General features: G+C 59.6%; 53 protein-coding genes. 28 read left to right on the forward strand and 25 right to left on the reverse strand.

Annotated elements, in window-relative coordinates:
- Window positions 1-363 precede the first annotated feature (363 nt).
- The 4 genes from lhpI (at window position 364) to AC1DNW_RS11520 (ending at window position 5856) form a co-directional block, all read left to right on the forward strand.
- Window positions 364-1311, forward strand: coding sequence for a bifunctional Delta(1)-pyrroline-2-carboxylate/Delta(1)-piperideine-2-carboxylate reductase (gene lhpI / locus AC1DNW_RS11505; protein ID WP_113308131.1), 948 nt, complete (start codon window positions 364-366; stop codon window positions 1309-1311).
- Window positions 1308-3773 carry an ATP-dependent helicase HrpB gene (gene hrpB / locus AC1DNW_RS11510; protein WP_477852728.1) on the forward strand — a complete coding sequence of 822 codons (2466 nt, stop codon included), beginning with the start codon at window positions 1308-1310 and terminating at the stop codon, window positions 3771-3773. The genes lhpI and hrpB overlap by 4 nt, the downstream gene beginning before the upstream one ends.
- 125 nt (window positions 3774-3898) lie before the next feature.
- Window positions 3899-5209: an ActS/PrrB/RegB family redox-sensitive histidine kinase gene (locus AC1DNW_RS11515; protein ID WP_477852729.1), complete on the forward strand. Its 1311-nt coding sequence runs from the start codon at window positions 3899-3901 to the stop codon at window positions 5207-5209.
- 68 nt (window positions 5210-5277) lie between these two features.
- Window positions 5278-5856 carry an ActR/PrrA/RegA family redox response regulator transcription factor gene (locus AC1DNW_RS11520; protein WP_007813699.1) on the forward strand — a complete coding sequence of 193 codons (579 nt, stop codon included), beginning with the start codon at window positions 5278-5280 and terminating at the stop codon, window positions 5854-5856.
- Here the strand turns inward: AC1DNW_RS11520 and AC1DNW_RS11525 are convergent, their stop codons facing one another.
- Complete coding sequence (locus tag AC1DNW_RS11525) at window positions 5857-6351, reverse strand: MmcB family DNA repair protein (protein ID WP_113308133.1); 495 nt, start codon at window positions 6349-6351, stop codon at window positions 5857-5859.
- 183 nt (window positions 6352-6534) lie between these two features.
- Here AC1DNW_RS11525 and AC1DNW_RS11530 point away from each other — a divergent pair, with 183 nt between their 5' ends.
- Window positions 6535-7212: a L,D-transpeptidase gene (locus tag AC1DNW_RS11530; RefSeq protein WP_113300886.1), complete on the forward strand. Its 678-nt coding sequence runs from the start codon at window positions 6535-6537 to the stop codon at window positions 7210-7212.
- 79 nt (window positions 7213-7291) lie between these two features.
- Here the strand turns inward: AC1DNW_RS11530 and AC1DNW_RS11535 are convergent, their stop codons facing one another.
- The 6 genes from AC1DNW_RS11535 to hslV all read right to left on the reverse strand — a co-directional run bounded on the left by AC1DNW_RS11535 (window position 7292) and on the right by hslV (window position 14478).
- Entirely contained in the window at window positions 7292-9463 is a 2172-nt protein-coding gene (locus AC1DNW_RS11535) for a malate synthase G (RefSeq protein ID WP_113308134.1), read from the reverse strand.
- A gap of 88 nt (window positions 9464-9551) precedes the next feature.
- Window positions 9552-10964, reverse strand: a complete 1413-nt coding sequence (locus AC1DNW_RS11540) for a cytochrome P450 (protein ID WP_113308164.1) — start codon at window positions 10962-10964, stop codon at window positions 9552-9554.
- Between the two features lie 48 nt (window positions 10965-11012).
- Window positions 11013-11960 carry a DUF1402 family protein gene (locus AC1DNW_RS11545; RefSeq protein ID WP_477852732.1) on the reverse strand — a complete coding sequence of 316 codons (948 nt, stop codon included), beginning with the start codon at window positions 11958-11960 and terminating at the stop codon, window positions 11013-11015.
- Between the two features lie 189 nt (window positions 11961-12149).
- The gene (gene hslU, locus AC1DNW_RS11550; protein WP_477852734.1) at window positions 12150-13457 is read right to left on the reverse strand and encodes an ATP-dependent protease ATPase subunit HslU; all 1308 of its coding nucleotides are present in this window, start codon (window positions 13455-13457) and stop codon (window positions 12150-12152) included.
- Complete coding sequence (locus AC1DNW_RS11555) at window positions 13454-13957, reverse strand: GNAT family N-acetyltransferase (protein ID WP_477852736.1); 504 nt, start codon at window positions 13955-13957, stop codon at window positions 13454-13456. The genes hslU and AC1DNW_RS11555 overlap by 4 nt, the downstream gene beginning before the upstream one ends.
- Window positions 13954-14478 carry an ATP-dependent protease subunit HslV gene (hslV, locus tag AC1DNW_RS11560; protein WP_007813715.1) on the reverse strand — a complete coding sequence of 175 codons (525 nt, stop codon included), beginning with the start codon at window positions 14476-14478 and terminating at the stop codon, window positions 13954-13956. The genes AC1DNW_RS11555 and hslV overlap by 4 nt, the downstream gene beginning before the upstream one ends.
- A gap of 178 nt (window positions 14479-14656) precedes the next feature.
- Between hslV and hisB the strand changes: the two genes are divergently transcribed.
- From hisB to coaA, 9 genes are all read left to right on the forward strand, one after another.
- Entirely contained in the window at window positions 14657-15265 is a 609-nt protein-coding gene (gene hisB / locus AC1DNW_RS11565; protein WP_113300882.1) for an imidazoleglycerol-phosphate dehydratase HisB, read from the forward strand.
- Between the two features lie 20 nt (window positions 15266-15285).
- Window positions 15286-15756 (forward strand): DUF2628 domain-containing protein, encoded by a 471-nt coding sequence (locus AC1DNW_RS11570; RefSeq protein WP_113300881.1) that lies wholly within the window; start codon window positions 15286-15288, stop codon window positions 15754-15756.
- Window positions 15756-16406, forward strand: coding sequence for an imidazole glycerol phosphate synthase subunit HisH (gene hisH / locus AC1DNW_RS11575; protein ID WP_113308137.1), 651 nt, complete (start codon window positions 15756-15758; stop codon window positions 16404-16406). The genes AC1DNW_RS11570 and hisH overlap by 1 nt, the downstream gene beginning before the upstream one ends.
- Window positions 16407-16474: 68 nt before the next feature.
- A complete protein-coding gene (locus tag AC1DNW_RS11580) occupies window positions 16475-16657 on the forward strand; it encodes a hypothetical protein (protein ID WP_113308138.1) in 183 nt (60 codons plus the stop codon).
- The gene (locus tag AC1DNW_RS11585) at window positions 16657-17211 is read left to right on the forward strand and encodes a hypothetical protein (protein ID WP_113308139.1); all 555 of its coding nucleotides are present in this window, start codon (window positions 16657-16659) and stop codon (window positions 17209-17211) included. The genes AC1DNW_RS11580 and AC1DNW_RS11585 overlap by 1 nt, the downstream gene beginning before the upstream one ends.
- A 5-nt stretch (window positions 17212-17216) precedes the next feature.
- The gene (hisA, locus tag AC1DNW_RS11590) at window positions 17217-17963 is read left to right on the forward strand and encodes a 1-(5-phosphoribosyl)-5-[(5-phosphoribosylamino)methylideneamino]imidazole-4-carboxamide isomerase (protein WP_113308140.1); all 747 of its coding nucleotides are present in this window, start codon (window positions 17217-17219) and stop codon (window positions 17961-17963) included.
- Window positions 17963-18751, forward strand: coding sequence for an imidazole glycerol phosphate synthase subunit HisF (hisF, locus tag AC1DNW_RS11595; protein ID WP_477852740.1), 789 nt, complete (start codon window positions 17963-17965; stop codon window positions 18749-18751). The genes hisA and hisF overlap by 1 nt, the downstream gene beginning before the upstream one ends.
- A gap of 16 nt (window positions 18752-18767) precedes the next feature.
- On the forward strand, window positions 18768-19091 hold the full coding sequence (locus tag AC1DNW_RS11600) for a phosphoribosyl-ATP diphosphatase (RefSeq protein WP_113300875.1): 324 nt from the start codon (window positions 18768-18770) through the stop codon (window positions 19089-19091).
- Window positions 19088-20083 carry a type I pantothenate kinase gene (gene coaA / locus AC1DNW_RS11605; protein WP_113300874.1) on the forward strand — a complete coding sequence of 332 codons (996 nt, stop codon included), beginning with the start codon at window positions 19088-19090 and terminating at the stop codon, window positions 20081-20083. Before AC1DNW_RS11600 ends, coaA begins: the two co-directional genes overlap by 4 nt.
- Window positions 20084-20094: 11 nt before the next feature.
- Here coaA and AC1DNW_RS11610 read toward each other — a convergent pair whose 3' ends face one another.
- From AC1DNW_RS11610 to AC1DNW_RS11620, 3 genes are all read right to left on the reverse strand, one after another.
- Window positions 20095-20706 (reverse strand): alpha-ketoglutarate-dependent dioxygenase AlkB, encoded by a 612-nt coding sequence (locus AC1DNW_RS11610; protein ID WP_113308142.1) that lies wholly within the window; start codon window positions 20704-20706, stop codon window positions 20095-20097.
- Between the two features lies 1 nt (window position 20707).
- Window positions 20708-21145, reverse strand: a complete 438-nt coding sequence (gene arfB, locus AC1DNW_RS11615) for an alternative ribosome rescue aminoacyl-tRNA hydrolase ArfB (protein WP_113300872.1) — start codon at window positions 21143-21145, stop codon at window positions 20708-20710.
- A gap of 99 nt (window positions 21146-21244) precedes the next feature.
- Window positions 21245-22855, reverse strand: a complete 1611-nt coding sequence (locus AC1DNW_RS11620; RefSeq protein WP_113308143.1) for a phosphoenolpyruvate carboxykinase — start codon at window positions 22853-22855, stop codon at window positions 21245-21247.
- A gap of 337 nt (window positions 22856-23192) precedes the next feature.
- Here AC1DNW_RS11620 and AC1DNW_RS11625 point away from each other — a divergent pair, with 337 nt between their 5' ends.
- The 12 genes from AC1DNW_RS11625 to trxA all read left to right on the forward strand — a co-directional run bounded on the left by AC1DNW_RS11625 (window position 23193) and on the right by trxA (window position 40800).
- Entirely contained in the window at window positions 23193-23930 is a 738-nt protein-coding gene (locus AC1DNW_RS11625; protein WP_477835862.1) for a response regulator transcription factor, read from the forward strand.
- A 77-nt stretch (window positions 23931-24007) separates the two neighbouring features.
- Complete coding sequence (locus AC1DNW_RS11630) at window positions 24008-25798, forward strand: stimulus-sensing domain-containing protein (protein WP_477852741.1); 1791 nt, start codon at window positions 24008-24010, stop codon at window positions 25796-25798.
- Window positions 25795-26235: a serine/threonine protein kinase gene (locus tag AC1DNW_RS11635; RefSeq protein WP_113308144.1), complete on the forward strand. Its 441-nt coding sequence runs from the start codon at window positions 25795-25797 to the stop codon at window positions 26233-26235. The genes AC1DNW_RS11630 and AC1DNW_RS11635 overlap by 4 nt, the downstream gene beginning before the upstream one ends.
- 153 nt (window positions 26236-26388) lie before the next feature.
- Entirely contained in the window at window positions 26389-26790 is a 402-nt protein-coding gene (locus AC1DNW_RS11640; RefSeq protein ID WP_007813746.1) for a PTS sugar transporter subunit IIA, read from the forward strand.
- Window positions 26791-26799: 9 nt separating this feature from the next.
- Window positions 26800-27075 carry an HPr family phosphocarrier protein gene (locus tag AC1DNW_RS11645; RefSeq protein WP_113300867.1) on the forward strand — a complete coding sequence of 92 codons (276 nt, stop codon included), beginning with the start codon at window positions 26800-26802 and terminating at the stop codon, window positions 27073-27075.
- A gap of 165 nt (window positions 27076-27240) precedes the next feature.
- The gene (ahcY, locus tag AC1DNW_RS11650) at window positions 27241-28641 is read left to right on the forward strand and encodes an adenosylhomocysteinase (RefSeq protein WP_113300866.1); all 1401 of its coding nucleotides are present in this window, start codon (window positions 27241-27243) and stop codon (window positions 28639-28641) included.
- A 202-nt stretch (window positions 28642-28843) separates the two neighbouring features.
- Entirely contained in the window at window positions 28844-31426 is a 2583-nt protein-coding gene (locus AC1DNW_RS11655) for a sensor histidine kinase (RefSeq protein ID WP_477852742.1), read from the forward strand.
- Window positions 31423-32934, forward strand: coding sequence for a tRNA (adenosine(37)-N6)-threonylcarbamoyltransferase complex ATPase subunit type 1 TsaE (gene tsaE, locus AC1DNW_RS11660; RefSeq protein WP_113308146.1), 1512 nt, complete (start codon window positions 31423-31425; stop codon window positions 32932-32934). The genes AC1DNW_RS11655 and tsaE overlap by 4 nt, the downstream gene beginning before the upstream one ends.
- Before the next feature lie 12 nt (window positions 32935-32946).
- Window positions 32947-33678 (forward strand): nucleotidyltransferase family protein, encoded by a 732-nt coding sequence (locus AC1DNW_RS11665; RefSeq protein WP_113308147.1) that lies wholly within the window; start codon window positions 32947-32949, stop codon window positions 33676-33678.
- A 3-nt stretch (window positions 33679-33681) separates the two neighbouring features.
- Window positions 33682-36867, forward strand: a complete 3186-nt coding sequence (addB, locus tag AC1DNW_RS11670) for a double-strand break repair protein AddB (protein ID WP_477852744.1) — start codon at window positions 33682-33684, stop codon at window positions 36865-36867.
- Complete coding sequence (gene addA, locus AC1DNW_RS11675; protein ID WP_477852746.1) at window positions 36860-40405, forward strand: double-strand break repair helicase AddA; 3546 nt, start codon at window positions 36860-36862, stop codon at window positions 40403-40405. The genes addB and addA overlap by 8 nt, the downstream gene beginning before the upstream one ends.
- A gap of 74 nt (window positions 40406-40479) precedes the next feature.
- A complete protein-coding gene (gene trxA, locus AC1DNW_RS11680) occupies window positions 40480-40800 on the forward strand; it encodes a thioredoxin (protein WP_113300861.1) in 321 nt (106 codons plus the stop codon).
- Between the two features lie 48 nt (window positions 40801-40848).
- Here trxA and AC1DNW_RS11685 read toward each other — a convergent pair whose 3' ends face one another.
- The 10 genes from AC1DNW_RS11685 to AC1DNW_RS11730 all read right to left on the reverse strand — a co-directional run bounded on the left by AC1DNW_RS11685 (window position 40849) and on the right by AC1DNW_RS11730 (window position 50783).
- A complete protein-coding gene (locus AC1DNW_RS11685) occupies window positions 40849-42201 on the reverse strand; it encodes a bifunctional folylpolyglutamate synthase/dihydrofolate synthase (RefSeq protein WP_477852747.1) in 1353 nt (450 codons plus the stop codon).
- 30 nt (window positions 42202-42231) lie between these two features.
- Entirely contained in the window at window positions 42232-43134 is a 903-nt protein-coding gene (gene accD / locus AC1DNW_RS11690; protein ID WP_113300859.1) for an acetyl-CoA carboxylase, carboxyltransferase subunit beta, read from the reverse strand.
- A 39-nt stretch (window positions 43135-43173) separates the two neighbouring features.
- A complete protein-coding gene (gene trpA / locus AC1DNW_RS11695; protein ID WP_113308151.1) occupies window positions 43174-44013 on the reverse strand; it encodes a tryptophan synthase subunit alpha in 840 nt (279 codons plus the stop codon).
- Between the two features lie 5 nt (window positions 44014-44018).
- Window positions 44019-45239 carry a tryptophan synthase subunit beta gene (trpB, locus tag AC1DNW_RS11700; RefSeq protein WP_477852748.1) on the reverse strand — a complete coding sequence of 407 codons (1221 nt, stop codon included), beginning with the start codon at window positions 45237-45239 and terminating at the stop codon, window positions 44019-44021.
- A 2-nt stretch (window positions 45240-45241) separates the two neighbouring features.
- The gene (locus AC1DNW_RS11705; protein WP_113308153.1) at window positions 45242-45910 is read right to left on the reverse strand and encodes a phosphoribosylanthranilate isomerase; all 669 of its coding nucleotides are present in this window, start codon (window positions 45908-45910) and stop codon (window positions 45242-45244) included.
- Between the two features lie 74 nt (window positions 45911-45984).
- Window positions 45985-46743, reverse strand: coding sequence for a YgjP family zinc-dependent metalloprotease (locus tag AC1DNW_RS11710; RefSeq protein WP_113308154.1), 759 nt, complete (start codon window positions 46741-46743; stop codon window positions 45985-45987).
- A gap of 90 nt (window positions 46744-46833) precedes the next feature.
- On the reverse strand, window positions 46834-47268 hold the full coding sequence (locus tag AC1DNW_RS11715) for a DUF2852 domain-containing protein (RefSeq protein ID WP_113308155.1): 435 nt from the start codon (window positions 47266-47268) through the stop codon (window positions 46834-46836).
- Between the two features lie 144 nt (window positions 47269-47412).
- Window positions 47413-48687, reverse strand: a complete 1275-nt coding sequence (locus tag AC1DNW_RS11720) for a polyhydroxyalkanoate depolymerase (protein ID WP_477852750.1) — start codon at window positions 48685-48687, stop codon at window positions 47413-47415.
- Window positions 48688-48894: 207 nt separating this feature from the next.
- The gene (locus AC1DNW_RS11725; RefSeq protein WP_113308157.1) at window positions 48895-49737 is read right to left on the reverse strand and encodes a fumarylacetoacetate hydrolase family protein; all 843 of its coding nucleotides are present in this window, start codon (window positions 49735-49737) and stop codon (window positions 48895-48897) included.
- Between the two features lie 92 nt (window positions 49738-49829).
- Window positions 49830-50783 carry a glutathione S-transferase family protein gene (locus AC1DNW_RS11730; protein ID WP_477852752.1) on the reverse strand — a complete coding sequence of 318 codons (954 nt, stop codon included), beginning with the start codon at window positions 50781-50783 and terminating at the stop codon, window positions 49830-49832.
- Window positions 50784-50976: 193 nt separating this feature from the next.
- Here AC1DNW_RS11730 and AC1DNW_RS11735 point away from each other — a divergent pair, with 193 nt between their 5' ends.
- Window positions 50977-51579, forward strand: coding sequence for a nitroreductase family protein (locus AC1DNW_RS11735; protein WP_113300850.1), 603 nt, complete (start codon window positions 50977-50979; stop codon window positions 51577-51579).
- 61 nt (window positions 51580-51640) lie between these two features.
- On the opposite strand, the gene gyrB is transcribed toward AC1DNW_RS11735, so the two are convergent.
- The 5 genes from gyrB to AC1DNW_RS11760 form a co-directional block, all read right to left on the reverse strand.
- Window positions 51641-54076: a DNA topoisomerase (ATP-hydrolyzing) subunit B gene (gene gyrB, locus AC1DNW_RS11740; protein WP_113308159.1), complete on the reverse strand. Its 2436-nt coding sequence runs from the start codon at window positions 54074-54076 to the stop codon at window positions 51641-51643.
- A gap of 133 nt (window positions 54077-54209) precedes the next feature.
- Window positions 54210-54587, reverse strand: a complete 378-nt coding sequence (locus tag AC1DNW_RS11745) for a helix-turn-helix domain-containing protein (protein ID WP_113308160.1) — start codon at window positions 54585-54587, stop codon at window positions 54210-54212.
- Window positions 54584-55153 (reverse strand): Smr/MutS family protein, encoded by a 570-nt coding sequence (locus AC1DNW_RS11750; protein WP_113308161.1) that lies wholly within the window; start codon window positions 55151-55153, stop codon window positions 54584-54586. The genes AC1DNW_RS11745 and AC1DNW_RS11750 overlap by 4 nt, the downstream gene beginning before the upstream one ends.
- Window positions 55153-56268 (reverse strand): murein transglycosylase A, encoded by a 1116-nt coding sequence (mltA, locus tag AC1DNW_RS11755; protein ID WP_113308162.1) that lies wholly within the window; start codon window positions 56266-56268, stop codon window positions 55153-55155. The genes AC1DNW_RS11750 and mltA overlap by 1 nt, the downstream gene beginning before the upstream one ends.
- On the reverse strand, window positions 56261-56965 hold the full coding sequence (locus AC1DNW_RS11760) for a Tim44/TimA family putative adaptor protein (RefSeq protein ID WP_113308163.1): 705 nt from the start codon (window positions 56963-56965) through the stop codon (window positions 56261-56263). The genes mltA and AC1DNW_RS11760 overlap by 8 nt, the downstream gene beginning before the upstream one ends.
- 128 nt (window positions 56966-57093) lie before the next feature.
- Between AC1DNW_RS11760 and AC1DNW_RS11765 the strand changes: the two genes are divergently transcribed.
- Complete coding sequence (locus tag AC1DNW_RS11765) at window positions 57094-57612, forward strand: FxsA family protein (RefSeq protein WP_477852755.1); 519 nt, start codon at window positions 57094-57096, stop codon at window positions 57610-57612.
- The last annotated feature ends 59 nt before the right edge of the window (window positions 57613-57671 follow it).

Genomic DNA, 57671 nt, shown 5'->3' on the forward strand with positions numbered 1-57671 from the left:
CCGCCAATTCGCTTGATTTCTTTAGAACGAAAGACTTCGTCGCCAGCAGCGCCGCCGCCCTCGTTCAGTGAGTGGGCTTATAATCCCACACCCTCGAAACAGTCAACACATCCAATCCAACTTTTTTGACATTTTTGTAACAGGTTGATTTTGCTTGCAGTTTTATCGCCTCCCGTTGGAAGGGGAGGTTTCGCGGTCAAAATCACCCTATTTCGATCGATTTTTCCGATTCCGACCGATCAGCGTGGGCCTTGGCGTGCATCCTTTATATGGGAGGCACGCGCCCGATTTCCAGGAAGCTTGCCTCGACCGTTCCAATCGGTAGTTTGACAAGGATATATCCATGCCCTTGCGGAGCTCAGAATGCTTGTCCTCGACGAAGACCAGACGCGGTCTGCCCTACCCTGGGCGCAGCTTATCGATGCGATCGAGGCTATGTTCCGAAGCGATTGCGTCGCGCCCGTCCGCCATCATCATGACATGGAGGTTCCGGGAGAGGAGAGTGCAACCCTGCTGCTGATGCCGGCGTGGCTTCCCGGAGAGTATGCGGGGATCAAGATGGTTTCGGTCTTTCCAGGCAACATGCGCCGAAGCCTGCCGGCGATTTTCGGAAGCTACCTGCTTTCCTCTGCCGCATCAGGACAGATGTTGGCCGTCATAGAGGGCGGAGAACTGACGGCGCGGCGGACTGCGGCAACTTCGGCTTTGGCTTCACGCTATCTGTCCCGGCCGGATGCCGAGGAGATGCTAGTCTGCGGTACCGGTCGGCTTTCGCTCAATCTCATGCAGGCACATGGAACAGTCCGGCCGATCCAGCGCTACAGTATCTGGGGACGCAATAGCGAGGCGGCGGAGAAGGTTGCCGAGGAAGCGCGGGCACTTGGGCTGCAGGCCGAAGCTGTAAGCAACGTTGAGGCGGCGGCGAGAACGGCCGATATTATTTCCTGTGCGACACTCTCCAGCGAGCCGCTTGTTCGGGGCGAGTGGCTAAAGCCCGGCGCTCATCTCGATCTGGTCGGCGCTTTCAAGCCCAGCATGCGTGAAAGCGACGATGCGGCCGTCCTGCGCTCCGCCGTCTATGTCGATACAAGAGCGGGCGCGCTGAGCGAAGGCGGCGACATCGTCCAGCCTTTGAAAACCGGGCTGCTGAAAGAAAGCGACATACGCGGCGAGCTGGCAGAGCTGATATCGGGTGCCTGTGACGGGCGGAAAGATGCGCAAGAAATCACGCTCTTCAAATCCGTCGGCGCAGCGCTTGAGGATTTGGCCGCCGCCATTCTCGCCTATGAAATGGTCACGAGCGGAAAGTGAAGAACCTGCCTTCCTTGCCGGAGCTTCCGGTTTCGCATGTGCTGCCCGATATCAGTGCGGCGCTTGGCAAAGAGAAACGTGCCGTGCTTTCAGCGCCACCTGGCGCCGGCAAGACGACGCTCGTGCCGCTGCACCTGCTTGGCCAACCCTGGCGCGATGACGGGAAGATCATCCTGCTGGAGCCGCGCCGGCTGGCGGCCCGTGCCGCGGCGAGCCGCATGGCGTCCTTGCTTGGCGAGCAGGTGGGCGAAACTGTCGGTTACCGCATGCGCCTCGACAACCGGATATCGGCCAAGACACGGATAGAGGTTGTTACCGAGGGCGTCTTTGCCCGCATGATCCTCGATGATCCCGAACTTTCCGGTATCTCGACCGTCATCTTTGATGAGTTTCACGAGCGATCGCTGGATGCCGATTTCGGCCTTGCGCTGGCGATTGACGTTCAATCGGCGCTTCGCGAGGATTTGCGTATCCTTGTCATGTCGGCCACGCTCGATGTCGAACGGGTCGCTGCGCTACTCGATCATCCGCCCGTTATTGAAAGCACGGGACGAAGCTTTCCGATCGATATCCGCTATCAGGACCGGGCGGGTGGCGAGCGTATCGAAGACGTAATGGTTCGGGCGATCGCCGATTTTCATGCGAGCGAATCCGGATCGATTCTCGCTTTCCTTCMCGGCCAGGCGGAAATCACCCGGACGGTGGAGCGACTTCAAGGACGATTCGGCTCAGAGACGCTGATTGCGCCGCTCTACGGCAATCTCAGCCAGAAAGAGCAGGACGCGGCGATCCGCCCCGCGGCACCAGGCACACGTAAAATCGTGCTTGCGACCTCGATTGCCGAAACCTCGATCACCATCGACGGCGTACGGATCGTCATCGACAGCGGGCTGCAGCGATTGCCGGTTTTCGAGGCATCGACGGGCATCACGCGGCTGGAGACCGTTCGGGTGTCGCGCGCTTCGGCCGATCAGCGTGCCGGCCGCGCTGGACGAACGGAGCCAGGCATCGCCATCCGCCTGTGGCATCAGGGCCAGACGGCGGCACTTCCGGCCTTCACGCCGCCCCAGATTCTTTCGAGCGATCTTTCCGGTCTCGTGCTCGATCTTGCCGATTGGGGCGTTCAGGACACCAAATCGCTCGCCTTCGTCGATCAGCCGCCGGAGACAACGATCAGGGAAGCGCGAGCATTGTTGGTGCAGCTTGGGGCGCTGGACAGGGACAGCGCATTGACGGCGCGGGGAAAGGTGATGCGCGACCTCGCCCTGCCGCCGCGGCTCGCGGCCATGGTGGTCTCGGCTGGCGAAGCAGGACATGCGAAGGATGCGGCGCTGATATCTGTGCTGCTGACGGAGCAGGGGCTTGGCGGCACCAGCATTGATCTTGAAGAGCGGCTCAGGCGCTTCAAGAGCGAGAAAGGCGAAAGGGCCGAGGCTTCGCGGCGGCTGGCGGGGCGGCTGGCGGAAGGGCTCAATTCCATTTCGAGTACTGAACCTGCGCTCGCGGGACGGCTTCTGCTGCATGCTTTCCCGGATCGAGCAGCACTTCAGCGCGGTGGGCGGGGGCGCTATGTCATGGCGAACGGCCGGGGCGCCGAGCTTGCGGAAACCGAACGGTTGGCAGGCAGCCAGATGCTTGTGATCGCCGATCTGACTGGCCGGGCGGCACGGGGAAGAATTCTGGCAGCGGCGGAAATCTCCCGCGCCGACATCGAAGCCGAACTACCGGGCGAAATCCGGACGGACGACCAGACCTTCTTCGACAGACAGAGCCGGCAGGTGCGTGCACGGCGCGCGACAAGGTTCGGCGCCGTTGTTTTCGAGGAAGCTCCGCTTCCGCGTCCCTCAGGCGAGGCGGTGGTGCGGGCGCTCGCAGACGGCTTGCGGGAGCTGGGGCTCGATCAGCTTCCCTTTTCCAAGGAGGCGCTGCAGTTGCGGGAGCGAATCGGCTTCCTGCACCGAACGATCGGAGAACCGTGGTCCGATATGAGCGATGAGGCGCTCCTCAATCGCATGGAAGACTGGTTCATCCCTTTCCAGTCAGACGCGCGGGGGCTTTCGGATATTTCCGCCTCCGGCCTCTCCAACGGGCTAATGGCACTCGTTCCACACGATCTGCAGCGCGATCTCGCACGCTTCGCACCGACGCACTTCGAGGCACCAACAGGTCAACGCCACCCGATCCAGTATGATGGCGAAGAACCGACGCTGACGATCCGTGTGCAGGAGCTCTTCGGCCTCAAGCAGCATCCGGTGGTCGCCGGCGGGCGATTGCCCCTGGTGCTGGAGCTTACCTCGCCGGCTCACAGGCCGATCCAGACGACCCGGGACCTGCCGGGTTTCTGGGCGGGCTCATGGAAGGATGTACGCGCGGACATGCGCGGACGTTATCCCCGGCATCCCTGGCCGGAAAAACCTGATGAGGCGGCGCCGACGACAAGGGCAAAGCCCCGTGGTACATAATCCGCCGGCCTTAGCGCGCCATGCGTCCATTTGGGCACACCAAGGACGTTCCAACCCTTCGAATCTATGCATCGGGATTCCGAAAATTGATCCCGATTATCGGGCCGATGCTGTAGGAGTGTGGCGTGATTGAAAAGACCGAAGTCCAGACACAAGAAGACAGGCTGAGCAGCCGGCGGCTGCGTTTGCAGACTTTGGTGCGGTTGCGATGGCTGGCGGTCATCGGCCAGGCCGTAACGGTCTTCATCGTCGCTTTTCTCTTGAAGTTCCCTCTGCCCTTGGTCGCGAGTTGCTCCCTTATTGCCGCACTCGCCTGGGTGAATTTCTATCTGACGCTCCGTTACCCACCGACGCACCGGCTGGAGCCGCCCGCCGCTTTCGCGCTCCTTGGTTTCGATCTGTTGCAGCTGTGTGCGCTGCTTTTCATTACCGGCGGCCTCGCCAATCCGTTCGCGGCACTGGTCTGCGTTCCCGTCATCATTTCCTTCGCTTCGCAGCCGATCCGATACAGTACGGCATTGATCGGCTTTGCGATGGTCTGCATCACGGTACTGGCCTTCTCTCCCTTTCCGCTGCCCTGGTTMGACGGGGTGGAAATCAATGTCCACAACGTTATGCAGTTCGGCGTGTGGTGCTCGATCGCTTCGACCATGGCCTTTGCCGCCTTCTATGCCTACCGGGTTTCGATGGAAGCGAGCCAGCTCGCGGATGCGCTTGCGGCGACCGAACTGGTGCTGCTGCGGGAAAAGCATCTCTCGCAGCTCGATGGGCTGGCGGCTGCCGCAGCCCACGAGCTCGGCACGCCACTTGCTACGATCAGCGTCGTCGCCAAGGAAATGGAGCGCGAACTTAAGGACGACGACCGGTTCCGAGAGGATGTGCAGCTTCTGCGCAGCCAGAGCGAGCGCTGTCGCGACATTCTTCGCCGGCTGACGACATTGTCTGCGGAGGGCGAAGCGCATATGCGCCGGCTGCCCCTCTCTTCGATGATGGAGGAAATCGTCGCACCGCATCGCGAATTCGGTATTAATCTGGAACTCGTGGAGAAGAGCCCGCGTAAGGGCGAACCAGTCACAGACCGCAACGCCGGCATCATGTACGGGCTCGGCAACCTGATCGAGAACGCCGTCGACTATGCGCGGGAGAAGGTGACGGTCACGGTCGAGCACGATCACGAAAAGGTGCTCATCATCATCGAGGATGACGGCAACGGCTATGCGGCCGATATTCTGACGCGGATTGGCGAACCCTACGTTACCAAACGGCAGAAAGAAGATACCGCTGGAGGCCTGGGACTAGGGCTTTTCATTGCCAAAACGCTGCTGGAGCGCTCCGGAGCATCGCTGGTTTTTGAAAATCGTGATCCGGAAAACGCGGGTGCCCGCATCCGGATCGAATGGCCGCGGGTGTTGATCGACGCAAATTCGACAAAATGACTTTGTCGGCATAAACAGGATATAAGCGGTTGACGCATTTCGGACGCTCAACCGCCGGGACCGTAGCGATGACAGATCAGAATCACGAGATTTCCGCCGGCTCCAACGAGGAGCATATCGGGCCCGACCCGAGCCTGCTTATCGTCGATGACGACGGCCCCTTCCTGCGTCGCCTGGCACGGGCGATGGAGGCACGCGGCTTTCATGTGGAAACGGCCGAATCGGTAGCGGAAGGCGTGGCGAAATCGAGAGGCCGGCCACCGAAATATGCCGTGGTCGACTTGCGGCTCGGCGACGGCAACGGCCTCGACGTTATCGAGGCTATCCGCCAGCGCCGCGACGACACGCGAATCATCGTGCTAACGGGTTACGGCAATATCGCCACGGCGGTGACGGCGGTGAAGCTCGGGGCTGTGGATTACCTGGCAAAACCCGCCGACGCTGACGATGTGTTTGCCGCGCTCACGCAGCGACCGGGCGAAAAGGCAGAACTGCCGGAAAACCCCATGTCGGCGGACCGGGTGCGGTGGGAACACATCCAGCGTGTCTATGAAATGTGCGAGCGCAATGTGTCGGAAACGGCGCGCCGGCTCAATATGCACCGCCGCACACTGCAGCGCATCCTCGCCAAACGCGCGCCGAAATAACTAGACATCATCCAGGTTGAACGGCTTGCCGTTTGCCCACTCGGCCATCATCAGCCGCTGTGCGGCAGCGCGCGAAAAGTTGAGCGTGACGGCTTTGCGCGTAGCTGGCGGCAGGCGGTGTTCCGGCGCATCGCGCAGCATATGTGCGCCGTAACCATCTGAAAGAAAAAGGCCGCACTCTTCCGGGAAGATATCGACAGGCACATCCTTGTGTGTCGCAAAGAACAGACGGTCGCAATGCAGGCGGTAATCCGGCCATTTGCGATCGACCCTAAAGTCCTCGATCGACGTCTTGATCTCGATGATCCAGACCTCTCCCTTTTCTGAAATCGTGATCAGATCGGCGCGGCGGCCGCTTGCCAGCGGCAGTTCCGGCAACACCGCAAGGCGCATATCGTGGAGCAAAACCTGCATGCCACGGCGCACCATCATGGCCCTGTCCGATTGCCGGCCATCGATTAACGGATTGTTATTGTAAACGCTCAAAATCGTCATGGATAACCGTCAAGTGGGGTTGGCCGTTGTTGCAAAAAAGCCATGCGCTTTTAATTTGCGTCGCAGATGGATTTTGTCGCACCGCAGCAGCCTTGCAAAGGCAAAGTTAATCGAAAATAAACCATAAATAACGATGGTCGAAAGACTGTCCCCTCCTTGCCCCAAAACCTTCACGAGTCATCCATGCGCATCCGCAATGCATTCCCTGTATTTGGCCTGCTGGCGACCCTGGCACTGGCCGGCTGCTCCACGACGTCCGAATCCGCGTCCGTCGACAGCGCAGGTCCGACCGTTCAGACGGCACAAATCTTCAATGACGCCTATGGCTTAACGTCGGATGCCGGATACTCCCTGCCGGCAATCCCGATTGACCGCGTCAAGCCGGAATTCCGCCGCCAAATCGTCGGCTACCAGAGCGACGAGCGTCCCGGTACGATCATCGTCAATACGCGCGAGCGTCACCTCTATTATATCCTCCCCAACGACAAGGCCGTCCGCTACGGCATCGGAGTCGGCAAGCAGGGCTTCGCATGGTCCGGCACGGCCTATGTCGCCTGGAAGCAGGAATGGCCAAACTGGCATCCACCCAAGGAAATGGCCGTCCGTCGTCCCGAAATTGCCAAGTATGTCGAAGACGGCATGGGTCCAGGCCTCACCAACCCGCTCGGCGCACGTGCCATGTACCTCTTCAATGAAGAGGGCAAGGACACGCTCTTCCGCCTGCACGGCACTCCGGAATGGGCCTCGATCGGAACTGCCGCTTCGTCGGGCTGCATCCGCCTGATGAACCAGGACGTGATCGATCTCTACAGCCGCGTCCGTCCGGGCAAGACCACTTCCAAGGTCATCGTTATCCAGTAAGCTAAAAGCTGAATTCGGTATAAAAAAGGCCGCCGGACTTTTGAGCCCGGCGGCCTTTTTGTATCTGGCATGCTCTGGCTCAAGCAGTCTGCTTTGCCTTGAGCTCGATGCGGCGGCGATGCAGGACCGGCTCGGTGTAGCCGTTCGGCTGTTCCCTGCCCTTCAGGACCAGATCAAGCGCTGCCTGGAAGGCGATCGAACCATCGAAATTTCCGGCCATCCGGATGTAGGCCGAATCGCCGGCATTCTGCTGGTCGACGACGGCGGCCATACGTTTCATCGTTTCGACGATCTGCTCCTGCGTGACGACCTTGTGGTGCAGCCAGTTCGACATGTGCTGGGCCGAAATGCGTAAAGTCGCACGGTCCTCCATGAGGCCGACATTGTTGATGTCAGGCACCTTGGAGCAACCGATGCCCTGGTCGACCCAACGCACGACGTAACCCAGAATGCCCTGGGCATTGTTGTCGAGTTCGCGCTGGATTTCTTCCGGCGTCCAGTTCGGCCGTACAACGACCGGCACCGAAAGAATATCGGAGAGCTTGGCGCGGGTGCGATCCTTCAAGCCTTCCTGCACCTTGGCGACATTGATCTGGTGATAATGCGTAGCATGCAGAGTGGCGGCCGTCGGCGACGGCACCCAGGCGGTGTTGGCGCCAGCCTTCGGATGGGCGATCTTCTGTTCCAGCATGGCGGCCATAAGATCCGGCATGGCCCACATGCCCTTGCCGATCTGCGCGTGACCGGAGAGGCCGCATTCGAGACCGATATCGACGTTCCAGTTTTCGTAGGCGGCAATCCAGGCGGCCTGTTTCATGTCGCCCTTGCGGATCATCGGTCCGGCTTCCATCGAAGTATGGATTTCATCGCCGGTGCGATCGAGGAAGCCGGTATTGATGAAGACGACACGCTCGCGGGCCGCACGGATGCATTCCTTGAGATTGACGGTCGTGCGGCGTTCCTCGTCCATGATACCCATCTTGATGGTATTGCGCGGCATGCCCAAGGCATCTTCGACGTGCGAGAAGATCTCGACGGCGAAGGCCACCTCTTCAGGGCCGTGCATCTTCGGCTTGACGACATACATGGAGCCGGCACGTGAATTCTTGCGGCGTCCCGATGGACCGACGTCGTAGAGCGCAACCAGGCCAGTGATCACGGCATCCATGATGCCTTCCGGAACCTCGTTGCCGTCGCGATCGACGATCGCCGGATTGGTCATGAGGTGGCCGACATTGCGCACCAACATCAGTGAGCGGCGATGCAGCTCGAACTCCTGCCCGCCGGGCGCCGTGTAAGCAATATCCGGATTGAGCTTGCGAACGAATGTCGAACCGGCCTTGGCCACTTGCTCCTGCAGGTCGCCCTTCATCAGGCCGAGCCAGTTGCGGTAGACGACGACCTTGTCCTCGGCATCGACAGCTGCGATGGAATCTTCGCAGTCCATGATCGTGGTGATGGCCGATTCCAGCCAGACGTCGGAAATATGAGCCGGATCGGTGTTGCCGATCGGGGTCGAGGCATCGAGCACGATTTCGATATGGATGCCGTTATTCTTCAGGAGAATATGGGTCGGCGCGTTCGCATCGCCGCGATAGCCGGCGAAATGCCCGATATCCTTCAAGGCGAGAGCTTTGCCATCGACGGCAGCAATCGCCAGAGCACCGTTCTTGACGGCGAGGGAGCCGACATTCTTCCAGGAGCCGTCATCGAAGGGAACGGCGGAATCGAGGAAATTGCGCACCCAGGCGATGACCCTTTCGCCGCGCTTGGGGTTGTAGCCCCTGCCCTTTTCGGCACCGTCCGTTTCCGGGATGGCATCGGTGCCATAGAGCGCATCATACAGCGAACCCCAGCGAGCATTGGCGGCATTCAATGCGTAGCGGGCGTTCATGACGGGAACGACGAGCTGTGGGCCGGCAAGAGAGGCGATCTCGGCATCGACATTGGCAGTCGAAACCTGAAAATCCGGCCCCTCGGGCAGGAGATAGCCGATCTCTTTCAGGAAGGACTGATAGGCGTCCATATCCGTCGGTGCGCCGTTCTGGCGATACCAGTCGTCGATCTTTGCCTGCAGCTGATCGCGTTTCAAAAGCAGCGCGCGGTTCTTCGGCGCGAGATCATGCACGATCGCCGAGAAATCGGCGAAGAACTTGTCCGCATCGATTTCGAGGCCCGGCAACGCCTCCTTCACGAGGAAATCATGGAGGACGGCTTCGATGAAGAGACCATTCTTTTCAATGCGGCTCATGCGGTGTCTCCCTTGCAGTGGCAGCTTTTTCATGCTGTCACTTTGCCCGGCTTTCATTCACAGTCAATTCAGCAACAATTCGAAAGATTTATGCAGGCTTGGAAACAGTCCGGTGGCTCACGCGCATCGGAAGACCATTTTGCGGCTGCGTCGTCAGCTTCTGCACCGGCCAGGGATTCGTCTGATCGGTCGAATCGAAACGGTGGTGCTGCATCAGGACCGCCAGCGCGATAACCGCCTCCTGAAGCGCAAAGGAGGCACCGATGCAGACGCGCGGGCCGGCGCCGAAGGGCAGGAACTGAAAACGGCCTATGGAAGCACGGTTTTCCGGCAGGAAGCGTTCCGGCATGTAGGCGCGCGGCCGATCCCAATGGAGCTCATGCCGATGCAGCGTCCAGGGCATGACGAGCACGGTGACTTCGGCCTCGATCTCGACGCGTTCTCCCTTGGGGCTTGTCCAGGAATCATCCGCTATTGCGGCGCGATTGATCGACGGGGCTGGCGGATAGAGCCGCAAAGCCTCCTCAAAGGCAGCGTGGGTGTGCGGCAGCAGATCCGGCCATTCGACAGGTTCTGCGCCTGACGCGAGCACTCTATCGATCTCCTCTTCCATCGCCTCGCGGATATGCGGGCTATTGGAGACGCAATAGAGCGTCCAGGCGAGCGCACGAGCGGTCGTCTCGTGGCCGGCACCGATGAAGGTCAGGATATTGTCCTCGATCTCTTCCTTCGTCAGTCCATCCGGCCCGGCCTGCTCCAGGAGCAGGGTGAGAAAATCGTTCGGCGCCTTGCTGCGGTCGGCCTTCATCTTGGCAAGCCGCATATCCATGGTATTGCGCACGATGGCGCGGAATTTCTCCAGCACTTTCTGGCCGCCGATGCGTGTCACACGTGGAACCCAGGAGGGCGCACGCAGCAAGTCCATCGGATCAACACGGCCCATGCGGTGCAGCAGTTGGTTGACATCGTCGGCGAAATGGCCGCTGGATGTGACGATCTCACCGGAAAACAACGTATCTGCGAGAATGGCGAAGGTCAGTTCCGTCATGTCGGTGCTGATATCGAAAATCGTGCCGGACTCGCCCACATCGGCATATTTGCGGGCGTAGTCTTCCGACTGGCGCAGCATCTGCCCGGCGAAGCCCTTGGCATGGCGGGGCGTGAAGACGGGGGCGACGGCCTTGCGCGAGCGTTTCCAGACGGGGCCTTCAGCAGTCAGAAGCCCGTCGCGAAGGATCGGGCGCAGCACGAGCTGCCGGATATCAGACATGCGGTAATTATTGGCGTTATCGACCAGCACATGTTTGATGAGGCCGGGATCGTTGACGATCAGCGTTCTCTGACCGAAGAAACTGGTGTGGATCCAGGGCAGCGTATAGGATGGCTCGCCCCAGAGCTCGAGCGGATTGCGGAAAATCGTCCTGATGATTTCGAGCCGCGACGGCGGAACGGTACGCGGCAGCGGTGCCGGCGGAACAAAGGGGTCCGGACGCATGTCCATGAGCATAGCCTTTCACGGGAGATATCGTCTTCCCGGCAGGCCTCAAGGTTAGAGCAKGCCCTTCAGCTCGTCCAGTTTGTCGTTGATCAGCCAGCCGTAATAATTCTCTTCCGGCCACACCGTCGTGCCGGAGGAGCGATTCTTGGCGGCAAGGGCTGCGGCACGCTGGCGGGAATTGCCGACATTATAAAGCGTCGCCGTAACCCCCGGATTGCCAGAGATATCCACGCCGGCAATCTCCTTGTAATCGTCGATCGATCTGCGGATCGAGGCGGCAACGAAGGCGAGCGAGATATCGGGGTCCATGATTGCCTTGTAGACCGAGCCGGCATTCTTCTCGTTCAGCTTCGGATAGCCGGAAACGCGGGATACCAGATCGGACAGCATCAGCGCCGTCAGCGGGTTGACCTGACCGAGACCGAACGTCTGGCCGGCATAGAAAGGCTGAAAGAAGACCGCACTGAAACGGTTGTTCGGGAAACTCTTGCCCCCTACGGTCTTGCCACGGAAATCGCTTTCCCAAACGTCCTCGCGGCAACTCCAGAGCGTGTATGAATCGCTCTTGCCATTGCAGGCGGCAAATTGTGGCCGGTCGACGAATTCATCGACGCTCTCACCATCATAGGCGAAACGGAAGCTCTCGCCGGCATAGGAGGCGGCCTTCACATAATAGGCCTGAAGGCGGTCATAGGCATCGACATTATAGGTATGTTCGCCAACGATAGCGCCGATCACATGGATCGGGTTGATGCCGTAAGCGTTCGAGACCTTCTTGATCTTGCCCATAAGCTCACGGTCGGTCGACAGGAGGTCGTAGACCTTCTCATATTTGAGATCGAACGTCGTCTTGGTGCCCTTGGTGCGGCGGACCGATGCGCCTGGAATATCCGGCTGCTCGGCATGACGGTTGCCGGGCGGAACGACCTGCGCTGCAAGCGCAGGAACCGAGCCCGCGATGGTCATGGCAATCACAAGGCTTGTCAAAAGGCGTCGCACGATCTGCTTTCCCGTCTTTCCCTGTCGTCTTTGTGAAGCGGCTGACTGGACCAGAATCTTGTCCGAATAAAGCCGGTACAAAAAAACAAAACGGGCCTTTCACTAGAAAGTAAAAGGCCCGCTGTCGAGAGTTCAGATTGTCAAAGTTTCGGCATTATCTGCGCAAAGGCAGAAAACGGTGTTTTCCGATCACAGGATGAAGCGCGAGAGATCGGTGTTCTGTGCGAGGTCGCCGACATGCTCGCGCACATAAGCGGCATCGATCTTCACATCGGTCCCGGCGCGATCGGGGGCATTGTAGGAGATATCGTCCAGCACCCTCTCCATGACCGTCTGCAGACGGCGCGCGCCGATATTTTCGACGGAGGAATTCAGATGGACGGCGACATCGGCGAGAGCGTCGATCGCGTCATCGGTGAAATCGAGCGTCAGGCTTTCGGTTTCCATCAGCGCCTTGTACTGGCGAATGAGACTTGCCTCGGTTTCCGTCAGGATGCGGCGGAAGTCTTCCTTGTTCAGCGGACGAAGCTCGACGCGGATCGGCAGGCGGCCCTGCAGTTCGGGCAGCAGGTCCGACGGCTTGGAAACATGGAAGGCGCCGGAAGCGATGAAGAGGATGTGGTCCGTCTTCACCGGGCCATACTTGGTCGAAACCGTCGTACCTTCGACGAGCGGCAGCAGGTCGCGCTGGACACCTTCGCGGGAAACGCCGGCGCCGGCGCCGCCGTCGCGAGCAGCAATCTTGTCGATTTCATCGAGGAAGACGATGCCGTCATTCTCGACCGAACGAACGGCCTCGCGCTGAATGACTTCATTGTCGATCAGCTTGTCGGACTCGTCGCGGACCAGGTCGGTGTAGGAGGCCTTGACCGTGGTGCGCACCTTCTTGGTGCGGCCGCCCATCGCCTTGCCGAACATTTCCGACAGGTTCAGTACGCCGATATTGGCGCCCGGCATGCCGGGGATATCGAAACCGCCCATGCCGGAGCCGGTATCGGCCACTTCGATATCGATTTCCTTGTCGTCGAGTTCGCCGTTGCGCAGCTTCTTGCGGAAGCTTTCACGTGTAGCGGGCGAGGCCGTCGCACCGACCAGCGCATMGAGAACGCGCTCTTCGGCACTCATATGGGCCTTGGCCTGGACTTCCGTCCGCTTCTTTTCGCGCACCAGGCCGATGCCGACCTCGACGAGATCGCGGATGATCTGCTCGACATCGCGGCCGACATAACCGACTTCGGTGAACTTCGTCGCCTCGACCTTGATGAAAGGCGCGCCGGCGAGCTTGGCGAGGCGACGGGAGATTTCCGTCTTGCCGACGCCGGTCGGGCCAATCATCAGAATATTCTTCGGCATGACCTCGTCACGCAGGCTCGGATCGAGCTGATGACGGCGCCAGCGGTTGCGCAACGCAATCGCCACGGCGCGCTTGGCCTCATGCTGGCCGATGATGTAGCGGTCGAGCTCGGAAACGATCTCGCGGGGAGAAAAGGTGGTCATTGTCTGTCATTCTCCTGGCGGTCCAGGGCCATGAGGAGTGCCCGGCCGTAATTCGTATTTGTTTCGCCAAGTCTTTGAAAGCCTGCCTTGGTATAGGCTCTGATTGCGAAAATGTTGTCCGGATGCGGGTCGACCAGCACGCGGTTTTTTCCCCTTTCGAAAAGCTCCTGGCAGAAGCGGGCCATAAAGGCCGGGCCGTGACCTTTTCCCAAGAGCGTTTCGACGCCGATGAACTGATCGATGCCGCAGGTGCCTTCAGGCTGGCCATCCAGCGCGGCGTCATCTTCCATGTCGAGATCCGCCACCTGAATATAGGCGAAATCCCGGCCGTCCAGCATCACCATGTAGGGTTCGACGGCCGCATCACGCAGATGTTTCTCGATCGAAACCAATGCTTCTCCGTGGTCACCCCACCAGCGGCGAACATGCGGGCGCTCCAGCCATGCAGCCAGAAGCSGCAGGTCAGCCACAGTGACAGCACGGAAGGCATAGTCAGTCATTCCGCATCCAGTGTTTCCACGATGACGTTGTGGTTCGTATAGACGCAAATGTCGGCCGCGATATCGAGCGCGCGGCGGGCGATCTCTTCAGCGGACTTATCAGTGTCGGCCAGCGCCAGAGCTGCGGCAAGTGCGAAATTGCCCCCCGAACCAATGGCCATGACGCCATGTTCGGGTTCCAGCACGTCGCCGTTGCCGGTGATGGCAAGCGTCACCGACTTGTCGGCGACCAGCATCATGGCTTCGAGATTGCGCAGGTAACGGTCGGTACGCCAGTCCTTGGCGAGTTCGACAGCGGCGCGCATAAGCTGGCCCGGATACTGCTCCAGCTTCTTTTCGAGCCTTTCCAGGAGGGTGAAGGCGTCAGCGGTCGCACCGGCGAAACCGGCGATCACTTCGCCCTTGCCGATGCGGCGAACCTTGCGGGCGTTGCCCTTCATGACGGTCTGGCCGAGGCTGACCTGGCCATCGCCAGCCACAATGACCTTGCCGCCTTTTCGAACTGTAATAATTGTCGTCATCAAACACCTGTTGCCCCAACTCGCGGGCGGTTCCGGCGGGCCGAACATCGGCCCCATTGAACCCTATGTAAGGGGGCTCGCCGCGATTGCAAATGGCCTTCCTTTTGTGGCCCTGCGCTGCTGGATATTTCGCAATGCGCCTGATAAGGAACCACCTTGATTTCAAGGAGAAAGCCATATGGCCGAGACCGCAGCAAGCCGCACGGGCAGCGTTTCCCGCAAGACCAACGAGACGTCCATTTCCGTTTCCGTCAATCTCGACGGCACTGGCAAATCGACGATTTCGACCGGCGTTGGCTTCTTCGACCATATGCTGGAACAGCTTTCGCGTCATTCGCTGATCGACATGGACATCCAAGCCAAGGGCGACCTGCATATCGATGATCATCACACGGTCGAGGATACCGGCATCGCAATCGGCCAGGCGATTTCGAAGGCGCTCGGTGACCGCCGTGGCATCACCCGCTACGCCTCGATCGATCTCGCCATGGACGAGACGATGACGAAGGCGGCCGTCGATCTCTCCGGCCGTCCGTTCCTCGTCTGGAACGTTTCGTTCAGCGCGCCGAAAATCGGCACTTTCGACACGGAACTGGTGCGCGAATTCTTCCATGCGCTCGCGCAGAATGCCGGGATCACCCTGCATATTCTCAATCACTATGGTGCCAACAACCACCATATTTCAGAGACATGTTTCAAGGCCGTCGCCCGCGTTCTACGCACGGCGACAGAGATCGATCCGAGACAGGCGGGCCGTGTTCCCTCCACCAAGGGCACGCTCGTCTGAGCCCCATCAGGGAGCTTCAAATGGCATCCAGCTTTGTTTTTCTTGTTCCGCCTGATGGTCAGCGCGAGAATACGCGCACGATCCGCGACGGTTTCTCATGGCTCGCCTTCCTCTTTCCCTGGATCTGGCTGCTCGCGCATCGCCTCTGGCTTTATGCGGCTATTGCCTTCGCGCTGCAGGCGATCAGCGGTGTGCTTATAGAAGAGCCAGGCTTTGGGCCGGCGGGCATGGCGCTCGCCTTCGCCGTCAACCTGTTCGTCGGGTTCGAAGGGCAGAATTTCCGCATCCGCAATCTCGCCTCCCGTGGCTGGCGCGAGGAGGCCGCGATCGGCGCTTCCTCGATCGATCTTGCGGAAGAAATCTATTTTTCCAACATCGAGACCGGCGCCGATTTGAAGGCGCCCGAATGGAACCAGGCTTCCAGCCCGCAGGCGCGGCAGGGCCATTCCACTTCGCTCGGTCTCTTCGGTTTTGATGGAGGACGCAAATAATGCGCGTCGCAATTATAGATTACGGCTCGGGCAACCTGCGTTCGGCCACCAAGGCTTTCGAACGCGCCGCTCGTGAGGCCGGCATCGAGGCAGAGATCAATCTGACGGACAAGGCCGAGATCGTCGCCGCGGCCGACCGCATCGTGCTGCCGGGCGTCGGCGCTTATGCCGATTGCCGCCGCGGACTCGATGTCGTGCCCGGCATGACGGAAGCCCTGCTCGAAGTCGTCGAGAAGAAGGCTCGTCCCTTCCTCGGCATTTGCGTCGGCATGCAGCTCATGTCCTCACGTGGTCTTGAAAAGACGACGACTCAAGGCTTCGGCTGGATTCCCGGCGATGTCGTGGAGATGACACCTGGCGATCCGGAGCTGAAAATCCCGCAGATCGGCTGGAACACGCTTGACCTGAAACATGAGCATCCGCTTTTCGACGGCATCCCGACCGGGCCTGATGGCCTGCACGCCTATTTCGTGCACTCCTACCATCTCGCCGCCGAAAATGCCGGTGACGTCATTGCCACCACCGACTATGGCGGGCCTATGACGGCCTTTGTCGGGCGGGACAATATGGCCGGTTCGCAGTTCCACCCGGAAAAAAGCCAGAAGCTTGGGCTGGCGCTGATCGCGAATTTCCTGCGCTGGGCGCCGTAAGGGCTGGCTTTTAATACGCGCGCCTTATTTCCCCTGTAAGGGAAAGGGCAGATACAGGAGCGCGCTCGATGCCGGCTTCGCAAAACGCAGGAAGGATATTTTACAGGCTGCGGCCTGCCAGAGAGGGCCAGCCGCCGTTTGTCGATGTCAGGCTGCCCGGCGGGACGATCATCCGCCAGGTCGACGAGGCTCTGCATCGCAAAGCGCTCTCCAATGCTGCCAAGACCTTGAAAGAAAGGCTCGGCCGCTGATGCAGGAGACCTTTCCGGGAAAAGAGAATTCGAGGCTGAGATCGGACGAGATAAGCGCTGGCGATCTCGCCGAAGCCGTGTTGGAATTCTATATCGAAGGCGAGGATGACCTCATCGGCCTGCTTGCCTACGCGCTTTACGAGCGCCAAAAGCGTGATTTCATCGTCAGCTATCGCAAGCGCAATGCCGGCCGTTCGCCCATTGAGGCGGAAATCGCGGCAGTGACGAGCAATTACCTTTCGTCCGATCTGCGCAACACGTTGCGCGACCGTGCTTCGCAGATCCTTTCAAGCTATGCCGAGACCTATGTCGAGGCCATGGAGCCGCAGATCCAGCTCGTTGCCACCAACAGCGAGGCGCTACGGAAGGTGCGGGATATTGAAAAGTCCATGAAGAAACGCACCGGCTTCTGGCGCCAGGTCCGAGTCGGCTTCACCGTGACGCTGCTGCTGATCGCCCTTTTCGCCGCTCTTACCATTGCCGCTGTCTTTTTTCGTTCGGATATCGTAGATGCGTGGAATGCACTGATGGTGCCCACGATGCTACGGACCTGAGACGAATGATCCTTTTTCCCGCGATCGACCTGAAGGGCGGACAATGCGTTCGCCTGAAGCTCGGCGACATGCAACAGGCGACGGTCTACAACACCGATCCGGCTGCCCAGGCGAAATCCTTCGAAGAACAGGGTTTCGAATGGCTGCATGTGGTCGATCTCGATGGCGCCTTCGCGGGACATTCGGCCAATGGCGGTGCGGTAGAGGCCATCCTTAAGGCCACGAAAAATCCCGTACAGCTCGGCGGCGGTATCCGTACGCTCGAGCATATCGACAACTGGCTGTCGCGCGGGCTACGCCGCGTGATCCTCGGCACGGTTGCCGTGCGCGATCCATCGCTCGTCATCGAAGCCTGCAAGACGTTCCCGGGTCAGGTTGCCGTCGGCATCGATGCCAAGGGCGGCAAGGTGGCTGTCGAAGGCTGGGCGGAAGCATCCGAACTCGGCATCATCGAACTCGCGAAGAAATTCGAAGGCGCCGGTGTTGCCGCGATCATCTATACCGATATCGATCGCGACGGCATCCTGGCCGGCATCAACTGGACCTCGACACTGGAGCTGGCAGATGCTGTCTCCATTCCGGTCATCGCATCAGGTGGACTTGCCTCGATAGACGACATCAAGCGCATGCTGAAGCCGGATGCTCGCAAGCTTGAAGGCGCAATTTCAGGCCGCGCCCTTTACGACGGCCGGATCGATCCCAAGGAGGCGCTCGATCTCATAAAGGCAGCACGGGCGAAGGAGACGGCATAATGACCCTGAAAGCCCGCGTGATCCCCTGTCTCGACGTCAAGGACGGCCGTGTCGTCAAGGGCGTCAATTTCCTCAATCTGGTCGATGCCGGCGATCCCGTCGAAGCGGCCAAGGCCTATGATGCGGCCGGTGCCGACGAGCTCTGCTTCCTCGACATTACCGCATCCTCGGATAATCGCGAGACGATCTTCGATGTCGTCGCACGCACCGCCGAGCAGTGTTTCATGCCGCTCACCGTCGGCGGCGGTGTGCGGACCATCGCCGATATCCGCAAGCTGCTGCTCTGCGGCGCCGACAAGGTTTCGATCAATTCGGCGGCGGTCAACAATCCGGATTTCGTGGCTGAAGCCGCCGACAAATYCGGAGACCAGTGCATCGTCGTTTCGATCGATGCCAAGCGCCGTCGCACACAACAGGTCGGCGGCGACAATCTCAGCGCCTGGGAAATCTATACGCATGGCGGCCGCAACGCGACCGGCATCGATGCCGTCGAGTTCGCGCAGAGGATGGTCGACCGCGGCGCCGGCGAACTGCTTGTCACCTCCATGGACCGCGACGGCACCAAGATCGGCTATGATCTGGAGCTGACACGCGCGATTGCCGATTCCGTCCGGGTTCCCGTTATCGCCTCGGGCGGTGTCGGTGATCTCGACGATCTCGTGGCCGGGGTGACGGATGGCCATGCCAACGCGGTGCTCGCTGCGTCAATATTCCATTTCGGCACCTATTCCGTCGGCGAAGCGAAGCGCTATATGTCAGAACGCGGCATCGCGATGCGGCTCGACTGAGTTTGAAAGCAGTATCATGAGCGGATTTTCCCTTTCCGACCTCGAGCGGATCGTCGAAGAGCGGGCGAAGGCCTCACCTGAGGAATCCTGGACCGCCAGGATGGTGGCCGGCGGGCAGCAGAAAGCGGCCAAAAAACTCGGCGAGGAAGCGATCGAAGCTGTCATGGCGGCCGTCACCAACGACCGCGATAACCTCACCTATGAAGCAGCTGACGTTCTCTATCATCTAATGGTCGTATTGAAGATTGCTGAAATACCGCTAGAGAATGTCATGACCGAACTTGCGCGGCGGACCGCGCAATCCGGCCTCAAGGAAAAGGCCAGCCGGCAGAGTTCATGAGTATCGCGACGCAGATTATCGGGGTGGCGGAAAAGATGGATCATTTCCAGACCGCTTCCTATTCCCCCTACCACTTCTTCACATCAGAACAGTGGGCGAAGTTTCGCGCCGACACGCCGATGACGCTGAAGGCCGACGAGGTCAAGCGGCTCCGCTCCATGGGCGATCCGATTGATCTCGACGAAGTCAGGCGCATCTACCTGTCGCTGTCGCGCCTGCTTTCCGCGCATGTGGAATCCTCACAGCTGCTGTTCGAGCAACGCAACCGCTTCCTCAGCCTGTCGGATGTGACGAAGACCCCTTTCGTGATCGGCATTGCAGGATCGGTGGCTGTGGGAAAATCCACGACGGCACGTATCCTCAAGGAGCTGCTCGGCCGCTGGCCCTCCAGCCCGAAGGTCGACCTCGTCACTACGGACGGTTTTCTCTATCCGAACGCGGTGCTGAAGCGCGAGAACCTGATGCAGCGCAAGGGTTTTCCGGAAAGTTACGACACCGGCGCGATCCTGCGTTTCCTGTCGGCGATCAAGGCCGGCCTGACAGATGTCAAAGCGCCTTCCTATTCGCATCTCGTCTATGATGTATTGCCGGACGAGCACAAAATCGTCGACCGGCCTGATATCCTGATTTTCGAGGGCATCAACGTTCTGCAGTCGCGCGACCTGCCGGCCGACGGCAAGATTGTGCCGATGGTTTCCGACTTCTTCGACTTCTCGATCTATATCGATGCCGAGGAAACGCAGATCCACAACTGGTATGTGACGCGTTTCATGCGGCTCAGGGAAACGGCCTTCCGGGATCCGAATTCCTACTTCCACCGCTACGCATCAATCAGCGACGAGGAAGCGGTTGCAATCGCCGAAGACCTTTGGGCGAACATCAATCTGAAGAACCTGCGCCAGAACATCCTGCCGACGCGGCCGCGCGCCGATCTTATCCTGCGCAAGGGCAAGGATCACCTGATCGAGCAGGTGGCGTTGCGCAAGCTATAGGGCTGCCGGATTTACGGGTTGACCCGGCGGAGCGTCAGGTTGATGCGGCCGCCGTTCTTCAGAAGCGTGGAAGTGGCCGGATAGATACGGTCGACGCCATGGAAGCAGAGCCGCCCCTCTCCACCGAGAATAACCAGATCCCCACTCGACAACTTGAAAGACATGGTCTTGTCGTTGCGGTTCAGGCCGCCGACACGGAAGAGGCAGGCATTGCCGAGTGAAATCGAGACGACCGGTGCCTTCAGGTCGTTCTCGTCCCTGTCCTGATGCAGGCCCATGCGTGCCTCGTCCGCATAGAAATTGACGAGACAGGCCTCCGGCGGCTTGTCGTAGCCCGAAACATCATTCCAAATCTCCAGCAATTCCTGCGGGATTACCGGCCATGGCCTGCCGGTCGCCGGATGCATCGGCTGATAACGGTAGCCGCGCTCCTTGTCCGTCACCCAGCCGAGAGAACCGCAATTGGTCATCCGCACCGACATCGGTTTTCCTGTGCCGGGCATGACCGGCACGTAGAGTGGGGCTTCTGCAACGATATTCCTGATGATGCCGACCAGCGTCTCCTGACGGATGCGATCCAGATATTCGGGAAGATGGCGGATACCACTCAAGAGTTCCGGCATATCATTCTCCGCCCGCCGGACGGCCACGCATCTTCTTGACATCCGAGCGGCCGGATTTTTCCTTCAGGCGCCGTTCGATCGAGCCCTTGGTCGGCTTGGTTTTCTTGCGGGGTGGCGGTGGCGGCTTGGCAGCCTCCAGGACCAGCTCCTTCAGCCGCTCGCGTGCGTCTTCACGATTACGGTCCTGACTGCGGAAGCGGCTTGCCTCAATCATCAGCACGCCTTCCTTCGACATCCGCCGGCCGGCAAGCTTGATCGCATTGGCTTTGACACGCTCGTTGAGCGATGGCGAATTCGGGATGTTGAAGAAGAGCTGGACGGCCGTCGAGACCTTGTTGACGTTTTGACCGCCGGGACCGCCTGCCAGAACGAACTGTTCCGTCAGCTCCCATCCGGCGATGGTAATCCTGTCATTGATATAGAGCGCGTCGCTGGCCATKCCGCGTTCTAGCGCATAATGGCTACGAATTGGAAGCGGATGAAACCCGGCGCTTGAGCGACCGGGTTTCACGTGAATCGCCAAAGGTTTGTTGGCGTATTATTCGGCAGCGACCTTGATGCCGGGCGCCGCATCGCGCACGCCGCCATCGACATGATCCTCGAACTTGGCAAAGTTCGTGATGAACATGGAGACCAGCTTTTCGGCCTGCGCGTCATAGGCCGGCTTGTCGGCCCAGGTCGAGCGTGGATCAAGGATGCCGGTATCGACGCCTTCGACTGCGACCGGTACGGCAAAGCCGAAATTCGGGTCAGCGCGGAGCTCGGCCTTGGCGAGTTCGCCCGAAAGAGCGGCCGTCAGCAGCGCACGGGTCGCCTTGATCGGCATACGCTTGCCGATGCCGTAAGCGCCGCCAGTCCAACCGGTGTTGACGAGCCAGCATTCGACGCCATGGCGGCTGATGAGCTCCTTCAGCAGATTGCCGTATTCTGCCGGATGGCGCGGCATGAAGGGCGCGCCGAAGCAGGTCGAGAAGGTCGCTTCCGGCTCGACGACCCCCTTTTCCGTGCCCGCCACCTTGGCGGTGTAGCCGGACAGGAAGTGGTACATGGCCTGATCCGGCGTCAGCTTGGCAATCGGCGGCATTACACCGAAGGCATCGGCCGTCAGCATGATGATGGTCTTCGGATGACCCGCAAGGCCGGTTTCCGATGCATTCGGGATGAAGTCCATCGGATAGGCACAGCGGGTGTTTTCCGTCAGCGACGCATCGTCGAAATCCGGCTCGCGGTCTTCGTTCAGAACGACGTTTTCAAGCACCGTGCCAAACCGCTGGGTGGTGGCATAGATTTCTGGCTCGGCCTCTGCCGAGAGGCGAATTGTCTTGGCATAGCAGCCACCTTCGAAATTGAAGATGCCGTTCTCGCTCCAACCGTGCTCGTCATCCCCGATCAGCGTACGGGCAGGATCGGCCGAGAGCGTCGTCTTACCTGTACCGGACAGGCCGAAGAAGACCGCAGCATCACCCGCCGGGCCGACATTGGCCGAGCAGTGCATCGGCATGACGCCCCTGGCCGGCAGCAGGTAGTTCAGCACGGTGAAGACGGACTTCTTCATCTCGCCGGCATAGGAGGTGCCGGCGATCAGAACGATGCCGTTCGTCAGGTCGCAGGCGATCACCGTTTCGGTGCGGCAGCCATAACGTTCCGGATCGGCCTTGAAGCTCGGCAGATCGATGATTGTCAGCTTCGGCGCAAAGCCTGCAAGCGCATCGGGCTTCGGGCGGATCAGCAGGTTGCGGATGAAGAGCGAATGCCAGGCGAACTCGGTCACGACGCGGGTCGGGAGCGCCTGACCGGCATCGGCACCGCCGACGAGATCCTGGACGAAAAGGTCCTTGCCGGTGGCGTGGGCAAGCATATCCTTGTGCAGCAGGGCGAAATGCTCCGGCGACATCGGCTTGTTGTTGTCCCACCAGATCTGGTCATCGGTGTTTTCATCGCGGACGACGAACTTGTCCTTCGGCGAACGGCCTGTGTGCTGGCCGGTGGTCGCGCGAAGGGCACCCTGGGCTGTCAGTTCGGCCTCTCCCCGGCGAATCGATTCCTCGTAGAGAAGAGCGGCGGAGAGGTTGTAACGTACGCTCCGTACGTCGCTGAAACCGATCGTCGCCAGCTCGATTGCCTGGTTATGAACTCCGAACATCTCCATAGCTTTTCCCTTCGCTGAGGCGCCTTGGCCGTTAAAATTAACGCGAAAATAAGAGGAGAAATTTTAAATGGCAATAGGCGAAAACTTAAAAAATATAACGATATCAAATAATTAATCGATTTAAATTCTAAGTGGCCGTTTTAAATCGTTTGAAGACCTGCTGTTGAAACAACTTGTCGCACCACTTTTAATTGCGGCTTGCGAGGGCTGGCAATCTACCCCTTTATCTTTGCCACAATTTGTTCCACCTTTATCCTCCATAAGCGCAACCGGTCACGAAGACCGCCTGGGGAGACGAAATCCGGGAGATTGCGCACTGATGACGGAGACGAACACCATGCCGACAATCGCGCTCGTTGACGACGACCGCAACATCCTCACTTCCGTGTCGATTGCACTGGAAGCAGAAGGATATAAGGTCGAGACCTACACGGACGGCGCTTCCGCGCTGGATGGCCTGCTCGCGCGCCCGCCACAGCTGGCGATCTTCGATATCAAGATGCCGCGCATGGATGGCATGGAGCTGCTTCGCCGGCTTCGCCAGAAGTCGGACATTCCGGTCATCTTCCTGACTTCCAAGGACGAGGAGATCGACGAGCTCTTCGGCCTGAAGATGGGCGCCGACGATTTCATCACCAAGCCCTTCTCCCAGCGTCTGCTGGTCGAGCGCGTTCGCGCGGTATTGCGCCGCGCTTCGAGCCGCGAGGCGGCAGCGGCCGGCGGCAGCACAACTGTCGGCGCGCCAAAGGCAGGCGCTGTTCAGCAGGCCCGTTCGCTCGAGCGCGGCCAACTGGTCATGGACCAGGAACGCCACACCTGCACCTGGAAGGGCGAGGCGGTCACCCTCACCGTCACCGAATTCCTGATCCTGCATTCACTGGCCCAGCGACCAGGTGTGGTGAAAAGCCGCGACGCCCTGATGGATGCCGCCTATGACGAACAGGTGTATGTTGATGACCGCACCATCGACAGCCACATCAAGCGGCTGCGCAAGAAGTTCAAGATGGTCGATACTGACTTTGATATGATTGAAACGCTTTACGGTGTGGGTTACCGCTTCCGCGAAGCAGCCTGACGCCAAAAGGCGCGGCAAGATACGATTGAGGGCGGCGGGCCGGTCGAGCTGGCCCCGCCCCTCCGAAAGGGCCGTCATTGGCACAGTTAGTGCAGGAAAGAGATCTGGATGATGCGGAGGGCGTGAGCACCCGACGCGTCAGGGGCCGGCGTTGGTCGCATCCCTTCACCCTGATCCGCCGCATCTTCGGCAATGCGGTCTTTTCKAGCCTGACGCGCCGCATCGTCTTCTTCAACCTTGCAGCTCTGCTCGTCCTCGTCGGTGGCATTCTCTATCTCAACCAGTTCCGCGAAGGCCTGATCGAMGCACGTGTCGAAAGCCTGCTGACGCAGGGTGAAATCATCGCCGGCGCGGTTTCGGCTTCGGCTTCCGTTGATACCAACTCGATCACCATCGATCCGCAGAAGCTGCTCGAACTGCAGGCCGGCCAGAGCATCACGCCGGTGCCGAACGACGAGGATCTCGAATTCCCGATCGATCCGGAAAAGGTGGCACCGGTTCTTCGGCGGCTGATCTCACCGACCCGCACTCGCGCCCGCATCTTCGATGCCGATGCCAATCTGCTGCTTGATTCCCGGCATCTCTATTCGCGTGGCCAGGTTCTGCGTTTCGACCTGCCGCCGGTGGAAGAAGAAAAACAGACCTGGAGCGAATGGTTCACGGCCCTTTTCAACAAGGCGCTACAGCCGGGCAATCTTCCGGTCTACAAGGAAGCGCCGGGTGGCGACGGCTCTATCTATCCCGAGGTGATGAACGCGCTGACGGGTGTACGCGGCGCAGTCGTGCGCACGACGGAAAAGGGTGAGCTCATCGTTTCGGTTGCCGTGCCGATCCAGCGTTTCCGCGCCGTCCTCGGCGTGCTGCTGCTGTCGACTCAGGCCGGCGATATCGACAATATCGTGCATGCCGAGCGTCTCGCAATTATGCGCGTCTTCGGCGTTGCGACGCTCGTCAACGTGCTGATGGCGCTCGTGCTTTCCTCGACCATCGCCAATCCGCTGCGCCGGCTTTCGGCGGCGGCCATCCGGGTGCGCCGCGGCGCCAAGGAGCGCGAGGAAATTCCAGACTTTTCGGCGCGTCAGGACGAAATCGGCAACCTTTCCATAGCACTCCGMGAAATGACGACGGCCCTCTACGACAGGATCGATGCTATCGAGAGCTTTGCGGCCGATGTCAGCCACGAGTTGAAGAACCCGCTGACCTCGCTGCGCAGCGCCGTCGAAACACTGCCGCTCGCCAAATCCGACGATTCCAAGAAGCGGCTGATGGATGTCATCCAGCACGATGTTCGTCGCCTCGACCGTCTGATCAGCGATATCTCGGACGCATCCCGTCTCGATGCCGAGCTTGCGCGCGTCGATGCCGGATCTGTCGATCTGGAAGTATTTCTGCGCGACCTCGTCGACCTGTCACGCCAGATCCGCAGCACCAAGAAGAAGGTCGAGATCGAATATGCCGTCGATCGCAAGCCGAACGTCAAGACGCGCTTTGTCATCAAAGGACATGACCTGCGTATCGGCCAAATCATCACCAACCTGATTGAAAATGCCCGTTCCTTCGTGCCGGAGCAAAACGGCAGGATCACGGTGCGTCTGGTCCGTACCCGCTCCCGTTGCGTCGTCTATATCGAAGACAACGGTCCGGGCATCCAGGCCGAGAATATCGACCGCATCTTCGAACGCTTTTATACCGACCGACCGGAATCCGAAGGCTTCGGTCAGAATTCCGGCCTCGGGCTTTCCATCAGCCGACAGATCGCCGAGGCGCATGGCGGTTCATTGCGGGCCGAAAACATTGTCGATGACGAAAGCGGCAAGCTGCTCGGCGCCCGCTTCATTCTGGCTCTTCCGGCCGATGCCGCGGCATGATCAATATCCACGCCACCGCGATCGTCGTCGGAAAGACCGGCCTGCTGTTCACCGGTCCCTCAGGCTGGGGCAAGTCGATGACCGCCTTTACCTGTATGACGGAGGCGCGGCGGCAGGGTGTCTTTTCTACCCTCGTAGCCGATGATCAGGTACTTCTTTCGAAACGGGACGGAGCAATCATTGCCGCCTGTCCGGCCGCTATTGCCGGGCTCATCGAATTGCGCGGCACCGGGATCGTAAAACACGATCATATTGCGCAGGCGGCAATGCATTTTGCAGTCCTGCCGGCCAGCGCCACAGGAGAGAACCGGCTCCCTGCGGAGAGGGAGACCGTCGTTCTTGCCGGGGGCTTCGAGTTGCCTGTATTGCGATTGTTGCCCAACCTTCCCCTGCCCCTTGCCGTGTTGATGGCAAAAGCGCCGGAAATCGGAAGCTGAGGACTTCCGGACGGCCCGATACGGCCTATATATTTGTATTTTTATCTTGCACTTCGGCTTTTGATCGCCAAGATGTGCCCCCACCGGTGGACGTAATTGCTGCGTTGCGATATTGGGGCCACGGGTTGCGTATGCCATGGGAGCAGTAATATCATGATCGGACTTGTGCTTGTCACTCATGGCAAGCTGGCTGAAGAGTTTCGTCATGCCGTAGAGCACGTCGTCGGTCCTCAGAAATTCATCGAAACGGTCTGCATCGGACCGGAAGACGATATGGATCAAAGACGACAGGACATTCTCGAAGCCGTTTCCGGCGCAGACGACGGCCATGGCGTCGTCATTCTCACCGACATGTTCGGCGGTACACCTTCCAATCTCGCAATCTCGGTGATGAGCAGCGGCCACACCGAAGTCATCGCCGGCGTCAACCTGCCGATGTTGATCAAGCTCGCCGGCGTGCGCGGCGAAAACAATATGGAAAAGGCGCTTGCCGAGGCTTCCGAGGCGGGCCGCAAATACATCAACGTTGCGAGCCGGGTCCTGAGCGGAAAGTAAGAAGCCTAAATGACACCGCTCTCCCGCGAACTCCTCATCATCAATAAGCGTGGCTTGCACGCGCGCGCTTCGGCAAAGTTCGTCCAGACGGTCGATGCCTTCGACGCGACGATCACCGTTTCCAAGGACGGCATGACGGTTGGCGGCACCTCCATCATGGGCCTTATGATGCTTGCGGCAAGCCCCGGCTCCAGTGTCGTCGTCTCGGCGACCGGCAACCAGGCTGCCGAAGCACTGAATGCCCTCGATCAGCTCATCCAGAACAAGTTCGGCGAAGAAATCTAATCTTCAACGCCATATAAAGATATAAAGACTTCTTTATATCCCCGTTGCCTTCCCGGCCGAAGCCTGCTAAACGGCGAGCATAACGTGCATTCCGCACCCGTTCGATCCGTTGCGGTCATCGTCGCGTCCTCGATGTTTTTGAGACGTTTCAGCCTGGAGAGCCTTATGAGCACTGAAAAAGATTATGTTGTCGCCGATATCGGCCTTGCAGATTTCGGTCGCAAGGAAATCACCATCGCCGAAACCGAAATGCCCGGCCTCATGTCCTGCCGTGCCGAATTCGGTGAATCCAAGCCGCTGAAGGGTGCACGCATCACCGGCTCGCTGCACATGACGATCCAGACGGCCGTTCTCATCGAGACACTGGTGGCTCTCGGCGCCGAAGTCCGCTGGGCATCGTGCAACATCTTCTCGACGCAGGATCATGCCGCTGCTGCGATCGCCGCTTCCGGCGTTCCGGTCTTCGCGATCAAGGGCGAATCTCTCGAGGATTACTGGGTCTACACCGACAAGATCTTCCAGTGGGCCGATGGCGGCCTCTCCAACATGATCCTCGATGATGGCGGCGACGCCACCATGTACATCCTTCTCGGCGCTCGTGCCGAAGCTGGCGAGGACGTGCTCTCTCACCCGCATTCCGAAGAAGAGGAAATCCTCTTCGCACAGATCAAGAAGCGTCTTGCCGCTTCACCGGGCTGGTTCACAAAGCAGCGCGACGCCATCAAGGGCGTTACCGAAGAAACCACGACGGGCGTCAACCGCCTCTACCAGCTCAGCCAGAAGGGCTTGCTGCCGTTCCCGGCCATCAATGTCAACGACTCCGTTACCAAGTCGAAGTTCGACAACAAGTACGGCTGCAAGGAATCGCTGGTTGACGGCATCCGCCGCGGCACCGACGTCATGATGGCAGGCAAGGTTGCCGTCGTCTGCGGTTATGGCGACGTCGGCAAGGGTTCTGCCGCTTCGCTTTCCGGCGCCGGCGCCCGCGTCAAGGTTACGGAAGCTGATCCGATCTGCGCATTGCAGGCGGCGATGGACGGTTATGAAGTCGTTCTGCTGGAGGACGTCGTTTCTTCCGCCGATATTTTCATCACCACCACGGGCAACAAGGACGTCATCCGCATCGACCATATGCGTCAGATGAAGGATATGGCGATCGTCGGCAATATCGGTCACTTCGACAACGAAATCGAAGTTGCCGCACTGCGTAACCTGAAATGGACCAACGTCAAGCCGCAGGTCGACCTGATCGAGTTCCCGAAGGGCAACCGCATCATCCTTCTCTCCGAGGGCCGCCTTCTGAACCTCGGCAACGCGACGGGCCATCCGTCCTTCGTCATGTCGGCCTCTTTCACCAACCAGACGCTGGCGCAGATCGAGCTCTTCACCAAGCCCGACCAGTACGAGAGCAAAGTCTACATCCTGCCGAAGCATCTGGACGAGAAGGTTGCGCGCCTGCACCTTGACAAGCTCGGCGTGAAGCTTACCCAGCTCAGCGAAGAGCAGGCTGCCTATATCGGCGTAAAGCCGCAGGGTCCTTTCAAGGCAGACCACTACAGGTACTGATCTAATCTTAGATATCCACAAGATGTGGTAGCCCCGACATTGACAAATGCCGGGGCTTATTTTTTGAGCACTCYCTTTCCGCCGATTCCCTTCCGAAGTATTGTTTTAAGACTTGATTCGTGGCTTCGGACCTCTCCGTTTCCCACGAAAATGGGATGTCTTGTCGTGATGCGGCACATTAAAGGACGGAGACAGACCTCTGATGTCGGAAATGAAACACAGCCTGCTTAGCCAGGCKGAGGGCAGCGCTTATGCCGCTGACCGTCCGCTTCGGGCAGGCCAAAAATATAAATTTGCCGCGGCCCCTGTGACCGCACGGCAAAAACATTGGTCTTTGGCACGTATTGCAAAGCTGTGCGCTGCCAGCACCGCAGCTGTTTCTGCATGGCCAGTTCTGGCGCTGGCGCAGACGGGTATTGGCGCGTCTGCACATCTTTTCACCTCCTCTCAGGTTGTCGGCCTTTCTGTCGTCATCGGCGTTATTTCGGCCGCCCTGCTTTCGACGCTCTGGCTGGTGCGCCAGCGTGGCAATCTCGAAAATGAAAGCCGCGAGATCCGCTCGGCGCTTTCGGATGCACAGCAGCGCATTTCGCAATATCAGGCACTCATTGCCGACAAGAACCGGCGCATCGTCATCTGGGATGGCGTCGCCCGGCCGGAACTGCTCGGCCAGCTTCCACCGGAAACCGGCGCGCCGCAGGACAACGAATTCCTCGCCTTCGGCCTCTGGCTGAAGGCGCGATCCGCATCCGAGCTGGAGCGGGCGATCGGCCGCCTTCGTGAACAGGCGGAAAGCTTCGACATGGTAGTCGAGACCATCAGGGATGAGGTACTCGAAGCACAAGGCCGGGTTTCCGGCGGTCGCGCCTTCGTTCGCTTCGTGGCGCTCAATAATCTGCGCGCCGAACTGGCCGAACTCAAGATAGAGCGCGACCGTCTGATGACGTCGATCTCCGCCTTCCAGAGCATGCTCGACGCCATCGACATGCCGGCCTGGCAGCGCGACATCGCTGGGCGCCTGACCTGGGTAAACCATGCCTATGGCGATGCCGTGGAGGCGCAATCACCGGATCAGGCGGTAAACGAGGGCCGTGAGATCCTGACGACCATCGCCCGTGAGCGCATACGCGCCACCGCGACGTCGGAATCGCCCTTCCACGACAAGATTTCGACCGTCGTGCGCGGCAACCGCACGTTCTTCGATGTCGTCGATGTAAAGGTTCCGAGTGGCTCAGCCGGCATTGCCCTCGATGTTTCCGATGTCGAAGCGGTTCGCGCCGAGCTGGAACGCACGCTGAAAAGCCATGCCGAGACGCTCGATCATCTCGCGACACCMGTTGCCATCTTCGACGGCGACCGCAGGCTGCAATTCTACAACCAGGCCTTCGTTTCGCTCTGGGAGCTCGATATCGCGTTCCTCGAAAGCAAACCTGACAACAGCGAGCTTCTGGAACGCCTTCGTGCTGCCAAGAAGCTGCCCGACCAGTTGAACTGGAAATCGTGGAAGGAAACGGCGCTTTCGGTCTATCGTTCGCTCGATACGCAGTCCGACCTCTGGCACCTTCCGAACGGGCAGACGCTGCGCGTCTTCGCTACTGCGCATCCACAGGGCGGCGCGACCTGGGTCTTTGAGAACCTGACCGAGCAGGTGGATCTCGAAACACGCTACAACACGCTGGTGAAGGTGCAGGGCGAAACGATCGACCATCTGTCGGAAGGCGTTGCCGTCTTCGGGCCTGATGGCCGTATCCGCCTTTCCAACCCGGCCTTCCGTGCGCTGTGGGGTATCACCGAAACGGAAGCCAAGCCCGGCACGCATATCCGCGCCATCGGCGAAGCCTGCTCTCCATCCTATGACCAGGCGKATGGCTGGAAGACCTTTGCCGAGCTGATTACCAGCTTCGACGACGAGCGTCGTTCCAGCCAGGGAACGCTCGAACTGTTGTCCGGCCTCGTGCTCGACTTCGCGGTGATCCCGTTGCCGAACGCACAGACCATGCTGACCTTCGTCAACATGACTGACAGCGTCCGTGCCGAACGGGCGCTGACGGAAAAGAACGAGGCGCTGCGCAAGGCCGATGAGYTGAAGAACGACTTCGTACAGCATGTCTCCTATGAGCTGCGTTCGCCGCTGACGAATATTATCGGCTTTACCGATCTGCTGCGCACGCCGGGCGTTGGCCCGCTGAACGAGCGGCAGACGGAATATATCGACCATATCGCCACCTCATCCTCGGTGCTGCTGACACTCGTCAACGACATCCTTGATCTGGCGACTGTCGATGCCGGCATCATGCGGCTCAACTATGCGGAAATTGATCTCGCCGATCTGCTCGACGATGTCTCCATGCAGATCGCCGACCGGCTGCAGGAAAGCGGCGTTTCGCTCGAGATCACTGCTCCGGCCTATCTCGGTTCGATCGTCGCCGATCCGCAGCGCCTGAAGCAGATCCTGCTGAAGCTTTTGGCCAATGCTGCCAATTTCTCGCCGGAAGGTGCGTCCATCGCTCTGGAATGCCGCCGGGAAGGCACGGATTTCGCCTTCTCTGTCCGGGATAGCGGCCCCGGCATTTCGCCCGACATGATCAATACCGTCTTCGACCGCTTCGCGACCGGCGCTAAAAGCGGAAAGCGCGGCGGCGCCGGGCTTGGCCTTTCGATCGTCGACAGCTTCGTCAGCCTGCATAATGGCGAGGTCGGCATCGACAGCGAACCGGGCAAGGGAACGACAGTGACCTGCCGCATCCCTTCCATCAACCTGCCGCATTCCGTCGCCGCCGAATGACGCAAAGCGACGTCATCTCGCTTTTCCTGGAAGACGAAGCGGCAACCCTACGCCTCGGCAATGATCTGGCGCTAGCGCTAAAAGCGGGCGATTGCCTGGCACTGTCGGGCGATCTTGGCGCCGGAAAATCCTCGCTGGCGCGGGCTTTCCTGCGCACGATGGCTGATGATGACAGGCTGGAAGTTCCGAGCCCCACCTTTACGCTGGTGCAATCCTACGAGCTGCGCATTCCCGTCTCGCATTTCGATCTCTACCGGCTCGGCGATCCCTCGGAACTGACGGAGCTCGGATTCGACGAAGCGCTTGAGAACGGCATCTGCATCGTCGAATGGCCGGAGATGGCGGAAGGTGAGTTGCCCGTAGCGCGCATCTCTCTGCGGCTCGAACATGAAGGTACCGGCCGTCGCGCAACGATCACGGCACCGGAGAAAACTGCAGCTCGTATCCATCGCGTGCTGGCGATCCGCAGCTTCCTCGCGGATGCCGGCTATGGCGATGCAGAACGGCGATTCCTGACCGGTGACGCCTCGTTTCGGGTCTACGAATATTTCCGTCTCGGTGATGGTTCGCGGAAAATCCTCATGGACTGGCGGCCGCATCCCGAGGGGCCGCCAGTCCATGACGGCAAACCCTATCCGAAGGTCGCGCATCTGGCGCAGGACGCTTATCCTTTCGTGGCCATCGCCGATGCCTTGCGCGAGCGGGGCCTTGCAACGCCGGAAATCTATGAGGTCGACTATGATCAGGGCATCCTGCTGATCGAGGATCTCGGCACCGAGGGCGTGCTGGACGATGACGGACGGCCGATCGCCGAGCGTTACCGGCAAAGCGTGGCCTGCCTCGCCCATCTTCATTCGATGCAGATCCCGCGAGATATTCCGGTTTCGGCCACGCATACGCATCATATCCCGGACTTCGATCGCACGGCGATGAAGATGGAGGTGCGGCTTGTGCTCGACTGGCATATTGCCTGGAGGCGCGGCACAGGACCCACGGATGTCGAGCGCGAAGAGTATCTCGCGATCTGGGATCATCTGATCGACGAGCTGCAACCGGCCGAAACCAATCTGTTGTTGCGCGACTTTCATTCGCCCAACCTCATCTGGCGCGGGCACGAGAGCGGCATTCGCAGGATCGGCATCATCGACTTCCAGGATGCGATGATCGGACCGACCGCCTATGATCTCGCCTCCGTTATTCAAGACGCGCGTGTCACGATCGCGCCGGACCTCTTCCGACAGCTGATGGACAACTATCTTTCGCTGCGGCGCGCGGGCGGCAATTTCGACGAAGCCGGATTCATGAAGGCATGGTCTATCATGTCGGCGCAGCGCAACTGCAAGCTTGCCGGCCTTTGGGTGCGTCTCTTGCAGCGAGACGGCAAGCCTGACTATCTACAGCATATGCCGCGAACGCTTTCCTATTTGAAAGTGGCGCTGGAACATGAGGCGCTTGCCCCCTTGCGCGAATGGTGCACAAGGGCTGGAATACTGCCAGCCGAATCATAAATCCGGATCAGCATGACCGTCAGACAAGCCATGGTACTGGCCGCGGGACTCGGAACCCGCATGCGCCCGATTACCGATACGATTCCGAAGCCACTGGTGAAAATCGGCGGCAAGCCGATGATCGACTATGCACTGGATTCACTCGTCGAAGCCGGTGTGGAACGCGCTGCAGTCAATGTCCATCATTTTGCCGATCAGATGGAAGATCATCTCAATGCCTATCGCGGGCTCGATATCGCCATTTCCGACGAGCGCAACGCGCTGATGGATTCCGGTGGCGGGTTGGCGAAGGGACTGAAGCTGCTCGACCGTGAGCCGGTTTTTGTCATGAATGCCGACCTTTTCTGGATCGGCGAGCCCTCGGACCGACCAAACAATCTCCGGCGCTTAGCCGGATTCTTCGATATTGAACGCATGGATATGGCGCTGCTGTGCGTGCGCATCGAAGATACGACCGGCCATAACGGCAGGAACGATTTCAGCCTTGGCGCCGACGGTCGGCTTACGCGCTACCGCGACGATCCCTCAAATCCGGTTGTCTATGCCGGTGCGATCGTCATGAGCCCCGCGCTGCTGGACGATGCGCCCGATGGCCCCTTCAATCTGAATATCTATTTCGACAGGGCGATCGCCCGCGGTCGGCTTTTCGGCATGATGATGGAAGGTCATTGGCTGACGGTCGGCACGCCTGATGCGATTGACGATGCGGAGGAAACGATCCGGCGGTTCCGGACGTTTGCGTGACGCATGACAGAGCGGCACCGGCCACGCATTCTGACGATTCCATCCGGCCTTCCCTTTCTGAAGACGCTGGCAAGTTCGCTTTGTGACGGACGCCTGACACCGCTTTTCCGGCATGATCCCGCCGATCCGCTATCCCTTGCCAAGGTGACGATCTATCTGCCGACCCGGCGCGCCGTACGCGTGCTGCGTTCKGAATTCGTCGATCTTCTTGGCGGCTGCTCGGCGATCCTKCCTGTCATTCGCCCTCTGGGAGAAACGGATGACGACAGCGGCTATTTCGACGAGGCGCTGCCGGCAACGATCGATCTTGCCCAACCGCTTTCCAATACGGCCCGCCTTCTGGAGCTGGCGCGGCTGATCCTTGCCTGGCGAAACAAGCTGCCGGAGATCGTTCGACATATCCATTCGGAATCGCCACTGGTAGCGCCGGCAAGCCCGGCGGACGCAATCTGGCTCGCCCGCAATCTGGCAGAACTGATCGATTCGATCGAAACCGAGGACCTTGCTTGGTCGGAACTCGGTAAACTCGATACGGGCGACTATGCGGCCTGGTGGCAATTGACGGCGGAATTCCTGCAGATCGCCAGTGCCTTCTGGCCGGAACGTCTGGTTGAACTCGGCCGTTCGTCGCCAGCCCGCCACCGCAATGCGATTCTGCGCGCCGAGGCCGGCCGGCTCTCGACGTTGACGCCTACCGGTCCGATCATCATTGCCGGTTCGACGGGTTCGCTTCCCGCCACGGCCGATCTGATCGGTGCCGTAGCCAATTTGCCGGAAGGCGTGATCGTACTGCCCGGCCTCGATCTTTCCATGCCGGAGGAACATTGGCGGCTGGTCGCGCCCGATCTTCTGCCAGGCCAAAGGGCCAATCCGGCAAGCCGCACACATCCGCAATATGGTCTCTCCGTACTGCTGAAGCGGCTGAAACTGACCCGCGAGGATGTTCAGCCGATCCAGCAAGCGGAAGCCGATCTGCGCTCTCGCGCGGAAGTCCTCTCACGGGCGCTAACTCCATCGGAAGCCACGAGTGGCTGGGGCGATTGGAAAAAAGACCTGCCGGAAGGGATGGTAGCCGAGGCATTCGCGGACGTATCGATGATCGAAGCCGCCAACGAGCGCGAAGAAGCGACGGCGATTGCCGTTGCTCTGCGGCTTGCGCTTGAACAGCCGGGCAGAGATGGCGAAAGCAGGGCTGCCCTCATTACGCCAGACCGCAATCTGGCGCGTCGGGTTATGGCGGAGCTTTCCCGCTTTGGCATTCTCGCCGACGATTCAGCCGGTACGCCACTTTCGGCAACGCCTCAGGGCACGCTGCTGCAATTGCTGCTGGAATCGACACTGCGTCCCGGCGATCCTGTCGCCATTGTTTCGCTACTCAAGCATCCGCTTGCCCGCTTCGGGCTGGAGCGCGGCTTTCTGACTGGGGCTGTCGAAGCATTGGAGTTGCTGGCGTTGCGCGGCGGCGTGGCAGAAGTGGATATCGGATCGCTCGAACAGCTGCTCGACCACCAGCTTTCGGAGCAAGCGCTCGACAGGCACGCGCCAGCCTGGCGCAAATCGCTGCCATCTGACGCCGTGGAGATGGCCCGCAGATTAGCCCGGAAAGTTGAACGTGCCGTGGAGCCGCTAGTGTCAACGCTCGTGCGGTATCGTGGGGGTGATGATGGCCTGAAGGGCATCTCGCTCTCGCAATGGGCCGAACGGACGGGCCGCGCTCTGGAAAGTGTCGCTGCCGACGAACACGGCAATCTGGCCGGCCTCTGGTCGGGCGAGACGGGCGATGCTCTTGCAAATCTGCTCGGCGAAGTCATTGATACCGACGGCCAGATGGAAGCGGACGGACCGCAATGGATCGATATCACGCAGGCGCTATCGGCCGGGCACGCCGTCAAACCCGGCGCACTCAGCCACCCTCGCCTCTTCATCTTCGGTACGCTCGAAGCCCGCCTGCAGAACGTCGATACGCTGATCCTCGGCAGCCTCAATGAAGGATCATGGCCAGGACAGACCGCCAACAATCCCTTTGTCTCCCGTATGATGAAGACAGAAATCGGGCTGGAGCCGCCGGAACGGCGCATTGGCCAGTTGGCGCATGACTTCGAGATGGCGAACGGTACCCGTCATCTGATCTATTCACGCGCATTGCGCCAGGGCTCGACACCCACTGTCGCCTCCCGATGGCTGCAGAGGCTTCTGGCGTTGGGCGGCGAGGATTTCGAAGAGAAATTACGCCAGCGGGGCGCGCGTTTCGTTCACTGGGCAAACCAGATCGATCTGGGTGACAATCAGGCGCCGGCGCAACGGCCCTCCCCCAAGCCGCCAAGGGACCTACAGCCCAGATCCTATTCCTTCAGCGAGGTGGGGCGACTGCGCCGCGATCCCTATGCGATCTATGCACGACGCGTGCTGCGCCTTGATMCCGTCGACCCGTTCAATCGCGATCCGGGCGCGGCGGAACGCGGTACGCTCTACCACAGGATCATCGATCGCTTTGTTCGCGAAGGCCATATAGCAGGAACGCCGGAGGCGGCCGCGGCGATGGAAATCATCCTGACCGAACTCTTCGACATGGAGCAGTTGCCGCCGCATATCGACGCCGTCTGGCGGCCGCGCTTCCGTGAGGTCGCGCGTGCTTTCCTCAACTGGGAGGCTGGGCGGCAGCCCGATGTGCAGAAGAGGCTGACGGAAGTGAGGGGTGGTGTCGAACTCGAGGGTATCGATATCCGGCTCACCGGCGTTGCCGACCGTATCGATATCAAAGGCCCAAACAGCGCCGATATCATTGACTACAAGACCGGACTCAATCCTACTCTGAGGCAAGCACGTACTCTGCTTGATCCGCAGCTTGCTCTTGAAGCAGCAGCACTACAAGCTGGAGCTTTCCGCGATGCAGGCAGCCTCGTGCCGAATGATCTCCTCTATGTTCGCCTGCGGCCGGGMAGTCGTTTCGATACTGACAAGGTCAACAACGAGGAAGCCAACAGCGACAACGCAAAATCGGCGATGCAACTCGCCGAGGAAGCGATCGACCAGCTAGTGAAATTTGTCACCCTCCTGCAGTCCGGTGAGAAGGGTTTTACCTCGCGGCTGATCCCCGCCCAACAATTCGATTTCGGCGGCGATTACGATCATCTTGCCCGCGTTGCGGAATGGGCGACCGCTGACCCGGAAGGAGGAGGCGATGATTAATCCGACCGCGCTTCCAGAGGGCGATGATCCCGGTACCTGGATCGGCTGGACGACGATCCAGCAGGCGATCGCTTCTGATCCGGCCCGTTCTGCCTGGGTTTCAGCGAATGCCGGCTCCGGCAAGACGCATGTTCTGACCCAGCGGGTGATCCGGCTGCTGCTTGCCGGTGCGCGGCCCTCCGCCATTCTTTGCCTCACCTATACGAAGGCTGCCGCTTCCGAAATGTCGAATCGCGTTTTCGAGCGGCTGGCGGAATGGGCTATTTTTCCGGATGAGGAACTCGCCAAGCGCATCGCAGCAATCGAAGGTCGTGAGCCGGATTCCCTGAAACTTGCGGAAGCCCGGCGACTGTTCGCCACGGCGCTGGAAACGCCGGGTGGGCTGAAGATCCAGACGATTCACGCCTTCTGCGAAGCGCTGCTGCACCAGTTTCCGCTGGAAGCAAATGTCGCCGGGCATTTCTCCGTCCTCGATGACCGGGCGGCCGCGACGCTGCTTGCCGATGCGCGCCGTTCACTGCTGACGGCAACATCGCCGGAGAATAATCGGGATCTCGCCGATGCCTTCGCCTATGTGCTCAATCTGGGCGATGAATCCGGGCTTGAAAATCTGCTCGGCGAGATCGTTGCCAACAGAAATGCCATCCGCCGCTTCATGTTCGCAGCCGAACAGCATGGCGGCGCCGACCATCTGCTTCGCATGAAGCTTGGCCTGGCGCCCGACGATACGGAAGAGAGATTGGCCGAACGGTATTGGCCACTACCGGGGCTTTCGGGTGCAACGCTGGAACTTTACCTGTCGCTGGCCGCCGGAAAGGGTGGAGCGAAGGCGCAGGACGTTGCCGAGGGTTTGCGTCGTGCTGGGCGCGAACGGGACGTCACGGCGCAAGCGCCGCTTCTGGAGAAGGTCTTCCTGACGGTAAAGGGTGAGCCAAAGACGGACGGGCAGTTCTTCGTCAAAGCGATGCTCGCGGAAGCGCCGCAGCTTGCCGATGCGATCGCCGCAGCCCGCGCCCATGTCGTCGATTGCCGGAATCGGCTGAAGATGATGCGGATGCATACGGCAACGCGTGCCGCTCTCATGCTCGCGGACCGCCTGAATAGCGACTACGAGGAACTGAAAAAGCAGCGCAGTCATCTCGACTTCGAGGATCTGATCACCCGCACTGCCGACCTGCTCACCAAGAGCGGCGTCGGCCCGTGGATCCACTACAAGCTCGATCAGGGTATCGACCACATCCTCGTCGACGAAGCACAGGATACCAGTCCCATTCAGTGGAGCGTCATCCAGTCGCTGGCGGAGGATTTCTTCTCGGGAGAAAGTTCGCGGCCTGTCGTCCGTACACTGTTTGCCGTCGGGGATGAGAAACAGTCGATCTATTCTTTCCAGGGCGCGCGGCCGGAAAGGTTTTCCGAGGAGAAGGAACGGACGCAGCGTCGTGTGCAGAACAGCGGCCTCGCCTTCTCGACCGTTCGTCTGCCGCTGTCCTTCCGCTCCACCTCCGACGTGCTGCTCGCCGTCGATCATATCTTTACCCCACCAGAGAATGCTCGCGGCCTCGGCACCGAGCCGGTCGTGCATCGCTCCAGCCGCATCGGCCATCCAGGTGCGGTCGATCTCTGGGAAATGGTCGTGCCCGATGTCGTGGTAAAGGACGAGGACTGGACCGCTCCCTTCGACGCGACACCCGAGAGCGCGCCGGCCGCCATCCTGGCACGGCGCATCGCTCACACGATCGGTACTCTCGTCGGCCGCGAAACGATTGTCGAAAAGGGTAGGGAACGCTTTATCGAAGCCGGCGACATCCTCGTTCTCGTCCGCAAACGCGACGCCTTCGTTAATGCGCTGACACGTGAACTGAAACGGCGCGGCGACATTCCCGTTGCCGGCGCGGACCGGCTGGTGCTGACCAGCCATATCGCCGTGCAGGATCTGCTGGCGCTCGGCCGTTTTCTACTCCTGCCGGAAGACGATCTTTCGCTCGCCGCGCTCCTGAAAAGCCCCCTCTTCAATCTCTTGGAAGAGGATATTTTTGCTGTTGCGGCGCTCCGCGGCGACCATGAAAGCGTCTGGCACCATCTTCGTAAATATGCAGCCGACGGCAATGAACGTCTCGGCGCGGCCGTCGCAAGGCTGGAACTATTTCTCGCACAATCCCGAAGCCTTTCTGTCCACGACTTTTATGCCCGCGTCCTCGGCAGCCATGGCGGCCGGCGGCAATTCCTGGCGCGCCTCGGCACCGAAGTCAGCGATATCCTTGACGAATTCCTGACCTTTGCGCTGGACCACGAAACGTCTGGTATCCCCGGCCTGCAATCCTTCATCTCGACGCTGGAGCTTGAAGCGCCGGAAGTGAAGCGCGAGCAGGACAAAGGCCGCAACGAGGTGCGCATCATGACGGTGCATGCCTCCAAAGGTCTCGAAGCACCAATCGTCTTTCTGGTGGATGGCGGATCCAAAGCTTTTACCCATACCCACCTGCCAAAGCTCCGGTTGCTGGAGATTGGACCGGAAGAGCCTCCGATGCCGGTCTGGGTTCCCGTCAGCGACCTCGGCAATTCGCTGACATTGACGGATGCAGCACGCATCCAGCTGCTTGCGGAGGAGGAGTATCGGCGCCTGCTCTATGTGGCGATGACGCGTGCGGCCGATCGGTTGATCGTCTGCGGCTATCGCGGCGTGCGGCTGAACGCCGACACCTGGCATATGATGATTTCCACCGCGCTCGACGCAGAGCATCCGCATGTCGAGAAAGCGACGTTCTCGGGGCCGGATGGAGAGTGGGACGGCATGCGCTGGCGCGTGCCGCAGGTCGAGCGCAGCTTCGAGCGAATGGACCGTGCTCCTGAACAGGCAACCGTCGAAACGGTCCCCCCGGACCTTTTCCGCCCTCTGCCGCCGCAGAAACAACTGCCGCGGCCGCTTAGTCCTTCCGGTGCCGGTACGATCATTGACGAGGAGGCCGATGACCTGCTGGTGACCTCGCCGCTCTTCGGCGATCAAGAGAGCAGCGACCGTTCACTGGAAAAGGGCCGCCTCATCCATCGAATGCTTCAGGCCCTTCCCGATATTCCGGCAGACGAGYGGGCCGATGCAGCGAAGCGTTATGCCGAACGCGCCGCGCGATACTGGCCGGCTATAGAGCGCCAGGCTTTAGTCGATTCGGTTGTGAAACTCTTGCAGGATGGAAGGCTTGAAGCCGTCTTCAGCGTTCATGCCCAGGCAGAAATCTCGATCATGGGAACCTTGAGGCTGGAAGGCCGGGAATATGCCGTTTCCGGCCGGATTGACCGCCTTGCTGTCATGCCAGACAGCGTCGTCGTTCTGGATTACAAGACAAATCGCGTTCCACCGACAAGCGAAGACAAAATCCCTTTTGCGCACAAGGCGCAGCTTGCGATCTATCGGGAAATCCTGAAGCCGCTCTATCCTACCAAACGGATCGATTGCATGCTGGTCTATACGGAAAACGCGACGATCCATACCCTCAGTGAGCAGGCCTTGGCTTCTGCACTTGCAGGACTCAACACAAAGTGAAATATCGGACATTGAAATTCCGGCACCGCACCCTCACATCTTATCCAACACCAAATCCGGTAAAGGAGCAGCCTATGGCTACCGTTAAGGTCGATATCAACAACTTCCAGTCGGAAGTTCTGGAGTCCGTAGAACCCGTCGTCGTCGATTTCTGGGCTGAGTGGTGTGGTCCGTGCAAAATGATTGCTCCGAGCCTCGAAGAAATCGCCACGGAACTGGCCGGCAAGGTAAAGGTCGTCAAGCTCAACATCGATGAGAACCCGGAACTAGCGGCTCAGTTCGGTGTTCGCTCGATCCCGACGCTTGCGATCTTCAAGGGCGGCGAAGTTGCCGACATCTCTGTCGGCGCAAAGCCGAAGACGGCGCTTTCCAACTGGATCTCCAGCGCAGCCTGACGATATCGACAGATTCAATGTGAAAAGCCCGGCATMTGCCGGGCTTTTTCATTTGGGCGGTGTACCGTTTTCTGCCAGAACATMGCCAACGAGATAAAGGGAGCCACCGATCAGAATGCGGGGTGGCGGGCCTTCGGGGTCGACGACCGAAGAAATAGCGTCCAGAGCATCGGTGACTGATGACATCGGTTCGGCCACAAGGCCGGCTTCATAGGCGGTATTGGCGAGAATGACCGGATCGATCATCGCTTCGCTACCGCGGATCGGCACACAATAGACCTTTTCCACCAATCCAGTGAAGGCCTTGAAATAACCGACCGGATCCTTGGTGTTGATCATGCCCGAGATCAGGAACAGCGGACGTGGCTGACGCTCTTCGAAATTCGCCATGGCCTCGGCGATCACCTCACCGGCGCCCGGATTGTGGCCTCCATCGATCCAGATTTCCGATTTCGCCGGCGCATGGCTCAACAGCCTGCCTTCCGTGAGTTTCTGCAGGCGGCCCGGCCATTCCACCGTTCCCATCGCTTTTTCCATCATCGGATCGGTGACCGTGAAGCCCGCAGCCTTGACGGCGCGAATGGCAGCAGCAGCGTTGGCATATTGATGACGGCCAGGAAGGCGCGGCAGGGGCAGGTCCGCCAGGCCGAATTCATCCTGATAGATCAGCCGGCCGTATTCCTCATGCGCCATGAAATCCTGGCCGAAGATGGCGCTCGGGCAGTTCAGCCGCTCGGCGGTCGACATCAGCATGTCAAGCGCCGCGTCATAGTCCTGATGGCCGATGACCACGGGACGACCGCGCTTCATGATGCCGGCCTTTTCGGCCGCGATGAGTTCCACCCGGTCGCCGAGATAGGGCTGGTGATCCAGCGAAATCGGCATGATGACCGAAACGGCGGGATCCTGAATGACATTGGTGGCATCGAAGCGTCCACCGAGGCCAACCTCGATGATCGCGGCATCGGCTGCCTGTTCGGAAAAAAGGATGAAAGTGACTGCCGTCAGGATTTCGAAGACGGTGATCTTCTGACCGCCATTGGCCTCGGCCACACGCCTTAAAGCTTCAGCGAAGACAGCGTCGTCGACCAGTTGCCCGCGCCCGCCCGCAACACCCATGCGGTAACGCTCATGCCAGTTGACGAGATGCGGAGAGGTATGGACGTGGACGCTATAACCGCCCGCTTCCAGCAGCGCGCGGCAGAAAGCTGTCGTCGAGCCCTTACCGTTGGTGCCGGCAACATGGATGACAGGCGGGAGATTGCGCTCGGGATTGCCGAGCGCCTCAAGAAGGCGCTGAATGCGGTCCAGGGACAGATCGTAGCCCTTGGGATGCAATCCCATGAGCTTTCCGATCTCCTGTGCCGCCTCACTCACCGCGACCTGGCCTCTGTCTGTCATCGGCCCGCCCTATCCTATCGGAACCGTGGCTCAGGCGCTCGCCGCCAGAGCAATCACGCCATTTGCATCATTTGCAGCCGAAACCGGCTTCTTGGTCAGGATCTTCAAGAGGCGCGCCAGCGTCTCGGGGATATCGTGACGCTTGACGACCATATCGACCACGCCGTGTTCCAGCAGATATTCCGATGTCTGGAAGCCTTCCGGGAGCTTTTCCCGCAGCGTCTGTTCGATGACGCGCTTGCCGGCAAAGCCGATTTCGGCGCCCGGCTCGGCCAGATGAATATCGCCGAGCATGGCGTAGGATGCGGTCACGCCGCCGGTGGTCGGATTGGTCAGAACCACGATATAGGGCTGGCCCGCTTCCTTCAGCATATCGACGGCAACCGTCGTGCGCGGAAGCTGCATCAACGAAAGGATGCCTTCCTGCATGCGCGCGCCGCCCGAAGCCGGGAACATGACAAGCGGGCACTTTTCAGCGATCGCGCGTTCGAAGGCTTTGACGATCGCTTCGCCGGCAGCCATCCCGAGCGAGCCACCGATGAAGTTGAATTCGTGAACGATCGCGACGAGCTTCAGACCCTTTACACTGCCGAGACCGGCGAGGATCGTATCCTCCTGCTCCGTTTTGAGGCGGCTGTCGCGCAGACGGTCGCTGTATTTCTTGGAATCGCGGAACTTCAGCGGGTCCTGGGCGACCTTCGGCTGCGGCAGGGCTTCATAGTCGCCATTGTCGAACAGGTCGGCAAGACGCGCCTTCGCCGGCATTTTCATGTGATAGCCGGAGGCGGGAATGACCCATTTATTGCCTTCGAGGTCTTTGTGAAAGACCATCTCGCCCGTTTCCGGGCACTTGATCCAGAGGTTCTCCGGCACTTCGCGACGGCCCAGCATGGAATTGATCCGCGGGCGAACGTAGTTAGTGATCCAGTTCAACTCGAATACTCCTGATTGACCAGTGCCAATGTGGGGAAACTATTCGGCAGCAACAAGGCGTGCCGATCGCGTTCCTGTGGAAAGACCGCGAACCAGCGTCGCAACGGCCTGAACCGTGTCCGCCGTCGCCTTTCCATCCGCCGTCAGGCTGGTGGCTACCTGATTGACGATTGCCGTGCCGACGACCACGCCATCGGCCGAGCCGCCGATGACCTTGGCATGTTCGGCCGTCTTGACGCCGAAACCGACGCAGACCGGCAGTTCGGTGTGCTGCTTGATACGCTTGACCGCACCCGAAACCAGCGACGGCTCCGGCAGGGCCGAACCGGTAATGCCGTTCATCGAGACATAATAGACGAAGCCCGACGTGTTTTTCAGAACGGTCGGCAGGCGTTTTTCGTCCGTCGTCGGCGTTGCCAGACGAATGAAATTGATGCCTTTCCTCAGCGCCGGGATGCAGAGTTCGTCATCCATTTCCGGCGGCAGGTCGACAACGATCAAGCCGTCGATACCGGAAGCAAGTGCATCATCAAGGAATTTTTCGACGCCGTAGACGTAGATCGGATTGTAGTAACCCATCATCACGATCGGCGTTGCGTCATTCGTCTTGCGGAAATCGGCAGCGAGCAGCAGCGTCTTCTGCAGCGTCTGGCCGCCTTTCAGCGCGCGCTGTCCAGCCAGTTGGATCGCCGGGCCATCGGCCATAGGGTCGGAGAAAGGCATGCCGAGCTCGATGACGTCGGCGCCGGCTTCCGGCAGTGCCTTCATGATGCCGAGCGAGGTCGCGTAGTCGGGATCGCCGCCCATGAAGTAGGTTACGAGCGCCGGGCGACCTTCTGCCTTCAGATCGGCAAAGCGTTTATCCATACGTGCGGTCATGTCTATTACAGTCCCATTCCCAGGATCTTGCCGACGGTGAAGATATCCTTATCGCCACGGCCAGAGAGGTTCATCAGGATGATCTCTTCCTTGCCCATAGTGGGCGCACGCTTGATGACTTCGGCAAGCGCATGCGAAGGCTCGAGCGCCGGGATGATGCCTTCGAGGCGCGTCAGCGTCTGGAAGGCTTCGAGCGCCTCGTGATCCATGATCGGCACGTATTCGGCGCGGCCGATATCGTTCAGCCACGAATGCTCCGGGCCGATGCCGGGGTAATCGAGGCCAGCCGAGATCGAATGGCCTTCCTTGATCTGCCCGTCATTGTCCTGCAGCAGATAGGTGCGGTTGCCGTGCAACACACCGGGCGAGCCGGCGGTGATCGAGGCGCAGTGCTCGTCGCCCTGCAGACCCTTGCCGCCGGCTTCGACGCCGACAATCTTCACACCCTCGTCATCGAGGAAGGGATGGAAGATGCCGATCGCATTCGAACCGCCGCCGACAGCAGCGATGACGAGATCCGGCAAACGGCCTTCAGCCTCAAGCATCTGCTGCTTGGCTTCCGTGCCGATCACGGCCTGGAAGTCACGCACCATTTCCGGATAGGGATGCGGGCCGGCAGCAGTGCCGATCAGGTAATAGGTATCGTCGACGTTGGTGACCCAGTCACGCAGCGCCTCGTTCATCGCATCCTTCAGCGTGCCGCTACCTGCCGTAACCGGCTTTACCTCAGCCCCCAGCAACTTCATGCGGAAAACATTCGGCGCCTGGCGCTCGACGTCGGTTGCGCCCATGTAGACGACACAAGGAAAGCCGAAACGGGCGGCAACGGTTGCCGATGCAACCCCGTGCTGACCGGCGCCGGTTTCAGCGATGATGCGCGTCTTACCCATGCGCTTGGCGAGCAGGATCTGGCCGATGCAATTGTTGATCTTGTGCGAGCCGGTATGGTTCAACTCTTCGCGCTTGAAATAGATCTTGGCGCCGCCGAGATGCTGCGTCAGGCGCTCTGCGAAATAGAGCGGGCTCGGACGGCMGATATAATGGGTACCGAGATGCTTCAGTTCCGCCTGGAATTCCGGGTCCTTCTTCGCTTTTTCCCACTCGTCCTGCAGCTCGAGGATCAGGGGCATCAGGGTTTCGGCCACGAAGCGGCCCCCGTAAATGCCAAAGCGTCCATCTTCATCCGGACCGGACCGGAAGGAATTCGGTTTAGGCGTCTGGTTCACTTTCAACTCCCTGAGGTCGTTTCAGGCAAACATGCCTCTTCGACCGCATCGAAAAACTCATCGATCATCGCTACGCTTTTCACACCCGGCGCACTCTCGACACCCGAGGCAGTATCGACACCCGGCGCCCTGGTGATTGCAAGTGCTTGCCCGACATTGGCCTTGTTGAGCCCACCGGAAAGCATGTAGTCGACACTGCCGTCAAGCCAGCTGAGCAGGCTCCAATCAAAGGAAACGCCGTTACCACCAGGCAGTTCAGAGCCTTTCGGCGGCTTGGCATCAAAGAGGAAACGGTCGGCGATGCCGATATAGGCTTCCACCCTTTTCAGGTCATCGGCGGTACGAACAGGCAATGCCTTGATGACAGGGAGGCCGTAGACCGCCTTGACGGTCAGCACCCGCTCCGGGCTTTCGCTGCCGTGCAACTGCAGCATATCGGGACGCAAAAGCGCAACGATTTCATCGAGATCGTCGTTACTCGGATCGACCACGACGGCAACGATCTTCGCCTTGCCGCGCGCCGGTTCGGCGAGCTTGCCGGCAATATCAGGCTCGACGTAACGAGGGCTCTTTTGAAAGAAGTTAAAGCCGAGATGCGTCGCGCCACGCTTCAATGCGCGTTCGATGGCCTCAGGCGTCTTCAAACCACAGATTTTGATATCCGGTCTCATGGCAGCGAAGTGACATGAAACGGGCAAAGAGTCGAGCCAATTTGCGATGCGGCCTAAATTTAAGGCGGCCGGATTTAATCGAAGTCTATGGCGTGCAACTGGCTGCCCTGGCGCTTCAGCCAGGACTTTGCCTCTTCCATATGGGGGCAAAGTTTCTTGCAGAGCGCCCAGAAGTGCGGGCCATGGTTCATTTCCTTCAGATGCGCCACTTCATGGGCGGCAAGGTAGTCGACCACCGAAGGCGGCGCCATGACGATACGCCAGGAGAAGCTCAGATTTCCCTCCGAAGAACAGGAGCCCCAGCGGCTGCGAGTATCCTTCATGGAGATGGAGCGGATCGGCGCCTTGATGGAGGCGGCATGCATGCGCGACAATCTTTCGAGATCGACGCGAGCTTCCTTCTTGAAAAAGGCAGCGATGCGGCGGCCGACATGTTCCGGCAGGCCGCTTACGCGAAGGACAGATCTGCCATCCACCACCACCGCTTCGGTCAGTCCGCGCAGGCTGCCGGTGTGCTCGATGCGATGTTTGATACCGCGGAAGAGAATTTCGCCGCCATGCCGCAGGTTCGTTTCGGTTGAGAATTTCGCAAGCTTGGTCAGCAGCCAGCCTTGATGACGATCGAGGAAGGCGTTGACTTCGCGGGCGGCAAGTCCCTTCGGGACCGTCATTTTCAGCGCCCGGCCGCCCGGCTCGATACGAAGCGTAATGCGGGTGGCGCGATCATGCTGCTTGATCGTCAAGGGCATCAGACGACCGGCAACATCGAGCGTCCGCGTTTCAGGCGGCGCCGGTTTTTTTGTCGGACGGCGGATCTTCAGAAGCGGAAACATAGGGATTTTCTATACGATTCGTCGGAAATCCGGGCAAAGAAAAACCGGCATCGAAAGCGATGCCGGCCATAGATTTTATGTGATCACGCTTTACGGCGTCTGGTACTCTGCGACCGGGCCATTATCCTCACGCCGGTTGTTCTTGCGCTCGCGCATGAAGCGATCGAATTCTTCCTGATCCTTGGCGCGACGAAGCTCGCGCAGGTAGGAATCGAATTCCTCACGCATTTCATCAAGCTTGCGGCGCTCTTCCTCCATGCGATCGAGCTCGGCCTTGCGCCAATCGTCAAAGGCGACGTTGCCCGTCGAGAAGTGCGGGCGGTGACGGCCATGCGAACGGCGGCAGCCTGCAAAGAAGCCATCCGTCGCCTGGTTGACGTCACGCTTGAAGCCGCGCAGCCGCTCGCCAAAGATGATGTAGGCAAGCATGGCCAGCCCCAGAGGCCAGAAAACCATGAAGCCGAGGATCATCAAGGCAACGGTAGCCGGAGTCCAATCCGGGCGAAGCAATGCTGACTGGTTCATCGTGCGGTATCCTCGCGTTCAGCACCCGACACTATGCCGAGTGCTGAAAAAACAGATGGTTACCGCTGAACCGGCCTTCAAGACGATTTGAGGTTAAATCGAACAAGGCCTTGAATCGATGACATTAAATCAGCGTTTTCTAACTCACGCCGATTTRCCGCCCTTTATGACGCGCTGAACCGGCGGTTTCTTCGCGCGGGAATGCTGGCGCGTGAAGTTGACGATGCGGGGCGCAATCTCGCGGCGGAAGCGCGATCCGTTGAAGACGCCGTAGTGGCCGACATCCGGCTGCAGGTAATGCATACGCATCTCCTCAGGGATATTCACGCATATGGTCTGGGCCGCCTCGGTCTGGCCAACACCCGAGATGTCGTCGTTCTCACCTTCGACCGTCAGCAATGCGACGTTGCGAATTGCGGCGRGATCGACGCGCTTGCCGCGATGCATGAGTTCGCCCTTCGGCAGCGCATGCTTCATGAAGACCTGTTCGACCGTCTGCAGGTAGAACTCCGCGGTCAGGTCCATGACCGCAAGGTATTCGTCGTAGAAATCGCGGTGCTTTTCCGGCTCGCCGTCGTTCTTCACGAGATGCATGAAGAATTCCTTGTGGGCGATCAGATGCCGGTCGAGGTTCATCGACATGAAGCCGGAGAGCTGCAGGAAACCCGGATAAACAGGACGCATGAAGCCTGGCTGCGGCCAGGGCACGTTCATGACGACGTTATCGGCAAACCATTCGAGCGGGCGCTCCTTGGCAAGCTTGTTGACGGCTGTCGGATTGATGCGGGTATCGATCGGCCCACCCATCAGCGTCATGGACGACGGCGCAAGCGGATCCTTGGCTTCTTCCATGATTGCGGCAGCGGCCAAGACCGGCACGGAAGGCTGACAGACGGCGATGACATGGGTGTCATGACCGAGGAAATGCAGCATCTCGATGACGTAGTCGATATAATCGGAAAGGTCGAAGGTACCCTCCGTCATCGGTACCATGCGCGCATCGATCCAGTCGGTGATGTAGATATCGGCGTTCGGCAGCAATGCCTCGACAGTACCCCGCAGGAGGGTCGCATAGTGGCCGGACATCGGCGCCACGATGAGGATGCGCGGATCGCCGCCGTGACCAGCCGGGACATCGCGCGAAAAATGCAGGAGGTTACAGAAGGATCGTGCCCAGACGATTTCCTCGCGTACCGCAACCTTCTTGCCGCCGATCGAGGTTTCGTTGAGCCCGAATTCCGGCTTGCCGTAACGGCGAGTCGTTCGCTCGAACATTTCGAGACTGGCTGAAATGGTGCGGCCCATCGGGGTCTGCGAGAAGGGGTTCAGCGGATTGGAGTAGGCGAACCGCATGATATCGGCCGCAGCACGGAACGGTGCCAAGGCTGCGTGGTTCAATTCATAAAGCTGGTAAAACATGAGGGGGCGCCACCTTTCTCTATCCGGCAAAGACKACGCTGATTGAAGGGCGCCGGACTCTTTCCGTTAACGCTGGCACATCAACGCAGGCTAACAGGTTTTTGTTGCACAGCAACATAACATTCGTCCTGCAAAGAAAAATGCCGGAAAATTGACCTCCGGCATTAGCTTGGCGCACAAAGTTTAAGCTTCCCTGCAGAAATGCCGTTAACGGTCCGCTACGAAGAGCTGTTTCTGGGTGCCGAGGCCTTCGATACCGAGTTCGACGACATCACCATCCTTCAGGAAGCGCGGCGGCTTCATGCCCATGCCGACGCCCGGAGGCGTGCCGGTCGAGATGACATCGCCAGGGTGCAGGGACATGAACTGGCTGAGATAAGACACGACGAAAGCCACGCCATAGACCATCGTCTTGGTGGAACCGTTCTGCATCGTCTGACCATTGACCTTGAGCCACATGTTGAGGTTCTGCGGATCGGCAATTTCATCCTTCGTGACGAGCCAGGGGCCGATCGGGCCGAAAGTGTCACAGGACTTGCCCTTGGTCCACTGGCCCGAACGCTCGCTCTGGAAGGCGCGCTCGGAAACGTCGTCGGAAACGCAGTAACCAGCGACGTAATCCAGCGCTTCGGCCTCGCTCACATATTTCGCGGTCTTGCCGATAACGACACCAAGTTCGACTTCCCAGTCGGTCTTTTCAGAACCACGCGGGATCAGCACATTGTCGTTGGGACCGACGATCGCCGAGGTCGCCTTCATGAAAATGACGGGTTCGGGCGGCACGGTCGCGCCGGTTTCGGCTGCATGGTCCGAGTAGTTCAGGCCGATGCAGATGAATTTGCCGGTGCCGGCAATACAGGCGCCGATGCGGCCGGGCGCCAGCTCCGGCAGGCTTTTCGGATCAAGGGCCGCAATCTTCGCAAGACCTGCCGGCGTGATTGCCTCGCCGCCGATATCGGCTACGTGAGCGGAAAGATCACGGATCTTGCCATCGGCATCGAGCAGAGCCGGCTTTTCGTGGCCCGCTTCTCCAACGCGCATCAGCTTCATGAATGTCCTCCTCAATGGAAAGCAGATGCGCCACCTATGAACGAATTATTCATCGGTGTCATTATGACTTGCCGCGGAAGCGGTACGCCCGCTTAGAAAATTTCCGCCAGCGACGGACCAACCGGGACGATGTGTGTCGGGTTGAGGCTCTCGATCGAATAGTACCCGCGCTTGATGTGATCGAAATTCACCGTCCCCGCGATGCCGGGCCAATCCAGCATCCGGCGGCAAAAAGCCTTGAGATTGGCGTAATCGGAAAGACGCCGAAGATTGCATTTGAAAAGGCCATGATAGGCGACATCGAAACGTACGAGCGTGACGAACAGGCGGATATCGKCTTCCGTCGGATGGTCGGCAAACAGGAAGCCGTGCCCTTCAAGCTGCGGTTCGATCCAGTCGAGGCAGCCAAAGACCTCGGCAAAAGCCTCCTCATAGGCAAGCTGGGTCGTCGCAAAGCCGGTGCGGTAAACACCGTTGTTCAATGACGGATAGATGCGATCGTTGAAAGCGTCTATCTCGGCCCGTCGAGCAAGGGGATAGAGATCGATGTCACCGTCGGCGAGATCGCCAAAACCATTATTCAGCATGCGCAGGATATCGGACGATTCGTTGTTGACGATTKTTTCGCGTTTCTTGTCCCACAATACCGGCACCGTGGCGCGTCCCGTGAAATCAGGATCCGCTTTCGTATAGATTTCATGGATGTAAGTGGCACCGTTCACCTCATCGGCGGTAGCTCCGGGATAATCTCCAAAACGCCAGCCCTGCTTGCTGAGCGCTGGTTCGACAATCGAAACCGAGATGACATTCTCAAGCCCCTTAAGCTTGCGGCCTATCAGCGTTCGCGAAGCCCAAGGGCAGATATAGGCGACATAGAGGTGGTAGCGGCCTGCTTCGGCGACAAAACCGCCCTCACCCGTCGCGCCTGCATTGCCGTCGGGTGTCACCCAATTGCGGAAGCTCGATATCTGGCGGACGAAGCCGCCCTTCTCATCCTTCGCCTGGACCGGTTGCCAGTCCTCGGTCCATTTGCCATTCACCAGCATCGCCGCATCTCCTGATCTATCGGATTTGAGGCTGCTTTACCGAGACTTCTTCGCGCGCGTAAGCCCAGTTTCTGGAAACAGATTGTACACTCGCTGCGATCAAAGGATGCTTGCCAAGCGAGCAGGCACGGAAATATCACTATGTGATCTCCGCTGTGGAATCCCCATCCATCGCCAACTTCCGGAAGCCAGCATGACAAAAACCAATAGCCGCGAATCCGAATATCCTGTCGATCCGATGTTTCTGGATCGCTGGTCACCACGCGCCTTCACAGGCGCGATCATCCAAGAAGCCGAGCTTCTGACACTGCTCGATGCGGCGCATTGGGCGCCATCCTCTGCAAACAACCAGCCATGGCGGTTTATCTACGCTCTGAAGGGTTCCGAGCACTGGGAGAAATTCGTTAGCCTGCTCAATGAATCCAATCAGGAATGGGCGAAGAACGCTTCGGCACTGATCTTTGTGGTCTCGCGCAGCTTCAACGGCGCCCGCGGCACCAGTGAAGAACGACCGAGCTACACGCACTCCTTCGATGCCGGGACCGCCTGGGGATACCTCGCTATCCAAGCCCGCATCTCCGGCTTCTATGCGCATGGCATGGGCGGCATCAAGCATGACGAGATCAAGGAAAAGCTTGACGTTCCCGACGGTTATCGCGTCGAAGCCGGCATTGCCGTCGGCCGTATCGCCGACAAGAGTGTTCTTTCAGAACGCAATCAGGAACGTGAATTCCCAAGCCAGCGCAAGCCGCTCTCCGAGATTGCCTCCAACGGCCATTTCGTCGGCAACGGATGATCGAAAACAAAAAAGCCCCGCGAGCCTGTTGGCTGCGGGGCTTATTGTGATCGGCTTCCGATCAGATATCGAGGTTTGCAACGCTCAGGGCGTTTTCCTGGATGAACTCGCGGCGTGGTTCGACTTCATCACCCATCAGGCGGGCAAACAGACCGTCGGCATCGGTCGCATCATTGACCTTGACCTGCAGCAGCGAGCGGACGTTCGGATCGAGCGTCGTTTCCCACAGCTGTTCGGCATTCATTTCGCCCAGACCCTTGTAACGCTGCATCGTCAGGCCTTTGCGGCCGCTGGCGAAAACCGCATCGAGCAGTGCGCGTGGACCGGAAATTTCCTGATCGCCGTCCCGTCGGCTGAGGGCCGGCGGAGTCTGATAGATTTCCTTCATACGCGGCGTGAGCTGGTCGATAAAACGGGCATCCTGCGAGCCGATCAGCGCCATATCGAGCACGATGACTTCCTTGACGCCGCGGACCATGCGCTCCAGACGGATACCCCCCTCGCTGGTGAGGCTGCCTTCCCAACCGCGCTCGGTTTCCTCGGCGATGATATCAAGCCGCCTGGCCACTTCGATCGCCAATTCCTGAGCGCGTTCGGCATTGCTGACCAGTTCGGCATTGAGCGCACCGGCTATAGCTGCCTGTTCGACGACCGCACGATTGTAACGCGAATGCAGATTGTCGAGCAGTGCGCGCAAGCGCAGGGCGTCGTGAATAACCTCGTTCAAATCCTGTCCAACGCGAACTTCGCCGCTGGCGAGCTTGAGTGCGGCATCATCCAGACCCTGACCGATCAAATAGTCTTCGAGTGCCTTTTCATTCTTGACGTACTGTATCGACTTGCCACGCGAGACCTTATAGAGCGGCGGCTGGGCGATATAGAGATGGCCGCGTTCGATCAGCTCCGGCATCTGGCGGAAGAAGAATGTGAGCAACAGCGTGCGAATGTGGGCGCCATCGACGTCTGCATCCGTCATGATGATGATCTTGTGGTACCGCAGCTTTTCAACGTTGAATTCGTCCTTGCCGATGCCGGTGCCGAGTGCGGTAATCAGCGTGCCGATTTCCTGACTCGACAGCATCTTGTCGAAGCGAGCGCGTTCGACATTCAGAATCTTGCCGCGCAGCGGCAGGATCGCCTGATTTTCGCGCGACCGCCCCTGTTTGGCCGAACCGCCTGCCGAGTCACCCTCGACGAGGAAAACTTCAGACTTGGCCGGATCACGCTCGGAGCAATCGGCCAGCTTGCCGGGCAGCGAAGCGATATCGAGCGCACCCTTGCGGCGCGTCAGCTCACGCGCCTTGCGGGCGGCTTCGCGTGCGGCGGCAGCTTCGACAACCTTGCCGACGAGAACCTTGGCCTCGCTCGGATGTTCCTCAAGCCAGGTGCCGAGGGCCTCATTGACGAGGCTTTCGACGACGGGACGGACCTCCGAAGAAACGAGCTTGTCCTTGGTCTGCGACGAGAACTTGGGATCCGGCACCTTGACCGAGAGCACGGCAGTCAGGCCTTCGCGGCAGTCGTCACCGGTGAACGTCACCTTTTCCCGCTTGGTGATGCCCGAAGTGTCGGCATAGGAGGTGATCTGGCGCGTCAGCGCAGCGCGGAAACCGGCCATATGCGTGCCGCCATCGCGCTGGGGAATGTTGTTGGTGAAGCAGAGCACATTCTCGTGGTAGCTGTCGTTCCACCACATGGCCACTTCGACGGTGATGCCATCCTTTTCGCCGCGGATCGCGACCGGCTTATCGACGAGCGGCTTCTTGGCGCGGTCGAGATAGGAGACGAAGGCCTCGAGGCCACCGTCATACATCATCTCTTCCTGCTTGATGTCGGAGTGACGCTTGTCGGTCAGCAGGATGCGGACACCGGAGTTGAGGAAGGCCAGCTCGCGCAGACGGTGCTCCAGTGTGCCATAGTCGAACTCCGTCATGGTGAAGGTGCCGGTGCTCGGCATGAAGCTCACTTCCGTGCCGGTCTCGTTTGGAGCCTCGCCCGTCACCTTCAGCGGAGCATCCGCGACGCCATGGGTGAAGCTCATCTCGTGGATCTTGCCCTGGCGGCGAATCTTCAGCTTCAGCCAGACGGAAAGCGCGTTGACGACCGAAACGCCGACGCCGTGCAGACCGCCTGAAACCTTATAGGAATTCTGGTCGAACTTACCGCCGGCATGCAGCTGGGTCATGATGACCTCGGCCGCCGAAACGCCTTCGCCAGTATGGATATCCGTCGGAATACCKCGGCCGTTATCCGTCACGGTCACCGAACCATCGGGATTGAGCGCGACGGTCACGATATCGGCATGGCCGGCCAGTGCTTCATCGATCGCGTTATCGACGACTTCGTAGACCATATGGTGAAGGCCGGAGCCATCATCGGTGTCGCCGATATACATGCCCGGGCGCTTGCGCACGGCATCAAGGCCCTTCAGGACCTTGATGGAATCTGCGCCATATTCGGTGTTTACGCCGTTTTCCGTCGCGGGTGCATCGGTCATTCTGTTGAGATTTTCCCTGTTGTCGTAAGCAACGGCGCGCCTTGCGAATCACCGGCTTTTTCAATGTCGAATATAGGTTTTTTGCAGCGAGTTCCCAATGGCAAGGCCCTAAAACAAGGCATAAATCAGGGGATTATGACGCTTTTCCGTCCCCTTTGCCGCCATTTTCAAGAAACGCGGATAGCCGGGCGATATCGGCGCTGTCAAGGTTGCGAATCCGCTTGGCAAGGCGATTGGCAAATTCGGTATATTCGGGCGGCAGGCCTGAAGTATCCACGATCACACGCGGATCGGAAGAGCCGGCAACGAGGAAGAGTTCCTCGGCCTCGTCCCAGATGATGTTGAAGTAACCAGCGATACGCTGCAGCAGGTCGAAACTCGGCACGCCGCGTTTTCCGTGCTCCAGTGCAGAGAGATAGGCCGGCGAAACATTCAGGGCGGCCGCCATCTGTTTCTGCGTCACGCCCTTACGGGCGCGCAGCTTGCGGACTGCCTCTGCAAACGGCGTCACGACATTTCCCCGGCGCGCCGGGAGAGGCGGATATAGAGCGCGCCCTCGCCACCATGATGTTGGGCCGCCGGCTCATAGGAAGAAATCAGAAACCGGAATTCCGGTTTGGAAAACCACAGCGGCACAGCGCGTTTCAAGGCGCCTTCACTGCCCATGGAGCTGCCCTTGCCGGTAATGACGAGGACGTGCCGCATGCCGCGCTCATGAGCCCGGATCAGGAAATCGAGCAGGAAGGAATGGGCTTCACTCTGCACCATGCCATGAAGGTCGATGCGCGCTTCGAGCGCCAGCTTTCCCTTGGCGATCTTGCGCTTGACCGGCCGCTCCAACGGATGGTGGACGCCCGATGGCTGTTTTGCAGGTACGTGTACTGCAGCTTGCTGGGGGACGGGTGAAGTCGTCTTCTGCTTTTCGGCCTTATCCCGCTCTACCGCCGCCTCGGCTTCCAGCAGGAAGGCGTCGAGCGCGGTCAGTTCATCCGTCTTTCCGGGCATGGGCCGGGTGCTGCGGGCAACCCTGCCCCAGAGAATTCTCTCGTCCGAGCTGAGCTTGCGGTCCTTCGCCATTAGCGGAACCTCGCAGCGGCAGCATTCGGAATGAGAATTGCAAAATCGGCATCGTTGCGCACCGTTCCTGCCAGTTCACCTGCAGCGTAACCCGAACCGGTAAAGATGTCGCCGCGTGCGGGGCCGACGATTGCTGAACCAGTGTCCAGCGCCAGCATCAGCCGTTGAAACGGCTTGCCGCCATCAAGATGCGTCAGGCTCTCAGAGCGGATGAAGAATGGAAAGCCGAAAGTATGGATCAGGCGATCGACGGCGAGCGAACGCCCCGCGATCAATGGCACCTTCGCCGCGGCGATCGGCCCCGTGCTCGGACTGTCCACCGGCGCTTCCCGGAAAAAGATATAGGAGCGGTTATGCCAAAGCGGTTCGTCGACCTGGTCCGGATGGGTGGCGAGCCAGGCGCGGATCGACTGCATGGAAATGTCCGCGCGATCAATTTCGCCACGGTCGATCAGCAGCTTACCGATAGCCGAAAAAGGGTGGCCGGCTTTTGCGGCGTAGGTGATGCGGTCGATCTTGCCGTCCGGATAACACAGGCGGGCGGCGCCCTGTACATGGACGAAGAAAAGATCGACCTTCGATTTCGCCCATGCAATCTCCAGACCGCGGCCCTCAAGGTAGCCCTGGTCGATGGCACGGCGATCCGGATAGTTGTCGATCAGACCATCACGCAGGCGTGCGAATGCATAAGAGCTGTCCAGCTCCGCGGGGCGGTTCTGATCGTCGAGGTCGATGAGATCGTCCGGGCGTCGATAAATCGGAAAACGGAAAGTCTCATCTGGCGTGCGGGAAACTTCGATTTCGGGTTCGTAGAAAGCGGTGACAAAACCACTGATGTCATCGGCCCGGACAATCCTGAATGGCTGACAATGCTTTTCGAAAAAGGCGCGCGCTTCCTTTGCCGAAGACGGATGAAATGTCTCCGCTTCCTCCAGCAACGGAAGGAGGTCGGCTGAAGTCAGCCCCAGCGACCCGGTGCGATAGGGTTTCGTTGCGGAAATATGCCGGCGACAGTCGGCCATGACTTTAAAAAGGCTGGAGGGATCATCATCCCCCCAGCCTTCCAATGCGTCGAAACTGACTGCCTGAAGGGCAAAGCCGGCCGCGTCACTCATGTTCCGATTCGGTCGCCACGAGTTTCCAGTTGGGATCGCGCGAGCGCGTATCGCGCGCGAAGGTCCAGAGATCGTTGACCTCGGCGACGTTCTCGGCGTCGCCGTCGATCAGCGCGTCGTTCTTGTCATAGGTGGCAGAGATTAACTGGCTGATGATGCGGATTGTGATCTGGGCCTCGCTGCCCTTGGTCTCGGCGTGAGTGATCTCCGCCTTGTCGATGCCGACGAAGGTGGACTTCATCTTCTCGCCCTTGTTTTCGCGATCGGTGATCGCCGCGTCGAAGCCGTCATAGACGTCACGGGAGAGAAGGTTCTTCAGGGTTTTCCGGTCACCATCCGCAAAGGCCATGACGATCATCTCGTAGGCCATGCGGGCGCCGTTCAGGAATTCCTTCGGATTGAAAGACGGATCGGACCTGTTGAGCGCGCGCAGAGATTCGTTCAGCGGCGTGCCGGCCGGCGCAAAAGCGTCAATTGCGGAGAAGCGCTCTTCCTCTTCGCCATTCGCATCGCGTCGCGGCAAGGTTACGACCTTGCCGGCATCGGCGGTATCGTTCTGCGCGGCGTCCCGTGGCGTATAGAGATCACGCGGCGGCTTCTCATTTCCCGTGCGGCGTCCAAGAACGGACCGGAGCTGAAAGAAAATCAGCACCGCCGCCACCAGAAAAAATAATGTAATGAAGTCGTTTGAACTCATATCCCGCCGCTATTCGCTGTTAACATCCCTGATTTCTACCCCCATATAGTCCGGCTACACGAATGATTCAAATCATGGCTGGTATCTTCGCCAGTGCCAAGAGGAGCCCGAGCACTCGGGATAGATAGATGCGCTTTTCCATGCTGCCGGTTTTCGTGCTGCTTCTGCCGCTTGCCGAGATCGCTGGCTTCGTGATTGTCGGCCGGGMGATCGGACTTGCGGCGACGCTGGCGCTTGTCGTGCTGGGCTTTGTCGTCGGCTCATTCCTCCTGCGACGGCAGGGCATCGGCATACTGCGACGCATGTCCGCCGAAGGCCGCACCGGCACCATGCCCGGACGCGAGTTGCTCGATCCGGCGATGAATGTTATCGCCTCGCTGCTCTTCATCATTCCGGGCTTTCTCTCCGATATTCTGGCGATCCTGCTCCTCATTCCGCAGGTTCGCAATCTGCTTTGGCGATCGATCGCCAAGCGCTTCGTTGTCGTCGGCACCGGTGGCACGGGATTCTCCGCGTCCTCGCGCCCGGATTCTCGAAGCCGGCCGGGCAAATCGAACGATTCAAAGGTGGTCGATCTCGATGAAGAGGACTATCATCGGGAACCGAACGGCAAGTCGCCCTGGTCCGGCAAAAAGCTCGGCGACTGATGCGGCGACGCATTAACCGCGGCGGAGGCCCAGGGTTGTAAGCCCATCCCCGAAATGTT

It is taken from the genome of Rhizobium sp. 05L429 (assembly GCF_056397645.1).

What these genes read in the sequence shown, in the direction of transcription:
- lhpI (WP_113308131.1), top strand. Translation starts at nt 364, where the DNA reads ATGCTTGTCCTCGACGAAGACCAGACGCGGTCTGCCCTACCCTGGGCG.
- AC1DNW_RS11520 (WP_007813699.1), top strand. Translation starts at nt 5,278, where the DNA reads ATGACAGATCAGAATCACGAGATTTCCGCCGGCTCCAACGAGGAGCAT.
- AC1DNW_RS11525 (WP_113308133.1), bottom strand. Translation starts at nt 6,351, where the DNA reads ATGACGATTTTGAGCGTTTACAATAACAATCCGTTAATCGATGGCCGG.
- AC1DNW_RS11530 (WP_113300886.1), top strand. Translation starts at nt 6,535, where the DNA reads ATGCGCATCCGCAATGCATTCCCTGTATTTGGCCTGCTGGCGACCCTG.
- AC1DNW_RS11535 (WP_113308134.1), bottom strand. Translation starts at nt 9,463, where the DNA reads ATGAGCCGCATTGAAAAGAATGGTCTCTTCATCGAAGCCGTCCTCCAT.
- AC1DNW_RS11540 (WP_113308164.1), bottom strand. Translation starts at nt 10,964, where the DNA reads ATGGACATGCGTCCGGACCCCTTTGTTCCGCCGGCACCGCTGCCGCGT.
- hslV (WP_007813715.1), bottom strand. Translation starts at nt 14,478, where the DNA reads ATGACGACAATTATTACAGTTCGAAAAGGCGGCAAGGTCATTGTGGCT.
- hisB (WP_113300882.1), top strand. Translation starts at nt 14,657, where the DNA reads ATGGCCGAGACCGCAGCAAGCCGCACGGGCAGCGTTTCCCGCAAGACC.
- AC1DNW_RS11570 (WP_113300881.1), top strand. Translation starts at nt 15,286, where the DNA reads ATGGCATCCAGCTTTGTTTTTCTTGTTCCGCCTGATGGTCAGCGCGAG.
- hisH (WP_113308137.1), top strand. Translation starts at nt 15,756, where the DNA reads ATGCGCGTCGCAATTATAGATTACGGCTCGGGCAACCTGCGTTCGGCC.
- AC1DNW_RS11580 (WP_113308138.1), top strand. Translation starts at nt 16,475, where the DNA reads ATGCCGGCTTCGCAAAACGCAGGAAGGATATTTTACAGGCTGCGGCCT.
- AC1DNW_RS11585 (WP_113308139.1), top strand. Translation starts at nt 16,657, where the DNA reads ATGCAGGAGACCTTTCCGGGAAAAGAGAATTCGAGGCTGAGATCGGAC.
- hisA (WP_113308140.1), top strand. Translation starts at nt 17,217, where the DNA reads ATGATCCTTTTTCCCGCGATCGACCTGAAGGGCGGACAATGCGTTCGC.
- AC1DNW_RS11600 (WP_113300875.1), top strand. Translation starts at nt 18,768, where the DNA reads ATGAGCGGATTTTCCCTTTCCGACCTCGAGCGGATCGTCGAAGAGCGG.
- coaA (WP_113300874.1), top strand. Translation starts at nt 19,088, where the DNA reads ATGAGTATCGCGACGCAGATTATCGGGGTGGCGGAAAAGATGGATCAT.
- AC1DNW_RS11610 (WP_113308142.1), bottom strand. Translation starts at nt 20,706, where the DNA reads ATGCCGGAACTCTTGAGTGGTATCCGCCATCTTCCCGAATATCTGGAT.
- arfB (WP_113300872.1), bottom strand. Translation starts at nt 21,145, where the DNA reads ATGGCCAGCGACGCGCTCTATATCAATGACAGGATTACCATCGCCGGA.
- AC1DNW_RS11620 (WP_113308143.1), bottom strand. Translation starts at nt 22,855, where the DNA reads ATGGAGATGTTCGGAGTTCATAACCAGGCAATCGAGCTGGCGACGATC.
- AC1DNW_RS11625 (WP_477835862.1), top strand. Translation starts at nt 23,193, where the DNA reads ATGCCGACAATCGCGCTCGTTGACGACGACCGCAACATCCTCACTTCC.
- AC1DNW_RS11635 (WP_113308144.1), top strand. Translation starts at nt 25,795, where the DNA reads ATGATCAATATCCACGCCACCGCGATCGTCGTCGGAAAGACCGGCCTG.
- AC1DNW_RS11640 (WP_007813746.1), top strand. Translation starts at nt 26,389, where the DNA reads ATGATCGGACTTGTGCTTGTCACTCATGGCAAGCTGGCTGAAGAGTTT.
- AC1DNW_RS11645 (WP_113300867.1), top strand. Translation starts at nt 26,800, where the DNA reads ATGACACCGCTCTCCCGCGAACTCCTCATCATCAATAAGCGTGGCTTG.
- ahcY (WP_113300866.1), top strand. Translation starts at nt 27,241, where the DNA reads ATGAGCACTGAAAAAGATTATGTTGTCGCCGATATCGGCCTTGCAGAT.
- tsaE (WP_113308146.1), top strand. Translation starts at nt 31,423, where the DNA reads ATGACGCAAAGCGACGTCATCTCGCTTTTCCTGGAAGACGAAGCGGCA.
- AC1DNW_RS11665 (WP_113308147.1), top strand. Translation starts at nt 32,947, where the DNA reads ATGACCGTCAGACAAGCCATGGTACTGGCCGCGGGACTCGGAACCCGC.
- trxA (WP_113300861.1), top strand. Translation starts at nt 40,480, where the DNA reads ATGGCTACCGTTAAGGTCGATATCAACAACTTCCAGTCGGAAGTTCTG.
- trpA (WP_113308151.1), bottom strand. Translation starts at nt 44,013, where the DNA reads ATGACCGCACGTATGGATAAACGCTTTGCCGATCTGAAGGCAGAAGGT.
- AC1DNW_RS11705 (WP_113308153.1), bottom strand. Translation starts at nt 45,910, where the DNA reads ATGAGACCGGATATCAAAATCTGTGGTTTGAAGACGCCTGAGGCCATC.
- AC1DNW_RS11710 (WP_113308154.1), bottom strand. Translation starts at nt 46,743, where the DNA reads ATGTTTCCGCTTCTGAAGATCCGCCGTCCGACAAAAAAACCGGCGCCG.
- AC1DNW_RS11715 (WP_113308155.1), bottom strand. Translation starts at nt 47,268, where the DNA reads ATGAACCAGTCAGCATTGCTTCGCCCGGATTGGACTCCGGCTACCGTT.
- AC1DNW_RS11725 (WP_113308157.1), bottom strand. Translation starts at nt 49,737, where the DNA reads ATGAAGCTGATGCGCGTTGGAGAAGCGGGCCACGAAAAGCCGGCTCTG.
- AC1DNW_RS11735 (WP_113300850.1), top strand. Translation starts at nt 50,977, where the DNA reads ATGACAAAAACCAATAGCCGCGAATCCGAATATCCTGTCGATCCGATG.
- AC1DNW_RS11750 (WP_113308161.1), bottom strand. Translation starts at nt 55,153, where the DNA reads ATGGCGAAGGACCGCAAGCTCAGCTCGGACGAGAGAATTCTCTGGGGC.
- mltA (WP_113308162.1), bottom strand. Translation starts at nt 56,268, where the DNA reads ATGAGTGACGCGGCCGGCTTTGCCCTTCAGGCAGTCAGTTTCGACGCA.
- AC1DNW_RS11760 (WP_113308163.1), bottom strand. Translation starts at nt 56,965, where the DNA reads ATGAGTTCAAACGACTTCATTACATTATTTTTTCTGGTGGCGGCGGTG.